This window comes from Caldanaerobacter subterraneus (assembly GCF_004345675.1).
Lineage (GTDB): Bacteria > Bacillota > Thermoanaerobacteria > Thermoanaerobacterales > Thermoanaerobacteraceae > Thermoanaerobacter > Thermoanaerobacter subterraneus.
Genome location: NZ_SLWU01000006.1, coordinates 1 through 57,531 on the forward strand (window position 1 = coordinate 1; position 57,531 = coordinate 57,531).

61 protein-coding genes and 2 riboswitches (1 of these 63 only partly in view) are annotated in these 57,531 nt (G+C 37.8%); of the genes, 59 read left to right on the forward strand and 2 right to left on the reverse strand.

What is annotated here, in order from left to right; translation table 11 throughout:
• The 15 genes from EV203_RS03625 to EV203_RS03695 form a co-directional block, all read left to right on the forward strand.
• A partial coding sequence (locus EV203_RS03625) for an IS200/IS605 family accessory protein TnpB-related protein (RefSeq protein WP_132039165.1) occupies positions 1–1,105 on the forward strand: 1,105 nt, incomplete at its 5' end.
• Positions 1,106–1,221: 116 nt separating this feature from the next.
• A riboswitch (SAM riboswitch) is annotated at positions 1,222–1,334 on the forward strand.
• Positions 1,335–1,386: 52 nt separating this feature from the next.
• A complete protein-coding gene (gene metK, locus EV203_RS03630; RefSeq protein WP_011024919.1) occupies positions 1,387–2,574 on the forward strand; it encodes a methionine adenosyltransferase in 1,188 nt (395 codons plus the stop codon).
• A gap of 192 nt (positions 2,575–2,766) precedes the next feature.
• On the forward strand, positions 2,767–4,974 hold the full coding sequence (gene recD2, locus EV203_RS03635; protein ID WP_132039166.1) for an SF1B family DNA helicase RecD2: 2,208 nt from the start codon (positions 2,767–2,769) through the stop codon (positions 4,972–4,974).
• A gap of 77 nt (positions 4,975–5,051) precedes the next feature.
• A complete protein-coding gene (locus tag EV203_RS03640) occupies positions 5,052–5,738 on the forward strand; it encodes a ComF family protein (RefSeq protein ID WP_132039167.1) in 687 nt (228 codons plus the stop codon).
• A gap of 29 nt (positions 5,739–5,767) precedes the next feature.
• Entirely contained in the window at positions 5,768–6,181 is a 414-nt protein-coding gene (locus EV203_RS03645) for a TIGR03826 family flagellar region protein (RefSeq protein ID WP_132039168.1), read from the forward strand.
• Positions 6,182–6,241: 60 nt separating this feature from the next.
• A complete protein-coding gene (gene flgM / locus EV203_RS03650; protein ID WP_011024922.1) occupies positions 6,242–6,517 on the forward strand; it encodes a flagellar biosynthesis anti-sigma factor FlgM in 276 nt (91 codons plus the stop codon).
• Positions 6,518–6,537: 20 nt separating this feature from the next.
• Entirely contained in the window at positions 6,538–7,014 is a 477-nt protein-coding gene (locus tag EV203_RS03655; protein WP_132039169.1) for a flagellar protein FlgN, read from the forward strand.
• A gap of 10 nt (positions 7,015–7,024) precedes the next feature.
• Positions 7,025–8,473: a flagellar hook-associated protein FlgK gene (gene flgK, locus EV203_RS03660; RefSeq protein ID WP_022588191.1), complete on the forward strand. Its 1,449-nt coding sequence runs from the start codon at positions 7,025–7,027 to the stop codon at positions 8,471–8,473.
• Positions 8,474–8,482: 9 nt separating this feature from the next.
• Entirely contained in the window at positions 8,483–9,373 is an 891-nt protein-coding gene (flgL, locus tag EV203_RS03665) for a flagellar hook-associated protein FlgL (RefSeq protein ID WP_022588190.1), read from the forward strand.
• A 5-nt stretch (positions 9,374–9,378) separates the two neighbouring features.
• Positions 9,379–9,936: a DUF6470 family protein gene (locus tag EV203_RS03670; RefSeq protein ID WP_031314149.1), complete on the forward strand. Its 558-nt coding sequence runs from the start codon at positions 9,379–9,381 to the stop codon at positions 9,934–9,936.
• Between the two features lie 26 nt (positions 9,937–9,962).
• Entirely contained in the window at positions 9,963–10,415 is a 453-nt protein-coding gene (gene fliW, locus EV203_RS03675) for a flagellar assembly protein FliW (RefSeq protein ID WP_011024927.1), read from the forward strand.
• Complete coding sequence (csrA, locus tag EV203_RS03680; protein ID WP_011024928.1) at positions 10,396–10,623, forward strand: carbon storage regulator CsrA; 228 nt, start codon at positions 10,396–10,398, stop codon at positions 10,621–10,623. Before fliW ends, csrA begins: the two co-directional genes overlap by 20 nt.
• Positions 10,624–10,741: 118 nt before the next feature.
• Positions 10,742–11,572 (forward strand): flagellin Hag, encoded by an 831-nt coding sequence (gene hag, locus EV203_RS03685; RefSeq protein WP_011024929.1) that lies wholly within the window; start codon positions 10,742–10,744, stop codon positions 11,570–11,572.
• 63 nt (positions 11,573–11,635) lie between these two features.
• On the forward strand, positions 11,636–13,306 hold the full coding sequence (locus EV203_RS03690; RefSeq protein ID WP_011024930.1) for a glycosyltransferase family 4 protein: 1,671 nt from the start codon (positions 11,636–11,638) through the stop codon (positions 13,304–13,306).
• 1 nt (position 13,307) lies between these two features.
• The gene (locus EV203_RS03695; protein WP_165911580.1) at positions 13,308–15,272 is read left to right on the forward strand and encodes a tetratricopeptide repeat-containing glycosyltransferase family 2 protein; all 1,965 of its coding nucleotides are present in this window, start codon (positions 13,308–13,310) and stop codon (positions 15,270–15,272) included.
• Between the two features lie 87 nt (positions 15,273–15,359).
• Here EV203_RS03695 and EV203_RS14270 read toward each other — a convergent pair whose 3' ends face one another.
• Positions 15,360–15,521 carry an asparagine synthase-related protein gene (locus EV203_RS14270; protein ID WP_132039172.1) on the reverse strand — a complete coding sequence of 54 codons (162 nt, stop codon included), beginning with the start codon at positions 15,519–15,521 and terminating at the stop codon, positions 15,360–15,362.
• A 239-nt stretch (positions 15,522–15,760) separates the two neighbouring features.
• Between EV203_RS14270 and EV203_RS03705 the strand changes: the two genes are divergently transcribed.
• The 37 genes from EV203_RS03705 (at position 15,761) to EV203_RS03885 (ending at position 49,973) form a co-directional block, all read left to right on the forward strand.
• Entirely contained in the window at positions 15,761–15,943 is a 183-nt protein-coding gene (locus EV203_RS03705) for an aspartyl-phosphate phosphatase Spo0E family protein (RefSeq protein WP_011024932.1), read from the forward strand.
• Positions 15,944–16,072: 129 nt separating this feature from the next.
• Positions 16,073–16,414: a flagellar protein FlaG gene (locus EV203_RS03710; RefSeq protein ID WP_011024933.1), complete on the forward strand. Its 342-nt coding sequence runs from the start codon at positions 16,073–16,075 to the stop codon at positions 16,412–16,414.
• Positions 16,415–16,425: 11 nt separating this feature from the next.
• On the forward strand, positions 16,426–18,015 hold the full coding sequence (gene fliD / locus EV203_RS03715; RefSeq protein WP_011024934.1) for a flagellar filament capping protein FliD: 1,590 nt from the start codon (positions 16,426–16,428) through the stop codon (positions 18,013–18,015).
• Positions 18,016–18,029: 14 nt separating this feature from the next.
• Positions 18,030–18,416, forward strand: a complete 387-nt coding sequence (fliS, locus tag EV203_RS03720) for a flagellar export chaperone FliS (protein WP_041587104.1) — start codon at positions 18,030–18,032, stop codon at positions 18,414–18,416.
• 4 nt (positions 18,417–18,420) lie between these two features.
• Positions 18,421–18,891: a flagellar export chaperone FlgN gene (gene flgN / locus EV203_RS03725; protein ID WP_132039174.1), complete on the forward strand. Its 471-nt coding sequence runs from the start codon at positions 18,421–18,423 to the stop codon at positions 18,889–18,891.
• Between the two features lie 119 nt (positions 18,892–19,010).
• The gene (locus EV203_RS03730; RefSeq protein ID WP_207910864.1) at positions 19,011–20,189 is read left to right on the forward strand and encodes an amidohydrolase; all 1,179 of its coding nucleotides are present in this window, start codon (positions 19,011–19,013) and stop codon (positions 20,187–20,189) included.
• Positions 20,190–20,293: 104 nt separating this feature from the next.
• Positions 20,294–20,494, forward strand: coding sequence for a zinc-ribbon domain-containing protein (locus EV203_RS03735; protein ID WP_132039178.1), 201 nt, complete (start codon positions 20,294–20,296; stop codon positions 20,492–20,494).
• Positions 20,495–20,782: 288 nt separating this feature from the next.
• Positions 20,783–21,565 (forward strand): basic amino acid ABC transporter substrate-binding protein, encoded by a 783-nt coding sequence (locus tag EV203_RS03740; protein ID WP_132039298.1) that lies wholly within the window; start codon positions 20,783–20,785, stop codon positions 21,563–21,565.
• A 55-nt stretch (positions 21,566–21,620) separates the two neighbouring features.
• Entirely contained in the window at positions 21,621–22,283 is a 663-nt protein-coding gene (locus tag EV203_RS03745; RefSeq protein WP_132039180.1) for an amino acid ABC transporter permease, read from the forward strand.
• Positions 22,270–22,992, forward strand: coding sequence for an amino acid ABC transporter ATP-binding protein (locus EV203_RS03750; protein ID WP_022588176.1), 723 nt, complete (start codon positions 22,270–22,272; stop codon positions 22,990–22,992). Before EV203_RS03745 ends, EV203_RS03750 begins: the two co-directional genes overlap by 14 nt.
• A gap of 102 nt (positions 22,993–23,094) precedes the next feature.
• A complete protein-coding gene (gene hpf, locus EV203_RS03755) occupies positions 23,095–23,649 on the forward strand; it encodes a ribosome hibernation-promoting factor, HPF/YfiA family (protein WP_132039182.1) in 555 nt (184 codons plus the stop codon).
• A gap of 123 nt (positions 23,650–23,772) precedes the next feature.
• Positions 23,773–24,414, forward strand: coding sequence for a hypothetical protein (locus tag EV203_RS03760; RefSeq protein WP_132039184.1), 642 nt, complete (start codon positions 23,773–23,775; stop codon positions 24,412–24,414).
• A gap of 223 nt (positions 24,415–24,637) precedes the next feature.
• Positions 24,638–25,912, forward strand: a complete 1,275-nt coding sequence (locus EV203_RS03765) for an HD-GYP domain-containing protein (protein WP_132039186.1) — start codon at positions 24,638–24,640, stop codon at positions 25,910–25,912.
• Positions 25,902–26,486 (forward strand): DUF5317 domain-containing protein, encoded by a 585-nt coding sequence (locus tag EV203_RS03770; protein WP_132039188.1) that lies wholly within the window; start codon positions 25,902–25,904, stop codon positions 26,484–26,486. The genes EV203_RS03765 and EV203_RS03770 overlap by 11 nt, the downstream gene beginning before the upstream one ends.
• Positions 26,452–26,967 carry a transcription repressor NadR gene (locus EV203_RS03775; RefSeq protein WP_132039190.1) on the forward strand — a complete coding sequence of 172 codons (516 nt, stop codon included), beginning with the start codon at positions 26,452–26,454 and terminating at the stop codon, positions 26,965–26,967. Before EV203_RS03770 ends, EV203_RS03775 begins: the two co-directional genes overlap by 35 nt.
• Before the next feature lie 82 nt (positions 26,968–27,049).
• On the forward strand, positions 27,050–27,544 hold the full coding sequence (locus EV203_RS03780; RefSeq protein ID WP_132039300.1) for an ECF transporter S component: 495 nt from the start codon (positions 27,050–27,052) through the stop codon (positions 27,542–27,544).
• A gap of 153 nt (positions 27,545–27,697) precedes the next feature.
• Positions 27,698–30,394: a preprotein translocase subunit SecA gene (gene secA, locus EV203_RS03785; RefSeq protein WP_132039191.1), complete on the forward strand. Its 2,697-nt coding sequence runs from the start codon at positions 27,698–27,700 to the stop codon at positions 30,392–30,394.
• 22 nt (positions 30,395–30,416) lie between these two features.
• A protein-coding gene (prfB, locus tag EV203_RS03790) for a peptide chain release factor 2 (RefSeq protein ID WP_132039193.1) occupies positions 30,417–31,518 on the forward strand; the annotation gives its coding sequence in 2 pieces (ribosomal slippage) (positions 30,417–30,485 and positions 30,487–31,518; 1,101 coding nt in all).
• 109 nt (positions 31,519–31,627) lie between these two features.
• Positions 31,628–32,296 carry a copper amine oxidase N-terminal domain-containing protein gene (locus tag EV203_RS03795; protein WP_011024950.1) on the forward strand — a complete coding sequence of 223 codons (669 nt, stop codon included), beginning with the start codon at positions 31,628–31,630 and terminating at the stop codon, positions 32,294–32,296.
• A gap of 122 nt (positions 32,297–32,418) precedes the next feature.
• Positions 32,419–32,718 carry a hypothetical protein gene (locus tag EV203_RS03800; protein ID WP_132039195.1) on the forward strand — a complete coding sequence of 100 codons (300 nt, stop codon included), beginning with the start codon at positions 32,419–32,421 and terminating at the stop codon, positions 32,716–32,718.
• Complete coding sequence (cobO, locus tag EV203_RS03805) at positions 32,708–33,235, forward strand: cob(I)yrinic acid a,c-diamide adenosyltransferase (RefSeq protein ID WP_011024952.1); 528 nt, start codon at positions 32,708–32,710, stop codon at positions 33,233–33,235. Before EV203_RS03800 ends, cobO begins: the two co-directional genes overlap by 11 nt.
• A gap of 151 nt (positions 33,236–33,386) precedes the next feature.
• Positions 33,387–35,339, forward strand: a complete 1,953-nt coding sequence (locus tag EV203_RS03810; RefSeq protein ID WP_132039197.1) for a BglG family transcription antiterminator — start codon at positions 33,387–33,389, stop codon at positions 35,337–35,339.
• On the forward strand, positions 35,297–35,821 hold the full coding sequence (locus EV203_RS03815; protein ID WP_243700572.1) for a PTS sugar transporter subunit IIA: 525 nt from the start codon (positions 35,297–35,299) through the stop codon (positions 35,819–35,821). The genes EV203_RS03810 and EV203_RS03815 overlap by 43 nt, the downstream gene beginning before the upstream one ends.
• A gap of 2 nt (positions 35,822–35,823) precedes the next feature.
• Positions 35,824–36,141 (forward strand): PTS fructose transporter subunit IIB, encoded by a 318-nt coding sequence (locus tag EV203_RS03820; RefSeq protein WP_132039199.1) that lies wholly within the window; start codon positions 35,824–35,826, stop codon positions 36,139–36,141.
• The gene (locus tag EV203_RS03825; protein ID WP_132039201.1) at positions 36,134–37,183 is read left to right on the forward strand and encodes a PTS fructose transporter subunit IIC; all 1,050 of its coding nucleotides are present in this window, start codon (positions 36,134–36,136) and stop codon (positions 37,181–37,183) included. The genes EV203_RS03820 and EV203_RS03825 overlap by 8 nt, the downstream gene beginning before the upstream one ends.
• A complete protein-coding gene (locus EV203_RS03830) occupies positions 37,184–39,820 on the forward strand; it encodes a glycoside hydrolase family 38 N-terminal domain-containing protein (protein WP_132039203.1) in 2,637 nt (878 codons plus the stop codon).
• A gap of 94 nt (positions 39,821–39,914) precedes the next feature.
• Positions 39,915–40,586: a TVP38/TMEM64 family protein gene (locus EV203_RS03835; protein ID WP_132039205.1), complete on the forward strand. Its 672-nt coding sequence runs from the start codon at positions 39,915–39,917 to the stop codon at positions 40,584–40,586.
• A 71-nt stretch (positions 40,587–40,657) separates the two neighbouring features.
• Positions 40,658–41,809, forward strand: coding sequence for an amidohydrolase (locus EV203_RS03840; RefSeq protein ID WP_132039207.1), 1,152 nt, complete (start codon positions 40,658–40,660; stop codon positions 41,807–41,809).
• Positions 41,810–42,091: 282 nt separating this feature from the next.
• On the forward strand, positions 42,092–43,300 hold the full coding sequence (gene arcA / locus EV203_RS03845) for an arginine deiminase (protein ID WP_243700573.1): 1,209 nt from the start codon (positions 42,092–42,094) through the stop codon (positions 43,298–43,300).
• Between the two features lie 70 nt (positions 43,301–43,370).
• Positions 43,371–44,312 (forward strand): ornithine carbamoyltransferase, encoded by a 942-nt coding sequence (gene argF, locus EV203_RS03850; protein ID WP_132039211.1) that lies wholly within the window; start codon positions 43,371–43,373, stop codon positions 44,310–44,312.
• Between the two features lie 22 nt (positions 44,313–44,334).
• Positions 44,335–45,276 (forward strand): carbamate kinase, encoded by a 942-nt coding sequence (gene arcC, locus EV203_RS03855; protein WP_011024959.1) that lies wholly within the window; start codon positions 44,335–44,337, stop codon positions 45,274–45,276.
• A 79-nt stretch (positions 45,277–45,355) separates the two neighbouring features.
• Positions 45,356–45,475: riboswitch (FMN riboswitch) on the forward strand.
• A 98-nt stretch (positions 45,476–45,573) separates the two neighbouring features.
• On the forward strand, positions 45,574–46,158 hold the full coding sequence (locus EV203_RS03860; protein WP_132039213.1) for an ECF transporter S component: 585 nt from the start codon (positions 45,574–45,576) through the stop codon (positions 46,156–46,158).
• 83 nt (positions 46,159–46,241) lie between these two features.
• On the forward strand, positions 46,242–46,697 hold the full coding sequence (gene tsaE / locus EV203_RS03865; RefSeq protein ID WP_132039215.1) for a tRNA (adenosine(37)-N6)-threonylcarbamoyltransferase complex ATPase subunit type 1 TsaE: 456 nt from the start codon (positions 46,242–46,244) through the stop codon (positions 46,695–46,697).
• Positions 46,697–47,389, forward strand: a complete 693-nt coding sequence (gene tsaB / locus EV203_RS03870) for a tRNA (adenosine(37)-N6)-threonylcarbamoyltransferase complex dimerization subunit type 1 TsaB (protein ID WP_009611185.1) — start codon at positions 46,697–46,699, stop codon at positions 47,387–47,389. The genes tsaE and tsaB overlap by 1 nt, the downstream gene beginning before the upstream one ends.
• Before the next feature lie 3 nt (positions 47,390–47,392).
• Positions 47,393–47,839, forward strand: coding sequence for a ribosomal protein S18-alanine N-acetyltransferase (gene rimI / locus EV203_RS03875; RefSeq protein WP_132039217.1), 447 nt, complete (start codon positions 47,393–47,395; stop codon positions 47,837–47,839).
• Positions 47,840–47,850: 11 nt separating this feature from the next.
• A complete protein-coding gene (tsaD, locus tag EV203_RS03880) occupies positions 47,851–48,870 on the forward strand; it encodes a tRNA (adenosine(37)-N6)-threonylcarbamoyltransferase complex transferase subunit TsaD (protein ID WP_132039304.1) in 1,020 nt (339 codons plus the stop codon).
• Positions 48,871–49,028: 158 nt separating this feature from the next.
• Entirely contained in the window at positions 49,029–49,973 is a 945-nt protein-coding gene (locus EV203_RS03885; RefSeq protein WP_132039219.1) for a D-2-hydroxyacid dehydrogenase, read from the forward strand.
• 13 nt (positions 49,974–49,986) lie between these two features.
• Here the strand turns inward: EV203_RS03885 and EV203_RS03890 are convergent, their stop codons facing one another.
• Positions 49,987–51,879, reverse strand: coding sequence for an ABC-F family ATP-binding cassette domain-containing protein (locus EV203_RS03890; RefSeq protein ID WP_132039221.1), 1,893 nt, complete (start codon positions 51,877–51,879; stop codon positions 49,987–49,989).
• A 129-nt stretch (positions 51,880–52,008) separates the two neighbouring features.
• Between EV203_RS03890 and EV203_RS03895 the strand changes: the two genes are divergently transcribed.
• The 7 genes from EV203_RS03895 to EV203_RS03925 all read left to right on the forward strand — a co-directional run.
• On the forward strand, positions 52,009–52,833 hold the full coding sequence (locus EV203_RS03895) for a motility protein A (RefSeq protein ID WP_132039223.1): 825 nt from the start codon (positions 52,009–52,011) through the stop codon (positions 52,831–52,833).
• Complete coding sequence (locus tag EV203_RS03900) at positions 52,811–53,527, forward strand: OmpA/MotB family protein (RefSeq protein ID WP_132039225.1); 717 nt, start codon at positions 52,811–52,813, stop codon at positions 53,525–53,527. The genes EV203_RS03895 and EV203_RS03900 overlap by 23 nt, the downstream gene beginning before the upstream one ends.
• 128 nt (positions 53,528–53,655) lie before the next feature.
• Entirely contained in the window at positions 53,656–54,330 is a 675-nt protein-coding gene (locus tag EV203_RS03905) for a redox-sensing transcriptional repressor Rex (RefSeq protein WP_132039227.1), read from the forward strand.
• 79 nt (positions 54,331–54,409) lie between these two features.
• Positions 54,410–55,192 (forward strand): short-chain-enoyl-CoA hydratase, encoded by a 783-nt coding sequence (locus EV203_RS03910; protein ID WP_132039229.1) that lies wholly within the window; start codon positions 54,410–54,412, stop codon positions 55,190–55,192.
• A 60-nt stretch (positions 55,193–55,252) separates the two neighbouring features.
• Positions 55,253–56,395, forward strand: coding sequence for an acyl-CoA dehydrogenase (locus EV203_RS03915; RefSeq protein WP_132039231.1), 1,143 nt, complete (start codon positions 55,253–55,255; stop codon positions 56,393–56,395).
• 13 nt (positions 56,396–56,408) lie between these two features.
• Entirely contained in the window at positions 56,409–57,191 is a 783-nt protein-coding gene (locus tag EV203_RS03920) for an electron transfer flavoprotein subunit beta/FixA family protein (RefSeq protein WP_132039233.1), read from the forward strand.
• Positions 57,192–57,205: 14 nt separating this feature from the next.
• On the forward strand, positions 57,206–57,531 hold the beginning of the coding sequence (locus EV203_RS03925; RefSeq protein WP_132039235.1) for an electron transfer flavoprotein subunit alpha/FixB family protein. The gene runs 682 nt beyond the window's last position; 326 of the gene's 1,008 nt are visible here — the first part of the coding sequence; the start codon lies at positions 57,206–57,208; its stop codon lies beyond the right edge, outside the window.

Genomic DNA, 57,531 nt, shown 5'->3' on the forward strand with positions numbered 1-57,531 from the left:
AAAGTGGCAAGAAAGAAGAAAAGGAAATCTCTATTCAAGAGGAGATAAAAGCAAAAAAGGAAATCTCAACACAAGAATAGAAGTAAGAAAAAATGTCGCTTTCTTAAGGATAAATGTAGGGGAAAGAAAATATGTATATGCCAAAATAGAAGCAGGCTATAAAAAGAATAAGAGAAGAGAAGGACTTCTGCAGGAAATTGCAGAATCAAACATACCTTACTCTGTAGAGCTAAAACTTAAAAATGGCAGTATATACGCTTATTTTTCTATTGAAGAAAAGTATCCAGAAATAAAAATAACAAAAGAGAAAGGGGTCATAGGAATAGATGTAAATGCATATCCAGACAATATATCATGGGCAGAGACAGATGAAAAAGGGAATCTAATAAGCTATGGGAATATACCAATGCCAGAGCTTGCAAGCGACAGTAAAGACAAAAGAGAATATTTCAGATGGCAGTATGCTCATGAAATAGTAAATATAGCAAAAGAAAAAGGAAAAGCAATTGTAATTGAAGAATTAGAAATAAAAGACAAAGGAAAAAGAGGAGACTTTTCGGGGAGGAAATCAAGAAGGATAAGACACAATTTTAGCTATAAATCACTTCTTTCAAAAATAAAAACACTAGCAAAAAGAGAAGGGATAGAAGTAATAGAGGTCAATCCTTCTTACACATCAATAATAGGGATGTTGAAATATGCACCACAGTATATGATAACAAAAGATATAGCAGCAGCCTATGTAATAGCAAGAAGAGGGTTGGTACTTCAAGAAAAGATACCAGATAATTATATGAAGTTTCTCAACGCATTGACTGTAGAAGAATTAGAAGAATTAAAAGAGCATGTAAAGAAAACAGTTAGAAACAAGCATTTAAAGAAAAAACATTTAAGGGAAATAAATAAAGCAATAGAATTTTTACAAAGCCTTGAGAGTAAGCCAGGAAGGGTGCTAGAACCTCTGGATGGAACAAGTTTTAGTGCCTATGATTTCTGGCGAGTTCTCAAGGTAGCGGTGGTGACTCCACTCTCTCCTGAGAAGGTACCAAGAGACTTCTCTACCCTGAAAGGATTACTAATTCAGGGTAAGTGGAGAGGCCCGTAAGGGCGCAAGTTCCTGCTTCTTGGGGCAGGGGCTATGACTTTCCCAAATACCGCCTGCTGGGGATGGGGAAAGTCTGAAGGGCGGACTACAAATACCCCAGCTATCTAAACTGTACGGTTTTGTACAGTTTGGGTAACCAGGGAAAGAGCCCGATGAAACCCGGCAACCTGTCCTTTTAAGGATAAGGTGCCAATTCTCTCAGAAGATTTTTTCTTCTGAAAGATGAGGGTATGCCTCTTCTTTTAGAAGGGGTTTTATTTTGCTCTTAAGGAGGGAAGAAAATGCGTAGACTCTTTACTTCTGAGTCAGTCACTGAAGGGCATCCTGACAAGATCTGTGACCAGATTTCAGATGCCATTTTGGATGAAATTTTAAAAAAAGACCCTTACGCCCGCGTGGCATGTGAGACAGCTGTAACTACCGGCTTGGTTCTGGTAATGGGAGAAATTACTACAGAGTGCTATGTGGACATTCCCAGGATAGCCAGAGACGTCATAAGGGATATAGGCTATACCAGAGCAAAATACGGCTTTGACGCAGACACCTGTGCTGTAATCACTTCCATTGACGAGCAGTCTCCAGACATTGCCATGGGAGTGAATAAGGCTTTAGAAGCAAGAAGAGGAGAGCTGACAGATGCCGAAATCGAGGCAATTGGCGCTGGAGACCAGGGCCTCATGATAGGCTTTGCCTGCGATGAGACAGAAGAGCTCATGCCAATGCCCATAATGCTGGCTCACAAGCTGGCCAGAAGATTGGCTGAGGTCAGGAAAAACGGCACATTGAGCTATCTAAGACCTGATGGAAAAACTCAGGTGACAGTAGAGTACGAGGAAGACAGGCCTGTCAGAGTCGACTCTGTTGTGGTTTCAGCTCAGCATGCTCCTGAGGTTGACCATGACACGATAGAAAAAGACATAATTGAACATGTGGTAAATGTGATTATTCCTGAAAACATGATGGACAAGAACACTAAAATTTTTGTGAATCCTACTGGCAGGTTTGTGCTAGGAGGTCCCCAAGCAGATAGCGGCCTTACAGGGAGAAAGATCATAGTAGATACCTATGGTGGATACGCAAGGCATGGAGGCGGCGCATTTTCAGGGAAAGACCCAACAAAAGTTGACAGGTCAGCAAGTTATGCGGCAAGGTATGTGGCTAAAAACATCGTAGCGGCAGGGCTTGCTAAGAAATGTGAAGTACAGGTGGCGTATGCAATAGGTGTGGCAACACCACTGGAGGTTGAGATAAACACATTTGGGACAGGCAAAATTTCTGATGAAAAAATATCAGAAATTGTAAAGAAAGTTTTTGATTTAAGGCCTGCAGCCATAATAAGAGATTTGGATTTGAGAAGACCTATTTATAGGCAGGTTGCTGCTTATGGCCACTTTGGAAGACATGACTTGGACCTGCCGTGGGAGAAAACAGATAGAGTAGATATATTGAGAAAATTAGCAGGAATATAGTTAAAGCCCGGGTTTTGCCCGGGCTTGTGGCGTTTTTTATATATTTTTTGTAACGCCAGAGATTTTTAAAACCGCTCCGCTAAAATATATTATACATTAGTTTTGACAAAAATAAAAGGCCTAAACCCTTTATATCCTCCTCTAAATAGGTTAAAATTAAGTTGTAAAATATCTTTAACGGGTGGAAAAGCCATGGTAGAAATAGAGGGTGTAGTAGAAGAGATAATCTTTAGAAACGAGCAAAACGGGTATACGGTTCTGGAATTGGATATTGAAGGGGATATGGTGACTGCTGTAGGTGTAATGCCCTTTGTTACGGTGGGAGAGAGAATAAAGGTGCAGGGGGAATGGGTAGTCCATCCTGATTACGGAGACCAGATACGAGTTATCAATTACCAGACTCTTTCTCCCAATACCCTGGAAGGGATAGAGCGCTTTTTAGCATCAGGCCTGATACCTGGGATTGGCCCTGTCACCGCGAGAAAGATTGTAGAAAGATTTGGGCTTGACTCTCTTCATGTTATAGAGACAGAGCCTCACAGGTTGAGGGAGATAAAAGGTTTAAGTGATGAAAAAATAAAGAGAATAAGTGAAGCTTATGAGATGCAGAAGGGAATAAAAGAAGTAATGGTGTTTCTACATCAATTCGGGATTTCTAGCCATATGGCTATAAAAATATACAAAGAATACGGGAATGATGCAATAGAAATCATCAAGCAAAATCCTTACAGGCTTGCTGATGATATATTCGGCATAGGGTTTAAGACTGCTGACAAAATTGCGGAGAGCTTAGGTATCGACCCGCATTCTACCTACCGCATTTCTGCAGGGGCAAGGTATGTTTTAATGCAGTACGCTGCAAATGGGCACACCTATGTGCCAAAAGACCTCCTGAAGAAAGAAACTGCAGACCTATTAGAAGTAAGTGAAGAAGAGGTGGAGGATGCTTTTGTGCTTTTAGCTCAAAATGAAAAAATACACATAGAAAAGTTTGAAGACAATACTGTAGGGGTTTATTACATCCCCTATTATGTGGCAGAACTTCATACTGCAGAAAGGCTTTTCACAATGACAGTAACCCAGTGCGAAGACCTCAAAATAGACGTGCAAAAAGAAATAAGGGATTTTGAAAAAGAAGCAGGAATAGTTTTAGAGAAAACTCAAAAATTGGCGGTAGAAGAAGCCATAAAGAATTCGGTCGTGGTCATAACAGGAGGACCTGGCACGGGTAAGACTACGATTATAAACTGTATAATAAGGATTTTTGAAAAAGCCAATAAAAAAGTAGCTCTTGCTGCTCCTACAGGAAGAGCGGCAAAGAGGATAACAGAAGCTACAGGAAAAGAAGCAAAGACCATTCACAGGCTTTTAGAGTACACTTATACGGAAGAGGAAGGGAAAGGGTTTAATAAAAACGAAAAAGACCCTTTAAAATACGATGTAATCATAATAGATGAAGCTTCTATGGTGGATATTTTGCTTATGAACGCTCTTTTAAAGGCTATTCCTGCCGGTTCAAGACTTATTCTCGTGGGGGACGCTGACCAGCTCCCATCTGTTGGAGCAGGAAATGTACTAAGGGACATAATAGACAGCGGAATTGTAAAGGTGATAAGGCTAAAAGAAATCTTCAGGCAGCAGAAAGAGAGCCTTATTGTAGTAAATGCCCACAAGATAAATAACGGCGAATATCCTACCTACAATAACAAAAATGGCGACTTCTTCTTTTTAAGTGTACCTACACAGGAAGACATGTTAAAGACAATACTAGATCTTGTGACTAATAGGCTTCCTAAAGCCTATGGCTTTCATCCGGTTAACGATATTCAGGTCCTTACTCCCATGAAAAAGGGAATAATAGGAGTGCACAATTTAAATATAGAGCTTCAGAAGGTATTAAACCCTCCTTCTAAAGACAAAGCAGAAAAACCAATGAAAGAATTTACTTTTAGAGTCGGTGATAAAGTGATGCAGATCAAGAACAACTATAGAATGACCTGGAAAAGAGGGGATGAGGAAGGAGAAGGAGTTTTCAACGGTGACATAGGGATAATCCAGTCAATAGATGAGGAACTTCAAGAAGTTACCGTGTATTTTGACGACGAAAAAGTAGTGACTTACGATTTTTCCGATTTGGACGAACTTACCTTATCTTACGCTATCACAGTTCACAAGAGTCAGGGCAGCGAATTTCCTGTGGTGATAATGCCAGTGACATACGGACCTCCTATGCTTTTAACCCGCAATCTTCTTTACACAGCTGTTACAAGGGCAAAAAAGCTGGTGGTTTTAGTAGGGCAGGAGAAATATTTAAAATTTATGATTGACAACAACAGGATTTCTAAAAGATATTCAGGACTTCTTTCCAGGCTAAAAAAGACCTTAATTTACATCCAATAATTTATAGAAAAGTGTAAATTTTAATTTATTTGTGCCGATAACATAATTGAAAGAAGAAAGCGATGAGGGATGTATAAATGACTTTTTTGGACTTGCTTTTTCCTCCCAAGACCAGTTGCATTGTTTGCAATGCCTCTATAAAAAGTGGATACTTGTGCGATAGGTGTAAGGCATCTCTTGAAATTATCAATGGCAACAGGTGCAGAATATGCGGCAAGTCCCTTAAAGAAGGAGAAATATGCAGTGATTGCCTCAAAACACCGCATTATTTTAAACAAAATGTAAGTCCATTTGAATATGAGGGCGTGGTAAAAGAACTCATAGCGAAATTTAAATATTTCAATGAAAGGCACTTAGCTTCATTTTTCGCCGATTACATGGCTGATGCAGTAAAAAATATGGGCTGGAATATTGAAGTCATAGTTCCCGTTCCACTTCACAGGATAAGACTTGATGAAAGAGGATACAATCAGTCTGAACTTCTGGCAAGGGAGCTTTCTTACAGGCTCAATATCTTCATGTCAAAAGCTCTAAGGCGGGTTAAGAATACCACAACTCAGACTGCTCTTCACAGAGAGGAAAGGATGGAAAATGTAAAAGGGGCTTTTAAAGTTACATATAAAGATACAATTGAAGGGAAAAATGTTCTTTTAGTGGACGATGTTTTGACAACAGGGGCAACCCTTGACGAATGTGCGAAAGCATTGAAGGAAAATGGGGCAAAAGAAGTTTATGTTGTCACTATTGCAACTGGCAGGATGTGATGGGGATTATATAAAAGGGGATGAAAATTATGGAAATAAGGAATTGCAAGCGGTGTGGAAGGCCTTATATCTATACGGGAAAAGATTTATGCCCTGTGTGTTATCAGCAGGATGAAGAAGACTTTTTAAAAGTTCGCGATTATCTGGACATGCATCCTAATGCCACAATGCTTGAAATATCTCAAAATACGCAGGTTTCTGCGAAAAAGATAATGGATTTCTTAAAAGAGGGACGCCTCATACTTTCGCCGAGCAATGTCAACATAGGCTTGAGGTGTGAAAGGTGCGGCAAGCCAATACTTAGCGGAAGATTTTGTGATGAATGCAAGCTCGAGCTTGCGAAGGAGCTCACAAAAGGGTATGAATCTAAAACAACCAAAGATGAAGATGAAACGAAAGGTGAGAGGTTGTATGTATACGATACAAAGAAAAAGAAAAAATGATGCGAGATTAAACTTTTGCTTTGTTGAGTCGATATTAATGGTAGTACGGGGGTGTTGAGAATGAAAATCTACAATAACAATATTGATAAAATAATGTCAATCTATAGAGTTAACTCAATAGAGAAGGTAAAGCCTAATAAATCAGAAATAAAGGATAAAGTAGAAATTTCAGAAGAGGCTTTAAAACTCGCCAAGAATTTGAGCCAGTTTGAAAAAATAAAAAATCAAAAGATTGAGGATATAAAGTCAAGGCTTAGCTCAGGCACTTACAATGTTAAAGCTGAAGATGTGGCTGACGCCATCATCAAAGGTGTGCTTCTTAACAAAAAAATTTAATTTTAAGGATGTGCGTAAAAATGAATGCGAGTGAAAGGCTTTTAGGCCTTCTAAAGGAAGAAATGGCGATATATGAGATTTTGCTTGAACTGGCGACCAAAAAAACTGACATAATAATCCATGGGAAGATAAAAGAGTTGGATGAGACTGTGCAGATGGAGAGAAATTTCATAAAAAAGCTCGTCGAATTGGAAGAAAAAAGGGAAAACACTTTAAAAGAGATGGGTAAAGGAGAAGGTGTGACTATAAGCGAGGTTATAAAAAGCCTTCCTCTCGAAGAAGCTGCACAGTTTAACAACGTTAAGGAAAGATTAAGTGCTGTTTTAAAAGAGTTGGAGCAGAGAAACGATTTAAACATGGCTTTAATTGAGCAGGCACTGGAATATGTGAATTATTCTATCAAGGCTATATCAGAAGCTTTGGAGGAAGACAAGGGCATTTACGGGGAAAAAGGAAGCTCTAAGGGCTACACAAGTTTAATTGACAAAAAGGCATAGGGGGATAGATATGTCTACTTTTCAGGGACTTGAAATAGCCAAAACGGGCCTTTTTGTAAGCCAGAAAGCGCTGGAGGTTACAGGCCACAATATAGCTAATGCCAATACACCTGGTTATACAAGACAAGTAGTAGATATGGCTTCAATTGCTCCTCCTACTACCTTTGGAATGTATGACCAGTGGGGCAAGGCTATAGGCGAAGGCGTAAAAATTGTGGACATAAGGCAGATACGCGATCAATTCTTAGACAATCAATACAGAAGAGAAAACAAATTTTTGGGAGAATGGGAGACAAAGGCTGAGGTTCTCTCTGCAATTGAAAATATATTCAATGAGCCATCAAGTAGCGGCATAACAGCTGTTTTAAATGACTTTTTTAACTCTTTACAAGAGCTTTCAAAAAATCCCGAGAGTTTGACTGTCAGAGCAGAGGTAAGAGAAAGAGCGATAGCACTTGCAGATACTTTCAACACGGTTTACCAGCACCTTTATGACAAATTAAACGAATTAAACTCTACAATACAATCCAGAATTGCCGAGATAAACTCTTATGCTGAAAGGATAAGCAGATTAAATGGAGAGATATACAGGTTCGAACTTCCGGGGCAGGTAGCGAATGACTTAAGAGACCAGAGAAACCTCTTAGTAGACCAGCTCTCTAAATTAGTAAACATAACGACTTATGAAGATGCCAACCGAAACTTCAGAATAGATATAGGCGGACAGGCTTTGGTAAGTGGCACTACTGCCTTTACAATGTCTATGGATAAAAACGGGAATGTAATATGGGACCTCACGAAATCCCCTGTTAACCCATCGAGCGGCGTATTAAAAGGCCTTTTGGATATGAGAGATGGGGATGGGGCAAATGGCGTAAAAGGCATCCCCTATTATATGGAACAGTGGAACAAGCTGGCTTACAACATAGCCAAAGTTATAAATGAGGTGCACAGTCAGGGATACGGTTTAGACGGCAGTACGGGAAATTTACTTTTTGGCGGTTTTGACACCTCTCTCCCTTATAATAAAGACCTTCCTTATGCTCAATTAATAAAAGTAAACAGCACTATACTTGCATCAGATGGACTTTTAAAAATAGCTGCTGCAAAAGATTCAAAAGCTCTTCCCGGCGATAATAGGAATGCCTTGGAACTTATAGCATTAAGAGATAAACCTCTTGATGGCCTTGATAAAGCTACATTTGATGACTTTGCCAGGTCTTTGATTGCAAACTTGGGTGTTGATGCAGAGCAGGCAAATGTGATGAAGAAAAATCAGGAAGTAATGGTAAAGCAGATAGACCTAAACAGGCAGTCTATATCAGGTGTATCTTTAGATGAAGAGATGACGAATATGTTAAAATACCAAAAGTCCTATGCCGCCTGTGCAAGAGTGATAACTACTATGGATGAGCTTATAGACACGATCATCAACAGAATGGGATTAGTTGGAAGGTAGGTGCTTTGAATGAGAGTTACTCATAACATGATGATATCTACTTTTCTAAACGACTATTACAACAACCTTGAAAGAATTCAAAAAGGACAAAACATGTTGGCGGCAGGGAAAAAATTTACCAGGCCTTCCGATGACCCTGTCGCCGTAGTTACAAGTTTACGCATCAGAACGGACATGGCGCGAAATGATGCCTATACCAGAAATGCAGATGATGCAAAATCTTGGCTAGATATTACGGACAGCGCTTTATCTCAGCTAGGGAGTTTACTTCAAAGGACAAGAGAATTAGCTGTTGAGGGCGCTAATGGCACATTGACAGCAGGTGATATGCAAAAGATCGCTCAAGAGATAATACAATTAAAAGCCCAAATGGTGCAAGTAGGTAATACCCAATACAATGGAAGATATATATTTGCTGGTTTTAAGACTGATACAGCTCCTTTTAGTGAAACTTCTAATAATTACAATGGCGATAGCAATTCCATAGAATTTGAAGTAGGACCGGGCGGAAATAGAATGGCTGTAAATGTGACAGGAGATAGACTCTTTGATGTAGTAGGAGGAACATCTCAACTTCTTGAAATGATGGATAACCTCAAAACTGCTTTGGAAAATGGAGACCACCAAGCTGTAAGCAATCTGATAGCTGATATAGACAAACAATTGGAAAATGTGTTGGCTGTAAGAGCAGAAGTAGGAGCAAAGTCAAATAGATTAGACCTCATACAAAATAGGCTCCAAAGTGATAATTATAACTTTACAGCCTTACTGTCTAAAAACGAAGATGCAGATTTAGCCCAAGTTATTACAAATCTCAAAATGGATGAAAATGTGTATAGGGCATCTCTGGCTGCAGGTGCCCGCATAATACAGCCCAGTTTAATAGATTTTCTAAGGTGATGAGGATGAATATAGCGATACACCAGACTTTTGGCAGGATAGGGATAAAGACTTATCCTGCCCAAATTTCTATAAAAAGTCCTAAAGCCGATCTTGAGATAAAGCAAATACCTGCAAAAATGGAAATAGAACAAAAGCTTCCCCAAGTTCGGATAGATCAATATCAGTGTTTTTATGAGTCGGGGCTTAAAAATATCTTTGACCTTGTGCACGATGAGGCAGAAAGGAGTAAACAAATAGCTTTTGATGCTATAGGCAAAATTGCTGAAGATGGGGATGTACTCGTTTCTATAGAAACTCATCAGGATGCAATTGTAAAATTGAGTGAAGAAGCTATGATCCAGGAAGTAGATTTTAATGTTGACCTTATGCCAAAATCAAGGCCTAAAATATGGTTTGAAGGATATTTAAAGATAAATTGGGAATTGGGTGGTGTAGAAATAAAAGCAATCCCTCACAAGCCTATAATATCTGCAACACCAGCTCATGTAGAAATATACCTAAGGCAATATCCTTCGATAAAAATAGAGTATGTAGGAAATCACGTTGATAAGAGGATATGAGTTTAAAAGAAAGTGAGGAATTTAGGATGGAACTTAATACAAAAAATTTTGGAATTATCCATTACAATGAAGAGGATGTCATTTACTTTGAAGAAGGTATTCCAGGTTTTGAAGAATTACACAATTTCTTGATAATTGGCGATGAAGAGGAAGATATGCCTTTTAAATGGCTTCAATCAATAGATAACCCTGACATAGCCTTTGTAGTTATTGACCCCAGAGTTTTTAAGCCGGATTATACTTTTGAAATTGATGAGGAGTTAAAAAATTTTCTGGCGGTAGAGGATGTAAATCACCTTTTAATATTTGTGATTGTGGTAATCCCCGAGAAGATAGAAGAGATGACTGCCAACTTGAAAGCTCCTATAATTATAAACGCTGAAAACAACAGAGGAGTCCAGATTATACTGGATAATGATAAATACCTAATAAAACATCCTATACTGGAGGAGCTTAAAAATGCTTATTCTCACGCGTAAAATAGGTCAATCCATAATTATAGGGGAAAATGTAGAAGTAAAGATAGTAAGTATTGAAGAAGGGAAAGTAAAACTGGGGATTACCGCTCCAAAAGAAGTGACTGTATTAAGAAAAGAACTCATAGAAGTAATGGATGAAAATATAAAGGCGGCAAGTGTGAGCAAAGAGGCTGTGAAGGAGATAGAAAAATTTATTAAAAAACGCTAAAGTAAATCAAAAATATATCGATATATATAGTGAAAACAAAAGATAAACAGTTGGCGCCAACTGTGAGGCAAAATCAAGGCAGGGATGCCAAAATAAAAATTCAAGGAGGAAGGGTAGTATGATTATCAATCACAACTTAAGTGCTTTAAACGCATGGAGAGCACTTTCAATTAACAATTTCAACACACAAAAGGCATTAGAGAAACTTTCATCAGGTTACAGAATAAACAGAGCTGGAGATGACGCAGCAGGATTGGCAATTTCAGAAAAGATGAGAGGGCAGATCAATGGGTTGAATCAAGCTATAAGGAATGCTCAAGATGGCATATCTTTAATTCAGACAGCTGAAGGTGCTCTGAATGAGACCCATGCAATACTTCAGAGAATGAGAGAACTCGTAGTACAGGCAGCAAATGATACGAATACTGATGTAGATAGAGGGAATATACAAAAAGAGATAAACCAATTAAAAGCAGAAATTGATAGAATAGCTTCAACGACACAATTTAATACAAGGACACTTTTAGATGGCAGCTTATCTACAACAGGTGTGACATTCCAGATAGGAGCAAATGCTGCACAGAATATGACATTGACAATAGGTAAAATGGATACAACTACTCTTGGTGTTGATACCTTGGACGTTTCAATTTCTACACTTTCATCTTCTGATATAGCCGCATGGCTTACAACTATTGATAATGCTATTAACAAGGTATCACAACAGAGAGCAGATCTTGGTGCTGTGCAGAACCGCTTAGAACACACAATAAACAACTTGGGTGTTGCAGCAGAAAACCTGACTGCTGCAGAATCTCGTATAAGAGATGTAGATATGGCAAAAGAGATGATGGAATTCACAAAGAACAACATACTGCAGCAAGCTGCAACTGCAATGCTAGCACAGGCAAATCAGCAACCGCAGACAGTACTGCAATTGCTCAGATAAATGTAAGGGAGGCGATGCCTCCCTTAAAATTTATTAAGTGTGGAATTACAGGAGGAAATTTTTATGCCAACGTCTTGGTACAACGTAATACCGGAAATATTGAGTTTAATCGAAAAACATAAACCTCGTAGTATTTTAGACGTAGGTATAGGTTTTGGTAAATATGGAGTTTTGATAAGGGAAGTGTTAGAATTACCCTATGAACGATACGATAAATTAAAATGGCAGCATAGAGTTGAGGGAGTAGAGGTCTTTGAAGGATATAAAAATCCTCTTCATACTTATGCTTATGATAAAGTGTATTATAGCAATATTTTAGATGTAATTGATAAACTTCCACAATATGATGTAATATTGCTTATTGATGTATTAGAGCATTTTACAAAAGAAGAAGGTTATCTTTTATTAGATAAACTGCTTGAACATACCAAAAATTTTATTTTAATTTCTACTCCATTATACCCCGATATTCAGAAAGATTATGAAGGTAACCCTCATGAAGAGCATAAAAGCAGATGGTCAATAATTGATTTTGTAGATTACGATTATAGCTTTAAACTTATTCCTATTGGGAATAATGGTGCACAACTATTTACTATTTTTCCTACAGCACAAGGTGTTAAAGAAAAGATTAATACTCATCTATATACACAAATCATTGAAAACAATTCTTTAAATGCAAAACCCAAATTAAAAATAGGTTATTTATTACCTCACAAAAATTTGACAGGCGGTTTAAAAATGCTTTTAGAGAATATGAGATATATGAAGAAAAGAGGTCATACAATTTGTGGTTTTTTGAAAAGCGATACAAATGATGATGTAATTCCTAATTGGTATAGAGATATTGAAATAGATGAAAAAATAATATTACCACATAAAGACAGTTTCTCTTATTATATAGAAGATTGCGATATAGTAATTGCTGGTTGGTTGGGACAACTTATAGAATTAAAGAGGAACAAGATTCACGTAATATACTGGGAGCAAGGGAGTGAATGGTTGTTTGGTGATTATAGAGATTTGTCACCAAATTCAAAAATCAGAGAACACTTAAAAGAGTGTTTTTCTTCTGATGTAACTTTTGTGAGTGCTTCACCTTTAATTGCAAAGGTATTGAAGGTGAGGTATGGAAAAGATTCGACAATAATTCCGAATGGCATTGACACGACTTTTTATTTTCCGAGGAAAAAAGAAAAGAGTAGCCAAGATATTTCTATTTTGTTAGTAGGTCACCCGTACCTTTGGTTTAAAGGTTTTGAAGTGGCTCTTATTGCGTTGGAGATGGTGTGGAGAAAAGGATACAGATTCAACGTAAATTGGGTATGTCAAGAACTACCTAATGTTAAAAATCTTAGCTATCCCATTAATTTCATTAAAAAGCCAAGTCAAGAAGAATTAGCTGAAATTTATAGAAATTCTGATATGCTAGTGTTTACATCGTGGTATGAGGGTTTTGGTATGCCACCTCTTGAGGCTATGGCATCAGGTATTCCTGTGATATCCACTAGGTGTGGGGGCGTTGAAAGTTTTATAACTCCAGGAGTAAATGGAATTTTAGTGGAACCAGGAGATATAGAGGGAATTGCATATGCTGTTATGGAATTAATAAAAAATAGCAAATTAAGAGAAATTTTAGCTAAAAGAGGTAGACAAACTGCTTTGAATTTTGATTTTGAAAAAATTACAGAAATGTGGGAAACGGTGCTTTATAAAGTGAAAGGGGATGCTTAGTATGGATCTGAAAGACCAATTCAAAATGTTGTATAAAGAAATTTCTCCTTCAACCCTTTCCCTTTGCCTTGTCACAAAAAATGAAGAAAAAAATATATCTCGCTGTATAAATAGCGTAAAAGACATTGTAGATGAAATAGTTGTGGTGGATACTGGTTCTACAGACAGAACTATTGAGATTGCGAAAAGTTTTGGCGCAAAAGTGATTCAAATAAAGTGGGAGGATGATTTTAGTAAGGCTAGAAATACAGCTATAGAAAGTGCTACAGGAGATTGGATTTTATTTCTTGATGCTGATGAGGAGATAAAAAAAGAAGATGTGAGCAAAATAAAGTCTTTGTTGTACGATGACACAGTTGAGGCTTATCTATTTAAATTTGTTAACTATGCAGGTTCCAGCATCAACAGTGGACTTACAGAAATAAATTATAATTACAGGTTATTTAGAAACAATGGAAAGTTAAAGTATATTTATCCAGTTCATGAAAACTTAAGAAATATAGAAGAGAATAGGCCTCCCATTGCTAAAAAGGCAGATGTGACTATACTGCATTACGGATATCTCGCTGACATAAGAAAAGAAAAAAATAAAAGCGAACGATATATAAAACTGATTTCTAAATACTTGGAAAGTCATCCGGAAGATAAATTTCAACATGCTAATTTAGCAGTAGAATATTTTAATATTGGAGACTATCAGAAAGCATTAAAGCATTTACTAATAGCCACTAAAGGTATGGATGTAAATAGTGTAAATGCTACAAGGCTTCTAAGGTATCTGATAGGATGTTATATAGGGCTAAAAGATTACAGTACCGCTCTTAAAATTATAAAGGACGCAAAAGATTATTATAAGGACATTCCAGATTTTAGTTTTCTTGAAGGGCTTATGTATATGGATCAAAAGAGGTACGAAAAAGCTATAGAGGCTTTTAAAGAGAGTCTTTCAATTGGAGAATACGATGGATTGTTTATAACAATGGGGGGCACGGGAAGTTACCGTGCTAGGTATATGATAGGTTTGTGTAAAGAAAAATTAAATCAATTAAATGATGCAGTAAAAGAATATATTGAAGTATTAAAAGAAAATCCCAATTATCAGGAAGTATTTATAAAGCTTTTTGACCTTTTTATAAAAAATGAACCAGTACAGGAGGTTTATAAATTTTTCAGTAAATATGTAGATGTGAGTTCTCCTTTAAACAATGCAATTTTGGCTAGGCTATATATAAGTGTTGGTCTATATGATGCGGCTAAAAGCTATTTGGACAATATAAATATGGATTTAGAAGGTTTAAATACATTAAGAGGAATTGTATATATGGGGATGAAAAAATATGAAGAAGCTTTGCAATACTTTGGGAACGAATATGGAAAGTCACAAGAAGAGGCCAATTATTACAAAGTGTTGTGTCACATTATCTTAAATCAAATGGAGGAAGCCAAAAAAGTATTGTGGGAATTACCCGATTCTTCAGATAAGAAATTGTATATGAGTATAGTAGGAGAAATGAAAGCAAAATTTGAAGAAATAAAAGAAAATTACTTTAATTTGCTGGATTTGCTTATCAAATTGCAGGAATTTGACTTATATAACAAAGTTCTAGCTATGTATGTAAATAAATTTGGAAGAGAAGATTACGAAAGATATGGGCAATTGATGATAAAATATGAGTTAGAGGATTTAGCTGTTGAGGCTTATATTAAGGCTGCAAACCTAAACAGTCAAAATCCTGAAGTGTACAGATATCTTGCTGAAAAAGCTTTAAAACAGGGTATGTACGAAGAGGCTTTGTCTTTGGCGATGAATGCATTCAACCTTGATACAATGGATGTTGATAATTATGTAACAATTTACAAGATATACCGTGATATGGGTAACTTAAATGAAGCTGAAAAAATCAATTTGGTAGTAAAAGAAATTTATCCAGAAATAGACCTTGCAAGTAGAGTAAATGGCGGGTAAAGCCCGCCAATTTTAGTTTCTTAGCAAAATTAGACAAATGGTATTTACACACAAAATGCTGCTATAAGAGGAACTTTGTTCGCAATCTTAAAAGGTGAGAATTTTGCTTAACTCTTTTTTTGCAAAAGCCGATATAATAGTTGAGTCCAATCCTCCTGAAAGGAGGGATAAAATATTTGTAATTTCTGGGATTTGCTTTGCTATAGAATCTTTTACAAGGTATTTTACTTTTTCAATAGTCTCCTCCATAGTGTCTGTATGAGGATTGCTTTGAGGGGACCAGTATTTATATATATGAATTAGGCTGTTTGGATTAAATTTTGCATACTAAAGCTATTGCTAAAGTTTCTTCACCCAATTTTTTACAATTAATTGACTTTGGCTTTGAGTATTTGTTACAATTATTGTTCGGTGGCCTAGAAGATTTCTAATCAATTTTTAATCTTTGTCTGGTATAATGATATTAGGCTTTCGCAGGAGGAAATAAGATGAATAAAGTTATAAAAGAGTATTATTACGAGGAAAATGAGATTGCAGAGAAGATAAAGGAATTGAAGAAAAAATTAAATGAAAGCGACTTACAGGCTCCAAAAGTTTTGGAGCTTAGTAGAGAGCTGGATAGATTGATTGTGCTTTACATGAAAGGGCAGTGGCAGGCAAAACAAGAGTGAGTTTTGTCTGCCCTTTATTTTTATGTAAAAAAATTTAAACTTTTTAAAATACATGACGATATTTATAGTAGCAGAAAGGAGTTGGTTCACAAAGGATAAATATTTTCACTGTAGGGGGTAATAACAGGGATGTTGCAGAGTATAAATAATGCGAATCTAGCACAGATTCCTTCTTCAAATTTTAAGAAGGAAAGCGTTCTTGTGGATGAAATTAAAACAGTGAAAGATATTCTGAGCAAACCTGTGGATGAAGATAAGCTTAATAGAGAGCTTAATAAGGAAAACAGGAGGATAACTATTGACCGTACATATTTTGAATTTTCTGTTCACAAACCTACCAATACAATTGTAGTGAAAATTGTCGACAGCGAGACCAATGAGGTTATAGATGAGATTCCTCCGGAGAAAATATTGGACCTTGTAGCAGGTTTGTGGAAAATAGCAGGGCTTTTTGTGGATAGGAAAATATAGGGGGTGTAGTTATGGATCCCATTGGTATGAACAGTTATAATGTGAGCAATTTACTAAGAATAGGTGGACTTGCTACAGGGCTGGATACTGATTCAATAGTTAAACAGCTTATGAAAGTGGCAAGTTTACCTCTTGATAAGTTGAATCAGCAAAAGCAGTGGTATCAGTGGCAGCAGGAAGATTTGAGGGACATAAACGCAAAACTTATGAATTTGAGAAATAATGTGGTCGCCAGTTTGAGGCTGCAGGGAACCTTTATGGCTAAAACTGTTACATCCTCTAATACTTCTGTTGCTACTGCTACAGCGGGGACAAATGCGGTGAATGGGACATATACTTTATCTGTTACTCAGTTAGCTACAGCTGCTTCTACTGCCAGTACCGACAAGATTGGGGCGTATTATATCGACAGTAACAATAAGATTCAATATAATCCTCTAAATACCACTGGGGGACCTATAACTCTCGTACTGAAAAATAAAGACGGGAAAACTTTTTCAAATATTACAATATCAACGAATGCAAATATTAATGATGTAATATCAGCTATAAATTCTGTCTCTAAAGATACAGGCATAGTTGCTACTTATGATCAAAATTTAGATAGGTTGTTTTTAGTTTCTAATGTGACGGGTAGTTCTTCTACAATTGATTTTAGTGCTACTACTGATCAGACGGCACAAAATTTTTTGACATCAGTTTTAAAATTACCTTCAGATGTTTTGACTTCTGGAAAAATAACAGGGCAAGATGCAATATTTACTTTCAATGGCGTTCAAATAACTAGCTCTACTAATAATGTTACAGTTGCTGGTATAAACGTTACATTGACAGGTACAACTGCGGGCGGGCAGAATATAACTCTCACTGTTTCAACAGACGTAGATAAAATTTATAACACGATTAAAAACTTTGTAGATACCTATAACGACGTAATTACACAGATGTACACTAAACTCACAGAAAAAAGGTATTACGATTATCCGCCTCTCACAGATGAGCAGAAGCAGGCGATGAAGGAAAATGACATAAAATTGTGGGAAGAAAAAGCTAGATCTGGTAACTTAGCTAATGACGAGACTTTAATGAGAGCGTATTATTCATTAAGACAGGTCGTTTCTTCTACTGTATCTGGCGTAGGGTCATTAAGCTCTATTGGAATTACTACAGGTCAGTGGTATGAAGGTGGAAAACTTTATATTGACGAAGCTAAATTAAAAGATGCGATTGCCAACAATCTTGATAAGGTTATGCAGATATTTACAGGTGTTTACAGCTCTGATGGCACTACATTGGTGTCAAAAGGCATTGCACAGCAACTTTATGGCTATTTTGAAAATGGCACATTTAAAGAAGGTGTACTAGGGACTGCAATAAATGCTATAACGCGCAAAGCAGGAAGCTCAACACAACTTTATGACAATAGCTTCATAGGCAATAGAATCAGAGAGATAGATGACAGAATTGCAGAAATGCAAAAAAGATTAAAGGATTTAGAGGAGAGATATTACAGGCAGTTTACACAGTTAGAAATTTTTGTCGGGCAGATGAATACGCAAAGCGCATGGTTAAATCAGCAGATTGGGATTATGACTAAGTGAGGGGGTGCGAAAGTTTGAATCCGTATCAGCAGTATAAAGAGAATGCTATTTTGACGGCAAGTCCTGAAGAGCTGGTTTTGATGCTCTATAACGGGATAATAAGATTTATTGATGAGGCAAAGACAGCGCTTCAAAAGAAAGATTATGTAGAAACAAATGCTAAAATACAGAGGGCACAGGATATTATTACAGAGTTGATGCTTACTCTTGATATGAATTATGACATTTCTAAAAATTTATACAATCTTTATGACTACATGTTAAGAAGGTTGATTGATGCGAATGTGAAGAAGGATATTGAAATTTTAGATGAAGTAAGAGGATTTGCAGTAGACTTAAGAGACACCTGGAGTTTAGCACTTCAAAAGGTGAGAGAAAAAGTCTACGCTACGAAAGGTTGATGGGATGGAAAACATTTTAAAAAAATTAATTGAGTTTACAAAGGAGAAAATAGAGAATCTGAAGCAACTCTATGACCTTACAGAGAAAATAGGTGTTGCTATAGGTTCTAACGACCTGGAAGAACTTAAAAAACTATTAGTTTCAAAGCAGCAGATAATTGAAAGGATAAATGATATAGACAAGGAATTTATACCCCTTTATAATGCTTTCAAAAAAGAAAATAAGATCGAGAGCATATTTGAAATGGAAGACAATATAATTGGCGATGCCAGCAAATTAAAGGGTTTGTTCATCGATGCTAAAGCGTTGCTTGACAAAATCAAAGAAAAAGATGACAGCAACATCAAAGAGATAAATAAAGTTTTTGAGAAAGTGAGCGACAAATTAGAGGAGCTTTCCAAAAACAAAGAAGGATATGTGGAATATCTTAGATATTATACTCCCGAAAGTTACTTTATAGATAAAAAGCGTTAAAAAAGCGGGTTTTCCCGCTTTTTTATTTCTTTATCTGGAGTTGATAATAGTTTAGATTTGGTTTATTATTAAAGTAATTAATTTGTGCTTAAAAGGGCGAAGAGAAGGGGGGAATGATGATGAGAGAAGAAATTGAAAAAGTTATAGAAGAAGCAAGAGATAGAGTTGTTGAGTGGAGAAGGTATTTTCATCAGTATCCAGAGCTTTCCTTTCATGAAGTGAAGACCGCTGAAAAAATTTCTGAGATTCTTTCTTGTTTTGGCAATTTAGAAATTTCAAGGCCAGTTCAGAACAGTGTCGTGGCAGATTTGGAAGGGGCGGGAGAAGGTAAGACTTTGGCTATAAGGTCTGATATAGATGCTTTGCCTATCAAAGAAGAAAATGAGTTTGAATTTTCTTCAAAAAATCTGGGAGTGATGCACGCTTGTGGTCACGATGGGCATATAGCCATAGTTTTAGGTACGGCTTATGTTTTATCCCGCTTGAAAGATAAGCTAAAAGGAAAAGTACGCTTTATATTCCAGCCTGCAGAAGAGGTGCCTCCGGGGGGAGCAAAGGAATTAGTAGAAAAAGGGGTGCTTGAAGGGGTTGATTACATAATAGGGCAGCACCTCTGGACTTATTTACCTGTCGGAAAAGTGGGGATAGTCTATGGACCTATGATGGCATCGGATGACATATTCAGACTGAAAATTATAGGAAAAGGTGGACATGCTGCAATGCCTCATCAAACAGTAGATCCTATTGCTATTAGTGCTCAGGTTATTGGCAATCTTCAGTACATAGTCTCAAGGGAATTGGATCCGATTGAACCTGTGGTGATAACTGTAGGAAAGATAGCCGGTGGAACTACTGATAATGTGATTCCAAATGAAGTAGAAATGGCTGGCACTGTGAGGGTCTTAAACCCGGAGGTTAGAAAGAAGATACCTGAAGCCCTGGAGAGAATAATAAAGGGCATTGTGACAGCTCACAGGGCTTCATACGAGTTTTACTTCGAGTTTGGCTATGGCCCTGTGATAAATGATGAAAGAGTAGTTAAGATAGTGGAAGATGTGACAAAAAGTCTTTACGGAGAAGAGGCTTTAGAGAAGATAAAGCCTGTAATGGTAGGGGAAGACTTTTCAGCCTATTTAGAGAAAGTTCCAGGAGCCTTTATATTCGTAGGTGCTAAAAATGAAGAAAAGGGGATAATTTACCCTCACCATCACCCCAGGTTTAATATAGATGAAGATGCTTTAGAGATTGCTTTAAGGATTTTGGTTTACTCGGCATTTGAGCTAGTAGAAAAATTTTAAAATTTTATTGATATTTGAGGTAACAGGTGATATAATACACCTATAATATAATCGAAGAGATTATATTATAAAAACCAAAATAAAGAAGTGAGGGGACAAGTTAAATGTATCAGGACAAAGTGTTAGTTTGCAAGGACTGCGGGAGAGAATTCGTGTGGACGGCAGGGGAACAGCAATTTTATGCAGAGATGGGCTTCCAGAACGCTCCGGTAAGGTGCAAAGCCTGTAGAGAAGCACGAAAGAGAAGAAGTTATAACCACCATCAGGGTGGCAGAAGAGAGAAAAAAGCTTATGGAATCAGGTAATCCCCTCACTTTTCAAAAAGAAAGTGATGTGGATTGTAAAAAAGACACCAAAATGGTGTCTTTTTTACATTTCAGATTATTTTCCACATTGTTAAATTAGGACTTTAGACTTATTCACAAAGTTATCCACATTATCCACAGTTCTTTGTTTCACACCCTGTTGAAAAAAATATTGCAATTTTATTCATAAGATATTATAATTATAAAAAGTGAAAGTGAAATCGTCAAAAGAAATTAAACGGTATGGAGAAATTTTCAGAAAAATTAAAAAAGGGAGAGGAGAAAGATATGAATAAAAAATCACTATTTTTAGCTTTTGCGGTGATTTTTGCTCTGGTTTTTATGCTTTCAGGCTGTGGCAGTAAGTTTAATACAGTAGATCAAATCAAGCAAAAAGGCGTAATTGTGATGGGCACGAGTGCAGATTTTCCGCCTTTTGAATTCCACAAAGTGGAAGGAGGAAAAGACGAGATAGTAGGTTTTGATATTGACATTGCCAATGCTATAGCGAAAAAGCTGGGAGTAAAACTTGAAATAAAAGATATGGACTTCAAAGGCCTTATTCCAGCTCTTCAGGCAGGAAGAGTTGATATGGTAATTGCGGGTATGACGCCTACAGCAGAGAGAAAAAAGAGTGTGGATTTTTCAGACCTCTATTACGACAGCAGGCAGGTTGTTGTGGTAAAGAACGACAGTCCAATTTCAAAATTTGACGATTTGAAAGGCAAAACAATTGCCGTTCAAATAGGAACTACTTCGGAAGAAGCTGCTAAAAAGATTCCTGATGTAAAGTTAAAGCAGTTAAATCGAGTCAGTGATGAATTTATGGACCTTCAAAATGGCCGCTGTGATGCGATTGTCGTAGAAGACACAGTTGCCAAAGCTTATTTGAAGGAATACAAGGATATGAAAATTCTCTATATGGATGAGATAAACGAGGTAGAGAATGGTTCTGCTGTAGCAGTGGCAAAGGGCAATAAGAGCCTTCTTAATGTGGTGAATGAGGTGATAAAAGAGCTCAAGCAAAGTGGAGAGTACGACAAACTTGTAGATAAGTGGTTTAAGCAGTAGTTTAAAGTGGAGAGTTTTTCTCCACTAAAATTTTGTGAAGGAGAGAAGGTAGGCTATGACGGTAGACTTTTTGAGCATGGTAAAATACACGCCACTTTTTATAAGCGGACTTATAATGACCCTTAAACTGACTTTCCTTGCAGTGACAATTGGAGTTCTGATGGGGCTTTTTATAGCTCTGATGAAGATGTCCTCAATAAAACCTATAAAGCTTGTCGCTTCAAGCTATATAGAAGTGATAAGGGGAACTCCTCTTTTAGTGCAATTACTTCTCATATACAATGGACTTATGCAGTTTGGCATGAACATTCCTGCTTTTACAGCAGGAGTTTCAGCACTGGCAATAAACAGTTCCGCATATGTGGCAGAGATTATAAGGGCAGGGATACAGGCTGTTGACCCAGGGCAAAATGAAGCAGCCCGGTCTCTTGGGATGACTCATGCAATGGCCATGAGGTATGTCATAATACCCCAGGCCATAAAAAATATCCTTCCGGCTTTGGGAAATGAATTTATTGTGATGCTCAAAGAATCGGCTATAGTTTCAGTGATAGGCTTTGCAGACCTTACGCGTCAGGCAGACATCATACAGAGTGTGACTTACAGGTATTTTGAGCCTTATATAGTAATCGCTGCCATATACTTCATAATGACTTTGACTTTTTCAAAACTTCTTTCTCTCTTCGAAAGGAGGTTGAGGGCAGGTGATATTCGTTAATGATGTGTACAAAAACTTTGGCAGTTTAGAAGTCCTAAAAGGCGTTACATTAAAAGTCAACAAAGGTGAAGTTGTAGTCATAATAGGTCCCAGCGGTTCCGGAAAAAGCACACTTTTAAGATGCATAAATCTTCTTGAGGAGCCTACAAAAGGGGAAGTCTTTATAGATGGAGTGAAGATAAACAACGGCAAAGTAAATATAAACAAGGTAAGGCAAAAGGTGGGGATGGTTTTTCAGCATTTTAACCTTTTCCCGCACCTTACTGCGATAGAGAATATCACTCTGGCACCTGTAAAGGTAAAGAAGATGAACAAAAAAGAGGCAGAAGAGCTGGCAGTAGACCTTCTTGCAAAAGTTGGGCTTCTTGACAAAAAAGATGAATATCCCATAAAGCTTTCAGGTGGGCAGAAACAAAGGCTTGCTATTGCAAGAGCCTTAGCCATGCAGCCAGAAGTCATGCTTTTTGATGAACCAACGAGTGCCCTTGACCCTGAGATGGTGAAGGAAGTTTTAAACGTGATGAAGCAGCTTGCCAATGAAGGAATGACAATGGTGGTTGTCACGCATGAAATGGGATTTGCAAGAGAGGTCGGAGACAGAGTCATTTTTATGGACGATGGAGTGATAGTAGAAGAAGGCACGCCTGAAGAGATTTTCTACAGGGCAAAAAATGAGAGGACAAGAGAATTTTTGAGCAAAATCTTATAAAACGCACCCTGGCAAAGGGTGTTTTTTATTTCCACATATTGCAGTGTGCACGTTTTTTATGTAAAATTATAATAAATAGAGGATGAGAGGGGTTTGATGCTTATGAACATCATAGTAAGTGGTAAAAATGGGATGACCATAACAGATGGCCTAAGAAATGCCGTCGTAAAAAATGTGCAGAAACTCAGCAAATACTTCCCTCAGGATACAGAGGTAAGAGCAGTGTTAAGTGTTCAGAGAAATAACCACATAGCAGAACTCACCATACCATTTAAAGGAATTATCTTCAGGGCAGAAGAGATAAGCGATGACATGTACGTTTCAATCGGGGGAGCAGTGGATAAAATAGAGAGACAGATTTTAAAGCACAAGGCAAAGCTCAGGAATAGATTTGGCGCCAATGAATCCATAAGATTTGATGTTCCTACTATTTACGATGAAGGGGAAAAGAGGGAGGAAGAGGAGACTTCCTTTGAAATAGTAAAAACAAAAAGATTTCCAATAAAGCCTATGTCGCCAGAAGAAGCGATTTTGCAGATGAACCTTTTGGGCCACACATTCTTCGTATTTACAAATGCCGAAACTGACATGATAAATGTGGTTTACAAAAGAAAAGACGGAAAATACGGCTTAATAGAGCCGATTGGAGAGGAGTAAAATTTTATAGAAGGTTGGGGATGGGCTCTATCCCCAATTTTTTTGTCAGAAAAGAAGGAATTTTGAAAAGCATATAGAATATATTTAAAATGTGTGGACAAATTTTAATAGGGTGTGAAGATAATGGGTGAAATAACAAAAGATACGGTAACTTCGATGGAGATGTACATAAATAAAGTTCCGGGAGTGCTGTCCAGCAGGATAGTGGTAGAAAATGAGGAAATAACGGAAATCCACGTATTAGCTGACAGCACGAGGAATGCCAAGCAGATTGCGAGAGATGTGCAATCTGTGATAATGGCCCAGTTTGGGATTGACATAGATTATAAAGTGATAAGTGTTGCCCAAATTGATGTTGGGGCAAAACCTCCTTCTGAACACAGGATTGTATTCTCAAGCTATTCTTTTGTAAATAGTGGGCTTACAAGTGAAGCAAGGGTGATACTCACCCGCGGAGACGAAGTCTTTGAAGGATTCGCTGAAGGACCTAACACAACAATGAACAAGTATAAAATCATTGCAAACGCTACATTGGATGCTGTGTCAAAGCTCATTCCCAAAAACCATTTATTTTTACTGGAAGATGTCGATATATTTAATATAGCGAAAAGCAGGATAGTGGTTGTAGGAGTCACCCATGTGACAAATAGCCAGGAAGAACTTTTGACAGGATCTTCTTTAATAAGAAAAGATGAGGGGGAATCTGTTGTAAAAGCGACTCTTGATGCCATAAATAGAAGAGTTATGTCAATTATATCCCGTTAGCTTTTAAACACACCCAAACCGCTTATTACATACTTAGCGTAGCGATACCTGAAGCCTAAGGGCAGAAGAAATAAAAACAGCAAAGGGGGTTTCAGGTATGAATAAAGCCACACTCATAAAGATACTCTTGGCTTTAATGGCACTTGCATTAGCAGGAGGCGCAAATTTAACATGGCACTAAGCGGTTTGTGGTGTGCTTTTTGAAGAAAAGAGGAGGTTTAATATGTTAAACAAAAGAGTAAAAGTGTATATTTCTATAATAATTGCTTTAGGAATTTCTTTCCTTATATATTCTATGCTAAGAACTTCAAAAAATACAATTCCAGATATAATTTTATTTGGTTTTTTTGCTGCATTAGCTGAATCAATGCCAGTATACATTGCTAAAGAAATTACTGTTTCTGTGGCATTTGCTGTAGATTTAATGGCTCTACTCATTTTTGGACCTTATGGTGGTGCTTTAATTGCTTCTATGGGTACAGCATTTCAAATTGTTAAAAGTGAAGATGGTACTTTGAGGCATATATTCAACTTGCCCTACTATAAGACGTTATTTAACATAAGTGAACTGGCTTTAAGCGTGGGAATTGCAGGTTTAGTATTTGAATATACAGGAGGAGTTGCAGGCACTTACATATATCCTAAATATCTTATACCTGCAGTGATAGCTGCTTCAGTATATTATCTTCTTAATACCTCAATTATAGCAATATTATTGTTACTACTTACTAATAAATCTCTCAGTTATGTTATAATGAAAGAAATTAAATGGATGGTTCCTAATTTCCTCTTTCTAGCCTTTTTAGGTATTGTCATGACAGAGGCATTTGTGAGAATTGGTTACATAAGCTTTGTACTCCTTTTTATTCCTCTATTTATGGTTCGCTATATGTTTAAGCTTTACATAGACTTAAAACAGTCTTACTATGACACAATAAATGTCCTTATGAAGGCGCTTGATGCGAAGGACAAATACACAGCAGGTCATTCTCAGAGCGTTGAAAGAATTGCTGCCCTTCTTTCAAGGGAGCTAGGGCTTAGTGAATCTCATATTGAGAGAATTAGAATTGCAGCACTTTTACACGATATAGGAAAGATTGGAGTTAAAGAGGAGGTTTTAAATAAACCCGGGAAGCTGACTGATGAAGAGATGAACCTTATAAGAGAACACCCTGTGAAGGGATATGAGATTTTAAGTGAAGTTCCATCGTTAAAGGATGTAGCTTTGTGGGTAAGATATCATCATGAATGGTACAATGGCAGTGGATATCCAGATGGGTTAAAAGGAGAAAAAATTCCCATTGAAGCTCAGATACTTTCTTTGGCTGATGTTTTTGATGCTTTAGTTTCAGACAGACCTTATCGAGATGCTTTTTCTCAGGAAGAAGCTTATAAGATAATTTTAGATCATGAAGGAACGCAATTCAGTCCAAAACTCATAGATGCCTTTAAGAAAGCCTTTGAAAAGCACAGGGAGGAATTTAAGCATGATATTTGATTCACTTGGAGCTTCTCTAATTTACGGACTTTTGAGAAGGGGGAAAATAAGCGGAATAGGGGACATTGTAATAAAAAAGATGGATTTTTTTATAGCCGCTTTTATTATACAGTTGATACTGTGGAACCTATCTGATAAATTTCCCATCATCATGGAATACCGCGCATACATCCACTTCCTTGTGTACCTTTTGCTTTTTATAGGGCTGTGGTACAATAGAGATAGCAAATATTTCAGGATAATCGCCTTGGGAGTTTTTCTCAATTTTATAGTGATATTTGCAAATGGAGGTAGAATGCCAGTATCTATCGAAGCACTAAAGGCGGCGGGACTTAATCACCTAATTCCACCTCTTGTGGAGGATAAAATTACTACTCATCAGGTTTTGACCTCCTCTACAAGGCTTAAATTTCTGGCAGATGTCCTTGTGCTTCCAAAGCCATATCCTCTTCCTAAGGCTTTCAGCGTGGGAGATTTGCTGATGGCTGTGGGCATTTTCTGGCTTATTACAGATGCGATGCTGGGCAGGGTGAAAAAGTATGACGGCGAAGGAGAGAAGGGAAAAAATACTTGAGATTTTAAAAGAGGCTAAAGAGCCTATTTCTGGTTCTGAGCTTGCCAAAATTTTTGGAGTTACAAGACAGATAATAGTTCAGGATATAGCTATTTTGAGAGCTAAGGGCAGTAGAATAATTTCTACTCCTCAAGGGTATATAGTAGACCTTGTGAGAGAAGGCACAAAGAAAAGAGTTTTTGCTGTAAAACACGGGTATGAGAGGACAGAAGAGGAGCTAAACTTAATAGTTGACAATGGGGGGAAAGTACTGGACGTTATTGTGGAGCATCCTTACTATGGAGAGTTAAAAGGGCTTTTAATGCTTTCCTCTAGGTACGATGTTGCAAAATTTATGGAGGTTATAAAAAAAGAAAAGGCAGCGCTTTTGTCTTCTCTTACAGGGGGAGTGCATCTTCATACTGTAGAGGCAGAAAGCGATGAAGCTCTTGCCAGAATAGAAAAAGCGCTAAGAGATAAGGGTTTTTTAATAGAGGAATAAAAATTTTAATTTTATATTGACAGCTGTATATACACCTGTGTATACTATAGTTGTGAGGATATATACAGGGAGGTATTTGATGATGAAAGCAAAAGAAATAACTGTCGGCGGACTTCTGGCAGCTCTTGCCTTGGTTATTCCTCTAGCTTTTGGAGGTGTGCTAGGTATAGTAATTCCGCCTTTTTCGGCAACACTAGCTTCTCATGTGCCTGTCATGCTGGCAATGGTTGTAAGCCCTGCCACAGCGGTTTTTGTTGGATTGGTTTCTGCACTGGGCTTTTTGATTAAATTAGGTCCTGTGATTGCAGCAAGAGCAGCAGTTCACGCTGTATTCGGATATGTGGGGGCGAAAATGATACAAAGAGGGTACTCATTCCTTGTAGCTTTAGCCGCTACCCTTCCGATACACGCAGGATTAGAAGCATTAGTTGTGATGCCTTTTGGATTTGATTTTTACACGGCATTTGTGGTGGTAGGGGTTGGAACCATGATACATCACGTTATAGATTCTGCAATTGCTCTTGCTGTGTTTTATGCTTTAAATCCGATATTGAAATTAAAAACTATACAGCATTAAAGCCCCATTCAGGGGCATTTATTTTTTTTCTTTTGTGAAAATTATGTGAAGATAGTGTAAAATATTATTTAAAAGGGCTGTTTTTTATTGTCATCCACTTCCTGTAGTGATATAATATATACTTGATTAACGATACCTTAGAAGGTGATAAAAATGTTGGGCTTAGTTGAAAAAATATTTGGCAGTTACAGTGAAAGAGAAGTAAGGAGACTGGAGCCAATTGCGGAGAAAGTTCTGTCATATGAAGACCAGATGGCAAGGCTTACTGATGCGGAGTTAAGGGCGAAAACAGATGAGTTTAAAAATAGATTGAAAAACGGCGAAACCCTTGATGATATACTTCCTGAAGCTTTTGCAGTTGTGAGAGAGGCTGCCTGGAGAACATTAAAGATGAAGCATTTCAAAGTACAGATAATAGGTGGCATTGTTCTTCACCAGGGGCGTATTGCCGAGATGAAGACTGGTGAAGGTAAGACATTGGTGGCTACTCTGCCCGCATATCTTAATGCTTTGGAAGGAAAAGGAGTTCACATTGTAACTGTCAATGACTACTTGGCTAAAAGAGATAGAGATTGGATGGGAAAGATATACGAATTTTTGGGGTTAAGTGTGGGAGTAATACTTCACGACATGGGACCTGCAGAAAGGAAGAAAGCTTATGCGGCTGATATAACCTATGGTACGAATAATGAATTTGGCTTTGACTACTTGAGAGACAACATGGTCATATACAAAGAAGATATGGTTCAAAGAGAGCTCAATTATGCCATAATAGACGAGGTAGACAGCATCTTGATAGATGAAGCCAGAACTCCTCTCATAATCTCTGGAGTGGGCGAAAAATCCACAGATATGTACAAATTAGCTGACAGGTTTGTAAGGACTTTGAAAAAAGATGAAGACTATGTAGTTGATGAGAAGGCGAAGGCTGTAAGTTTAACTGAAAAAGGAGTTGCCAAGGCAGAGAAATTTTTTGGGATAAAAAATTTAGCAGATATTGAGAACATGGAGATTTCTCACCACATTCAGCAGGCATTGAAAGCTCATGCGATAATGAAGAGGGACAGAGATTATGTTGTAAAAGACGGTCAGGTCATAATAGTAGATGAATTTACAGGAAGGCTCATGTTTGGAAGAAGATATAGCGAAGGTTTGCACCAAGCTATTGAGGCTAAAGAGGGAGTAAAAGTTGAAAGGGAAAGTAAAACCCTTGCTACTATAACTTTACAAAATTATTTCAGGATGTACAAAAAATTAGCCGGTATGACAGGTACTGCTCAGACAGAAGAGCAGGAATTTAGAGACATATACGGATTGGACGTTGTGGTCATTCCTACTCACAAACCCATGATAAGAATAGACCACCCTGATGTGATATACAAGACAGAAGAGGCGAAATTCAGAGCAGTGGTTGAAGACATTGTGGAAAGGCATAAAAAGGGTCAGCCTGTTCTTGTGGGTACTGTTTCTATTGAAAAATCTGAAAAATTAAGCGCAATGCTGAAAAAAAGAGGAATACCCCATCAGGTTTTAAATGCCAAGTACCATGAAAAGGAAGCAGAGATAATAGCGCAGGCTGGTAGAAAAGGAGCAGTCACAATTGCTACAAACATGGCAGGACGTGGTACAGATATTCTCTTAGGCGGAAATCCTGAGTTTATTGCAAAGAGAAAAATGCTGGAGGAAGGCTATTCCAAAGAGATTATAAATGAGGCGGCAGGGTACGGTCCCGTGTCCAGTGAAGAAGTGAGAAAAGCCCGCGAAAGGTATTTTGAGCTTTTGGAAGAAGCCAAAAAGGAGACGGAGAAAGAGCACGAAGAAGTCGTAAAACTTGGCGGTTTGTACGTTATAGGTACAGAAAGGCATGAAGCGAGAAGAATTGACAATCAGTTGAGAGGCCGTGCTGGCCGTCAGGGAGATCCGGGAGAATCAAGATTTTACATCTCTTTAGAAGACGACCTTATGAGGTTATTTGGTTCAGAGAGGGTAAAAAACCTAATGGACAGTTTAGGGATTGATGATGACCAGCCAATAGAGCACAAAATTCTTACAAAGCAGATTGAGCAGGCGCAGAAAAAAGTAGAAGGCATAAACTTTGACATAAGAAAACATCTCCTCCAGTACGACGATGTTATGAACAAACAAAGAGAAATCATATACGCTCAGAGGAGAAAGGTTTTGGAAGGGGAAAACCTCAAGGATTCTATCCTTGAGATGGTAAGAAGCATAATAGAGAGATATGTAGAAATTTATACGGCAGGGAGCAAATATCCTGAAGAATGGGATATAAAGGGGCTTTTGGATCATCTGTATGATATGTTCCTTGAAAAAGACAGCGTTGTAATAGATGTGGATTTAGACAGGCTTGACAAAGAAGTTCTGACTGACATAATATATGAAGAGGCGGTAAGGCAGTACGAGAGAAAAGAAGCCGAGATTGGCCCAGAGCAGATGAGGGAAATTGAAAGAATAGTATTACTGAGGGTTGTTGATACTAAGTGGATGGACCACATAGATGAAATGGACCAATTGCGCCAGGGCATAGGATTGAGAGCTTACGGGCAGGTAGATCCTTTGATTGAGTATAAAAAGATAGCTTTTGACATGTTTGAGGATTTGATACACAGCATACAGGAGGATACAGTCAAGTTCCTGTACAGGATTCAGGTGAACAAAGACAACAAGCTCAAGAGAGAGCAGGTTGCAAAGCCAGTTTCTACTAATATAAACGGCGAAGGAGATAATAAAAAACAGCCTGTAGTGAAAGAGAAGAAAGTGGGCAGAAATGACCCGTGCCCCTGTGGAAGCGGCAAGAAATACAAAAAATGCTGCGGAGCTAACGTAAAATAAAGGGAAAAGGAGAGGATGAGAATTGCTGCAGGATTACAGGGCAGAAGTTGAACAAATGCTTCATGAGATAAAAGAAATGGGTGTTTCTCTTTGACGTGGAAGGGATAAAAAAAGAGATAGAGGATATAGAAAGACAAATGTCAGATCCTTCTTTCTGGAGCGATTTGAAAAAATCTCAAGAACTTTCCAAAAAGCAAAAAGCGTTGAAAGAACTTCTGGAAGAATATGAATCCCTTCTTTCTCGCTGTGAAGACTTGTACACTCTAATTGAGCTAGGTTTGGAAGAAGGGGATGAATCTATAACTGAAGAGGTGGAGAGGGAATACAAAGAGCTTAAAAAAGAAGTTGAAAATCTTAAAATACGTACTCTTTTGAGTGGGCCATATGACAAAAACAATGCTATACTCTCTATTCACGCAGGGTCAGGTGGCACTGAAGCTCAGGACTGGGCTGAAATGCTTCTTAGGATGTACACCAGATGGGCTAATGATAAGGGATTTGAAGTAGAAATACTGGATTATCTGGAAGGGGAAGAAGCCGGCATAAAGAGTGCTACTCTTCTCATAAAGGGACCCTTTGCCTATGGTTATCTGAAGGGAGAGGCAGGAGTTCACAGACTTGTCAGGATTTCTCCTTTTGATGCAGCAGGCAGGCGCCATACCTCTTTTGCTCTGGTAGAAGTTATACCTGAGCTTGAAGATGATATAGAAATTGAAATAAGGCCTGAAGATTTAAAAATTGATACGTTCAGGGCATCAGGCGCAGGGGGGCAGCATGTTAACAAGACAGAGTCTGCAGTGAGGATTACTCACCTTCCGACAGGGATAGTTGTCTCATGTCAGAATGAGAGGTCTCAGATACAGAATAGAGAGACTGCTATGAAAATGCTCAAAGCAAAGCTTTTGGATTTGATGATGAAAGAGAGAAAAGAAAAGATAGAGGACCTAAAGGGAGAGCACAGAGAGGCTGCATGGGGCAACCAGATAAGGTCTTATGTTTTTCAGCCCTATACTCTTGTAAAAGACCACAGGACAAATTATGAAGAAGGAAATGTAAATGCCGTTATGGACGGAGAGATAGATGGGTTTATAAATGCTTATTTAAAGCAAAAGAGCGCATCCTGATGGATGCCTCTTTTTTATTCTTACTAAAAAATTTTTTCTTGCCACCCCTAAAAATTTCGATTCCCTTCCGAAATAATATAGTGAAAACAAAAACAAAGGAGGGAAGGATATGAGAAGAGTTTTAGCGTTAGTTTTAGTGCTTCTTTTAGTTTTTTCAGCAGGTATTACTGTTTACGCTAAACCAAACAAAGAAAAGCATGAGCTAAAGATTGAGACAAAGACCAAGTTGCAATCAAAAGGAGAGAGCAAAGAGAACAAGCTGGAGCTTGAGGTACATACTAAATTTGAATCAAAAAAAGGCATAGAAGCTTTTAAAGGCGAGATAAAAATAAATGGGCAAAAGTTCAAATTTGATATTCCCCCTGTAATAAAAGATGGAAGAACTTTGATTCCTGTAAGAGCTGTAATGAATGGCCTCGGAGCTAAAGTGGAGTGGGACCCTGATACTAAAACTGTAACAATCACGAAAGGAGACACTGTGGTTCAGTTTGTGCTGGGTGAAAACAAAGTAATTGTAAATGGCCAAGAAATAACACTTGACGTTCCAGCAATTGAGATAAGCAACAGAACTTTTGTGCCCTTGAGATTCCTCTCAGAAATTTTTGGTGAAAAAGTAAAATACGATGAAAAGACAGGAAACATAGAAATTGAGGAAGAGACTCAGATAGAAATAGAAAATGAAGAAAATACAGTTTCTCAAGAGGTATACAACAGCACCACTGAGACAGTTTCGGGAAGTGTATATGATAACAGTGAAGAAGTAGAAAAAAATGAATAATAAAATAATATACCCCCAAAACTGGTTAAAGGGCCGTTTTGGGGTTGTTTTATTGACAAAAAAGGGCATAAACTTTATAATTGGGTTAACAATGTAAAAGCAAACAATGGGGGACGAAGGAAATGGTAAAAAAAGGGCTCTCAAGAGATAAAAGAGGTAGAGCTGGTTTTGTTTTCGGTGCATTGGGTCCGGGCTATAAGAGTGTTATTAAGCGGCCTCTCAGAAAAATTATTACTTACGGCTTAGTTGCTGGGTTTATATGGGGAGCAGAAAAGAAATATGGTAGAAGGCTTTCTCCTAAGCTTCTGCCTTTTGTGAGGGGAAAAGGTAGAAGGTATTTGCGCTACGCAGAAGTAGCCTTGACACAACTTTACAATTACCTAGTGAATAAGAGGAAAGAGGGGGAAGGAAGTGAAAAATAGAAAAGGTCTTGTGATGATATACACTGGCGATGGAAAAGGAAAGACTACGGCTGCTTTAGGGCTCGCTTTAAGGGCGATTGGGCATGGGCAAAAAGTCTATATGATTCAGTTTATGAAAGGAAGTCCTAATTATGGGGAGATAAAAGCCTCGAAGTATCTTCCAAATTTTGAAATTGTTCAAAAGGGAAGAGATGTTTTTGTGAAGAAAAATGAACCTCTAAAAGAGGATTTGGAGCTTGCAAATGAGGGGTTAGAGCTTGCGAGAGAAATCATTTCCAGTGGAGAGTACGATTTGGTGATATTGGATGAAATAAATGTGGCGGTAGATTATGGCTTGGTAAAAGAAGAAGATGTATTGGATTTGATAGAGATTAAACCTTCTTGGGTTACGCTTGTTTTAACTGGCCGTTATGCGCATGATAGGATTTTAGAAAAGGCTGATATGATAAGCGATGTAAAAGAAGTCAGACACCACTACCAAAATGGGATTGAAGCACAAGAGGGAATAGAGTATTAATCTGGTGAGAGAATAGATAGAAGGATGCTTCTATCTATTTTTTTATTGAGCAAAAATTTCACCATTCGATGGTGAACAAATGTAAATTTACACCAGATGTCCTGTATATTATAATGAGAACTGTAAAGGTTAATAAAAAGGGTGAGCAACAGTGCTTAATTCTCGCGAGAAAAAAATTTTGAAAGTGTTAAAAGAGGCTAAAGAACCTGTTACAGTTTCTGACCTTTCTGCAGTTACAGGAGTTACTACCAGAACGGTAAAAAAGGACATAGAAATTTTGAAGTTAAAACTGGACAGGAATAAAGTAGAGATAATAACCAAACCAGGAGTTGGAGTATGGCTTGAAGAAAAGGACAATAGTGGATATCTTGAAAACGTATTGGGAGCCTTTAGCGAGGTAAAAAACCCTGTTTTTCCGGAAGACAGGGTGTACTATATAGCTAAAAGGCTGCTTGAGACAAATGGATGGATGTCTCTGGAAGACCTCTCTGTGGAACTTTATGTAAGTAAAAGCACTGTTGCTAAGGATTTATCCAAAGTAGAAGAGTTTCTAAAAAAATACGGTTTAAAAGTTGAGAAAAGGCCGAGATATGGGATCAAAGTAAAGGGGGATGAAAAAAATATAAGGCTTGCGAATGCTGAGATTTTGAAAAATATTACTGCTAAACATTCAGAGATAGTCGATGGTACTTTAAAAGAACTTTTGGATGACATAGATTTACTTGCTATTCAGAAGATTATACAGGAGATAGAGGAAGAATACGATTTTATTCTATCTGATATTTCTTTCAAAGGGCTTTTAATCCATCTGGCGATTTCTTTAAAGAGGTTGCAAGAAGGTAAAAAGGTAGAGATGGAAGGGGAAGATTTGGATCTCCTAAAGAAAGAAAAAGAGTGGGAAATTGCCGAGCAGCTCGTGAAAAAAGTAGAAAAACGATTTGGAGTCACAATGGATGAAGCAGAGGTTGGATATATAGCTATGCATTTGATGGGAGCAAAGCTACAGAGCGATATAGAAACAGAGAAGTTGGGGGAAGACTACCTAAAAAAGGTGGACTACAAGCTTTACGTGGTGATGAATGCCATTGTGAAGGACCTCTCGGATGTGTTTGGATTTGATTTTTACAAAGATAAAAAACTGTTGACAGGTTTATTCCTACATTTAAGACCTGCCATTAACCGCTTGAAGAATGGAATTAAACTGGCCAATCCCCTTCTTGAGGAAATAAAAAAGGAGTGCAATGTTGCTTTTGAGGTAGCAATTTCTTTTTGGCAGAGACTACAGAAGTTTTATGAGATTGAGCCGGGGGAAGACGAAATAGGTTATGTGGCAATTCACTTTGGAGCTTCCATTGAAAGACTAAAAGAGAATGCGGGGTCTAGGAAAACGGCAATCATTGTGTGTGCCAGTGGAATAGGGACGGCGCAATTTTTAGCGGCGCGCCTTCAAAAGATCTTTCCAGAAATAGAGCTTTTAAAGGTTTTGTCCTTGGGGAAAGCAAAAAGGATGTTAGATGAACTTTCTCCTGATATTGTTTTGACCACAGTGCCTTTTGAAACTAAAAAGTATAATGTTGTAAGCGTTTCGCCTTTTTTGGAAGAAAAAGATGTGGAAAAAATAAGCCGGTTTTTAAGATCTGAAATCAGGGAAAAGGCGCAGCAAAGAAAATGGAAAATACTAGATTATATAGAGAGTGATTTAAGTATATTTCAGGTAAAGGTAAAAAGCAAAGGTGAGATTATTTTAAAACTGTCAGAAAAATTGAAAGAGAAAGGTTATGTAAAAGACGGATTTTATGAGTCAGTAATAGAAAGGGAGAGTTTTTCCAGTACCGCAATTGGCAATTATGTAGCTATTCCTCATCCTTACTCTGGTTTTGTGACAGTTCCCAAAATTGCTGTTGCTGTTTTAGATGCTCCTATCAAGTGGGACGAGGCAAAAAAAGTGCAATTGATATTTTTAATAGGTTTGGACTTGAGTGTAAAAGAAGATTTCAAAATGATCTTTGAAGAGCTTTCTGATGTAGTAGAAAATGAATCTAAAGTTCAGAAGCTTCTAAAATGCAGAAGCTTCGAAGAGTTTGTCCGGATATTCAGGGCATAAGAGGTGAAATAAAAATGGAGATAAAAGAGGTAATAAATGAAAAGCTTATTGAATTAGATTTTGAGGCTTCAAGCAAAGAAGAAGTTTTGAATCACATGGTGGAAATGTTTTATAAAAATGGAGTTATCACTTCTCCTCAGGAATTCGCAAAAGACGTGTTTGAGAGGGAAAAACTAGGTACTACAGGGGTGGGGATGGGAATAGCAATCCCTCATGGAAAGTCAAAAGCCGTTTTAAAGGAAAGCATTGCAATACTTAAGCTTAAAAGACCTATTGAATGGGAGTCACTCGATGGAAAACCGGTGTCAATGGTGATAATGCTGGCAGTGCCGGAAAAAGATGCTGATACTGTGCATCTCAAGCTTCTTTCAAGACTTGCATATTTTCTGATGGACGATGCCTTTAGAGATGAACTGATGAAGGCAAAAGATAAAAAGGAAATTTTGAAGCTTATTGAAAAAAAGGAACTGGAGGTGGCGTAAAAATGTATATAGTATGTGTAACTTCATGTCCAGCAGGTATTGCCCACACCTATATGGCAGCAGCTAATCTGGAAAAAGCGGCAAAAAAGATGGGAATAGATATAAAGGTGGAAAAGCAAGGGATAGCTGGTATAGAGGATGAATTATCAGAAGAAGAAATTGCAAGAGCTGACGGTGTGATAATAGCTGCTGATATAAGTATAGCACAGAAGGAGAGATTTGAAGGAAAAACTATAATAGAGTGCGGTGTGAGCGAAGCTATTAAAAACCCGGAAGGGGTTATAAATAAATTGATAGAGGAGGTAAAGAAAAATGTCTAAAGTAAACCATGGTGAGCTTATAAGAAAAGCTTTAATGACAGGTGTTTCTTACGTTATCCCTTTTGTTGTCGCTGGTGGAGTGCTCATGACTCTTTCAGTCATGATATGGGGAGTCGATGCAGTAAAAGTAGAAGGTACTGTTCCTTACATCATGAAACAATATGGTGCCTCAATTTTAGGACTCATGGTTCCCATAATTGCAGGTTACATTTCTTACTCATTAGCTGATAGGCCTGGCCTTGCTCCGGGTATGGCGGCAGGTCTAGTAGCTGTGCAGACAGGCGGAGGATTTTTAGGCGGTTTGGTAGGCGGGCTTATTGCTGGGTATGTGATGATGTATATCAAAAAGATAAAAGTTAATAAGACTTTTATGGGAGTCATGAATTTCTTAGTGTATCCTATACTCGGTTCTCTAATAGTTGGAATAATAATGCTTTTTATAATAGGCAAACCGATTGGAGCTATAAACACAGCTCTCACTAACTGGTTAAAAGGTCTGGAAGGAATAAATGCGATGATTCTGGCGGCTATCATCGGCGCTATGGCGTGCTTTGATATGGGGGGACCTGTAAATAAAGCTGCTTTTACCTTCTCGCTAGCTGCAATTCAGGCAGGAATTGGTGAACCATACGCTGCTTTTACTGCTGCTAAAATGGTTCCAGGTTTTGCGATGGCTTTATCAGCACTTGTTTTTCCGAAACTTTATACCGAAGATGAGCAAGAAGCTGCAAAAGCTTCATGGGTTTTAGCGGCGGCAGGAATTACAGAAGGAGCTATTCCTTTTGCTTTAGCAGATCCTTTAACTGTGATTCCTTCTATGATGGTGGGCGGTGCAGTAGCTTCTGCGATTACCAGATGGGGTGGAGCATCTCTATTAACTCTTGGAGGTAGTCTATTTACACTGCCTCTCACAAAAAACGCATGGGCTCTTATACTTGGATTAGTAGTAGGAACAATAGTTGCTGCGCTGGTGGTTTCTTTCTTGAAAGGTTTGAAATACAGAAGGAAGAATGATCTTAAAACTGCCAACGGAGGGAATTAAATGACTACTGTGCACATTATACCGCATACACACTGGGATAGGGAATGGTACTTTACTTTTGAGCAATCAAGAGTGTTACTGGTATACTTCATGGATGAACTTTTGGAAGTCCTTGAAAAAGACCCTGAGTTTAAATATTTTGTGCTAGATGGCCAGGCCGTTATCTTGGAAGATTATCTTGAGGTAAGACCAGAAAATAAAGAAAGAATAAAAAAGTTAGTTGCAGAGGGTAGACTTATTATAGGGCCGTGGTATACACAGACTGATGAATTGCTGGTATCAGGTGAATCTATTGTAAGAAATTTGTACTATGGAATTAAAAAATGCCTTGAATTTGGTGACTATATGAAAATTGGTTATCTCCCAGATTCTTTTGGACAATCTGCCCAAATCCCCCAGATTCTCGGGGGATTTGGGATAAAAAAAGCTGTTTTTTGGCGAGGTTTATCAGAAAGGCATACAAAATATACTGAGTTCATATGGGAATCTCCAGATGGGAGCAGGGTCTTTGCTGTGAATATGCCCATGGGTTACGCTATAGGGAAATACTTGCCACATGATGTAAAAGAAACTCATGAGAGGTTGCTTCTATTGATTGACAAACTTAAAGAAAAGGCCACAAGTGACAATGTATTGATACCAAATGGGCACGACCAGATGCCTGTCCAAAAGGATTTGACTTATCTTGTAAGGGAGCTTAACAAAATAGATAAAGAGAATAAGTATGTGATTAGCAATTTTGACAATTATATAGAAAAAGTTCTAGAAGGCAAAAAACTAGGGGAATTTGAGGTTGTACAAGGAGAGCTAACCCATCAGAAATACATGAGAATTCACAGAGGAATATATTCAACTAGGTACGACCTTAAAAAAGCTAATTTTGACGTAGAAAATCTTCTTGCAAACTATTTAGAACCTATCCTCACTATAGGTTACACTCTTGGCTTACCGTATCCCCAAGGTTTAGTAGAAAAGGCGTGGAAGGAAATATTAAAGAATCATGCTCATGACAGCATATGTTCCTGTTGTACTGATGAGGTTCACAAAGACATGGAATGCAGATTTAAACAGGCAAGTGAGATTGGTAAAAGTTTGTTTGAACTGACTCTTAGAAAAATTTCAGAAGGTTTGCCAGAGGTCTCTGGAAGAGAGCAGCTGCTGGTTTTTAACACTCTTCCTTATTCAAGAGATGGGATTTTAAGGGCGATACTTTATACTGATAAGGATAAGTTTAGAATATATGACGGCGAAGAAGAAGTTAAGTATCAAGTTCTCAACAAAAAAATCGTAGATATGGGTAAAAAAGATCGAAGGATTGCAGCCAGAGGGGAAAAGTTGTTTTTAAACGAGGTAGAAGTACTAGTAGAGGTTCATAATGTTCCTCCTTTGGGGTACAAGACTCTCTATGTAGTACCTCTTGAAGATGGAGAACCAGGAGAACGCGTAGAAGTGCGGAATTCCTCTGTCATAGAGAATGAATACTATAGGATAAAGGCGAATAAAGACGGCACAATAGACTTATGTGACAAAGTGAACAATTTAAAGTGGGAAAGATTGATGGTTTTTGAAGATGGAGGAGATGCGGGAGATGAATACAATTACTCTCCTCCTGAGAGAGATTATGTGATTTATTCTACAAATAATGAAGAGGTATCAATAAAGACAGTTTGTGGAGCTTTAAACCAACAGATAATAATTGAAAGGAATCTGAGAGTGCCCCGGAATTTGGAAGAAAGAGAAAAAGGTGTTACAAGTGTAGAGATACCAGTAAAGATAGAAGTGTCATTGGAGAAAGGGAGCAGGATAGTAAAAGTAAAAATTAATATACACAATAAAGCTTGTGACCACCGATTGAGGCTTTTATTTAAAACAGGTATAAAAACAGAAACTTCTTTTGCAGATCAGCAGTTTGGAATAATTGAGAGAAAGAATAAACTTCCAGAAGAAGATTTCTGGAAAGAAGAAAACTGGCAGGAGAAACCCCTTCCTCTCTATCCTATGCAGAGCTTTGTCGATTTGAATAATAAAGAGTACGGATTTGCTGTTATAACTTCAGGGATAAAGGAATATGAGATAATTGGAGAAAAATTTGACACAATTGCGATTACTCTTTTCAGAAGTGTGGGGTATTTAGGTAAAAGAGAGTTGCTTTACAGACCTGGAAGGCCATCGGGGGTTGAGGTAGAAACGCCTGATTCTCAAATGTTGAGAGAGATGGAATTTGAGGTATTCCTTTATCCGCACAGAGGAGATACTATTGAAGGGAAAGTTCCTCAAATTGCAAAAGAGTGTCAAGTTCCCCTGATATCCTATCAAAGGCTTCCTTATAATGTCTTTGTGATAAGTGAAGTAGAGAACAAATTACCCCTGAATTATAGTTTATTGGAAATTGAGGGAGATGTGATATTGAGTGCTTTCAAAAAAGAAGAAAAAGGTGATGGTATAATTTTGAGACTTTATAACCCTTCTCTTGAGAGAACTGAGGGTGGGAAAATTAGGGTTTTGCAGGGGAAATGGGAAAAAGCATTTGTTACAAACTTAAAAGAAGAGATTTTAGGGGAAGCAGAAAAAAGTGAAAAAACAATAGCAATAGGGGAGTTAAATCCCTGCCAGGTAAAGACCTTTAAATTGGAGTAAGGGCGTGAGAGAGATTTTCTCACGTCCTTGTTTTATACCTTCTTTCACGGTATAATAAAAAGGTACAAATTAAGATTTGGAGGAATACAGCGATATGAAAAGTGCGACTGCCAAGTTATTGCTCACACTTGTTTTTGTTTTGCTAATTTTAGTTTTGTCTGTAACCTACGGGAAGGAAATTACACTTCTTGTGAGCAATCCTGAGAAATTTAGAAATTGGATAAACAGTTTTGGGAATCTAGGTGTTTTGGTATTTATAGGTATACAGGTTTTTCAAGTGGTAGTGTTTGTAATACCGGGAGAAGTGGTGCAAGTCGCAGGTGGATACCTTTATGGTACGATTTTAGGGACTTTGTACTCTGTAATAGGCATTACACTAGGCTCTCTTATTTGCTTTTCAATTGCTAGGATTTTGGGATATGATTTTGTGAAAAACATTGTGTCGGAGGAGAAACTTAAAAAATTTGACTATATTATAAACAACCCTAAAGGAGAAATAGTTTTGTTTTTGTTATTTTTCCTTCCAGGAATGCCAAAGGATGCTCTTTCTTACATCGCTGGCATTACTCCTGTTAAGTTTTACAATTTCTTTATAATAACTCTTTTTGCAAGGCTGCCGGGCATATTCTTTTCTGCCTATATAGGGTCAAATTTGGGAAGTAAAAATTATCTTATGGCTGGCTTAGTGGCCATTGTAGCGCTAGTATTGTTTTTGGCAGGAGTGTATAAAAGAGATGTGATTATTGAGAAATTGAGAAGGATATGAGATAAGGATTTCATAAATAGATTTTCTTGTGGTATAATTGTTATTGTATTACAAAAACAGGGGGGAATTATATGTACCTTTTAAAAGGCGGAAGAGTTTACACAATGACTGGGAAGGTTTATGAGAAGGGAGATGTGCTTATAGATGGTGATAAAATTGTCGATGTAGGAGAAGACCTAATAGCTCCGCTCGATGCGGAAGTGATAGATGTTACAGGGCTTACCGTGATGCCAGGACTCATCGATGCTCACACTCATTTGGGTATGTGGGAAAATGCAGTCGGCTTTGAAGGGGCAGATGGAAATGAAGCAACAGACCCTGTGACGCCTCAATTAAGAGCAATTGACGGGGTAAATCCGATGGATAAGTATTTTGAGGAAGCCTATCAGGCGGGGGTTACAACTGTTGCAACAGGCCCTGGCAGTGCAAATGTAATAGGAGGTCAGTTCGCTGTAATAAAGACCTATGGGAAAAGGATAGACGACATGATTGTGAAAGAACCTGCGGCTATAAAAGTGGCATTTGGAGAAAATCCTAAGGCTACATACAACGAACAGCACAAAATGCCCACCACAAGAATGGCTGTGGCTGCATTACTTAGGCAGGCTCTTGTGAGGGCACAGGAATACATGGAGAAGATGGAAAAAGAGGATGAGGATAAAAAACCGGAGAGGGACTTAGGCCTTGAGGCTTTGGTGAAAGTTTTAAAGAGGGAAATTCCACTAAAAGCTCATGCCCATAGAGCAGATGATATCTTTACTGCTTTGAGAATTGCAAAAGAGTTTAATATCGATATAACGCTTGACCACTGCACAGATGGTCATTTGATTGTAGATGAATTAGTGAAGGAAAATGCAAAGGTCATTGTGGGACCTTCTCTTTCAGAGAGGTCAAAAGTTGAGCTTGTGAATTTGAGTTTTAAGACGGCAGGGGTTCTGTCTAAAGCCGGCCTTCTTGTCGCTATAATGACAGACCATCCTGTAATTCCTATAAACTATCTGACGCTTTGCGCGGCTTTAGCTGTCAAAGATGGAATGGATGAAATGGAAGCTTTAAAGGCTATAACCATAAATCCTGCTAAAATACTCGGCATTGACGACAGGGTAGGGTCAATTGAAAAGGGCAAAGATGCTGATATTGTGGTCTTTGATGGGCATCCCCTTGAAGTTAAAACTAAAACCAAGTACGTCTTTATAAATGGAAAGCTGGTACATAAAGCCTGAATAAAAAGGGTGGCATTTTATTGAAATGTCACCCTTTTTATTACAAATTTATTCTTAAAAAATTTTTTTTATTCATGAACTTTGCCGAATATTTATTTTTATTCAGCTGTTTTCTGAAATTTTGCCGTTTTTTCTACCTTTAGTATGCAGTTTGAATAATTATTTAAACCTTCAGATTATTTTTATACAAAACGTTTACACTAATTTATCGGGTTAAATTGCAAAAGTCCAGTTAATGCTTTATACTATATGCTGAGGAAAGATGTAGAGGGGGTAGCGAGGTTGCAGTTACAGGTCAATTCAGAAGTTGGGAAATTGAAAGCAGTGCTTCTCCACAGGCCCGGTAAAGAATTAGAAAGACTTACTCCAGAGTTTTTGAATGAGCTTTTATTTGACGACATCCCATGGCTTAAAAGGATACAGGAAGAGCATGACAGATTTGCAGAGACCTTAAAGGAAAATGGAGTTACTGTATACTACCTGGAAGAGTTGCTTGAAGAAGTGTTAGAGGATGATGGAATAAAAGAGTTTTTTATATACGACCTTGTCTCTTACATGAATACCTCTCTGGAGATTAAGAAAACAATTACAAACTTTTTGAGAGAAAAAAGTCCAAAAGAGCTGGTACACTATGCTATCGCCGGGCTTTTGAGAAAAGAGCTTTCTGAAATAAAGCCTCAAACTCTGGTAGACTATGTGTACGAAGATTCTCCTTTTTTCATTCCTCCTCTGCCCAACTGCTATTTTATGAGAGACCCTGCAGCAGTCATAGGAGATGGGATAGTGGTAAGCAGCATGAAGACAAATGCTAGAAAAAGGGAGGCAATGCTTGTAAAGTACGTTTTCAAATATTCCAAGGAGTTCAGGGGAAATCAAAATCAAATGCTTTACGATTACAAGGCAGATTATCCAATTGAAGGGGGAGACATACTAGTTTTAAACAAAAAAGTTGTGGCAATTGGCATAAGTGAGAGGACATCTCCTCACGCTGTGGAAGAAGTTTCATCCTCTCTTTTAGAGAGAGGAGAGGTTGAAAAGATTATTGCCGTTGAAATACCTAAGAAGAGAACTTTTATGCATTTGGATACAGTTTTTACGATGGTGGATATGGACAAATTCTTAATATACCCGAGCATAAAGGAAAAATTAAAAGTGTACACAATAACTAGAGGAGAAAATGGGAAAATAAAGGTTAAAGCAGAAGAAAATTTTGTAAAAGTTCTGGAGAATTCTTTGGGGCTTGATAAAGTGACTCTAATAGAGAGTGGGGGAGGTGATGAAATAACAGGGGCGAGAGAACAGTGGAATGACAGTACTAATACATTGGCTATTGCTCCAGGGGTTGTGATGGCTTATAACAGGAATGAAATAACTAACACGACTTTGAGAGAGCACGGTATAAAAGTGGTGGAAATAGAGGGTTCTGAGCTTGTCAGAGGGCGGGGAGGCCCAAGATGCATGTCTATGCCTCTTTTAAGAGAGGAAATCTAAAAAAGCTTTGACTAAAGGATTGAGGATAAGATAAAATATTTTAAGGCAAATTTACAAAAGGAGGATGGCTATGGCATTCAATTTAAAGGGTAGAAGTCTTCTTACTTTAAAAGAGTACACTCCACAGGAGATAAGGTATCTTTTGGACATTGCGAAACAGGTAAAGGCGGAGAGAAAGGCTGGAATAGTGCATCAGAGGTTTGTAGGTAAGACTATTGCTTTGATATTTGAAAAAAGGTCAACGAGAACTCGCTGTGCTTTTGAGACTGCCTTTGGAGAAGAAGGAGGGCATCCGGTATTTCTGTCTACAGATGACATACAGTTAGGGGCAAAAGAGTCAATTGAGGACACCGCAAGAGTTTTAGGCAGAATGTTTGATGCGATAGAGTTCAGAGGTTTCAAGCAGGAGACAGTGGAGATCCTAGCTAAGTATGCCGGGGTCCCTGTATACAATGGTTTGACTGATGAGTATCATCCAACTCAGGTGTTAGCCGATTTGATGACAATAGAAGAGGAATTTGGCAGTTTAAAGGGAAGAAAACTTGTATTTGTAGGAGACGGAAGAAACAATATGGCTAATACTCTGGCTATAGGTTGTGCAAAAATGGGCATGCACTATGTGATAAATTCACCAAAGGAGCTCTGGCCTTCGGAGTCCTTTATAAAGGAAATTAAAGATATGGCCGCAGAAAATGGAGGAACTTTCGAACTCACAAGTGTACCTGGAGAAGGTCTTGAAGGAGCAGATGCCATCTATACTGACGTGTGGGCTTCAATGGGAGAAGAAGCAAAGGCAGAGGAAAGGGAAAAGCTTTTAAGACCATATCAGGTGAATGAGGAAATGATGAAAAAGACAGGAAGAGATGACACGATATTCTTGCATTGTTTACCGGCGGTGAAAGGGCAAGAAGTCACTTTTGAGGTTATAGAAGGCAAGCAATCAAGAGTTTGGGACCAAGCAGAGAATAGAAAACACACCATTAAGGCTGTTCTGATTGCTACTTTGCTTTAATTTAAACTTAGGGGAGAAAGGTATGAGAGAGAGAGTTGTTGTGGCTTTAGGAGGCAACGCCCTGCAGGATGTGAACACCCCTCCTACTGCAGAGGCGCAGATGGAAGTCGTGAGGAGGACAGCTGGGTATCTTGCTGATATTATTGAAAGAGGATATTCCATAGTTATAACCCATGGAAATGGGCCTCAGGTGGGCAACATAGTGATACAGAATGAAGTGGCATCGAAGATTGTACCTGCAATGCCTTTTGATGTGTGTGGCGCAGAAAGCCAGGGAATGATAGGCTATATGATACAGCAGGCTTTGGGAGAAGTGTTGAAGGAGAGAAATATAAAAAAAGAAGTTGCTACTGTAATAACTCAGGTGGTAGTTGATAAAAACGATCCTGCATTTAAAAAGCCTACTAAGCCGATTGGGCCTTTTTACACAAAAGAAGAAGCAGAAATACTCATGAGAGAAAAAGGCTATGAGATGGTGGAAGATAGTGGAAGGGGCTATAGGAGAGTTGTTCCTTCCCCTGACCCTAAAGAAATAGTGGAAATTAACACGATAAAATTGCTAGAGAAAAATGGCGTAATAGTTATAACAGTGGGAGGAGGAGGAATTCCGGTTATTAGAGAGAATGGCAAATTAAAAGGAGTTGCAGCAGTAATTGACAAAGATTTGGCTTCTGAAAAATTGGCAGAGGATATAGATGCAGATGTGCTCTTGATTTTAACAGCTGTAGAAAAAGTTGCAATAAATTACAACAAGCCAAATCAAAAGTTTTTGGACAGGATGACAGTTGAAGAGGCTATAAAGTACATGGAAGAGGGACATTTTGCTCCTGGCAGCATGTATCCCAAAGTAAAGGCTGCAGTTAGATTCGCAAAGTCAAAAGTGGGAAGGCGCGCAATAATAACTTCTCTGGATAAAGCCGTAGAGGCTTTAGAAGGCAAAGCAGGGACTGTGATAACCCTGTAGAAAAAATTTTGTAAAACTATTGACAAACAAATAGAAAGGTGAGAAAATAAAAATAACCAATTGAATATTTGATTGAAAGTAAAATCTTCGGGGCAGAGTGGAATTCCCGACCGGCAGTGAAAGCCTGCGAGCCGCATATGCGGTTGACTCGGTGAAATTCCGAGGCCGACGGTAAAAGTCCGGATGGGAGAAGATTTACTTTTTTGTGCCTATTTGTGTAAATTATTTGTAAAAAACCCCTGAAGATTTGTCTTCAGGGGTTTTTTAATAGAAAAAGCAAAAGTTGGAGGTGTATTTATGGAAAAAGTTAAAACACAAGCTTTAGTAAAGGTAGGTTTTCTTTCAGCTACAGCTTTTATCTTGATGTACTTAGAATTTCAGGTGCCGCTATTTCCGGGGTTTTTGAAGCTTGACTTGAGCGATATACCTGCACTGGTAGCTTCTTTTGCGATTGGACCTTTGTATGGGGTGATGGTGGAGCTTATAAAAAACATACTGCACGCAACAATTACTCAATCAGGAGGTATTGGAGAAATAGCCAACTTTACGGTAGGATCAATTTTTGTGGCAACTGCTGGTTTAATATATCACCTCAATAAAACTCGCAAAACTGCGCTAATCGCTATGGCTGTTGCAACTTTGGTTATGTCGGTTTCTGCTTCTTTACTCAATTATTACGTGTTTTTGCCCTTATACCAGAAGGTCATGGGATTTCCTATGGATGCCATAATAGGGATGGGTAAGATGGCGAATAAAAGGATTGTGGATTTAAAGACTTTGATAGCTTATGGGATTTTACCGTTTAATCTTTTAAAGGGCTTCGTCATTTCTGCGATTACATTTTTGATTTACAAAAAGATTTCTCCACTTTTTAAAGCTTAGTTTAACCCTCTTCCATGAGGGTTTTTATTTTTTACAAAGTTAGTATATAATAAAGTTATAAGCTGTATGAGGTGACAGGGCGGATGAAAAAATACATCTCAAAGAGCATGGAAGATACCAAAAATTTAGGGGAAAAACTTGGAAAATTGTTAAAAAAAGGAGATATAGTGCTTCTCTATGGAGATTTGGGCAGCGGGAAGACGGTTTTTGCAAAGGGGATTGGGAAGGGATTAGGTATTGAAGGTGAAGTGACAAGTCCTACCTTTACTTTGGTCAATGAACACCATGGAAGAGAGAAATTTTATCATTTTGACCTTTACAGGATTGACGATTACGCTGAGCTTTACGAGATAGGATATGAAGAATATTTTTATAATGAAGCGGTGTGCGCAGTTGAGTGGCCAGAAAGGCTGGGGCCTCTTATTCCAAAGGAGAGGCTAGAAGTGCTCATTGAAAAAGGTGAAGAGGAGGATTTGAGAATTATAACTTTAAACGCTTTTGGGAAAAGATATGAAGAACTGCTAAAGGAGATGGATTGATGAAGGTTTTGGCAATTGAGTCTTCTTCCAGGACGGCTGGAGTGGCATTGGTGGATGATAACGGGATAGTTGGCGAGTATTCAATAAACTACCTTAAGCATTCTGTAATTTTGATGCCAATGATAGATGAACTTTTAAAAAGGTGCGGTGTTTCAATAAGAGACATCACTCATATAGCTGTCTCTGAAGGGCCAGGATCTTTTACAGGTTTAAGAATTGGAGCAGCAACAGCAAAAGGATTGGCTCATGCACTTAACATCCCTGTGGTAGGAGTGTCTTCTCTTCTGTCTTTAGCATACAATGTCAGTGAGTTTGATGGATTGATTTGCCCAATACTGGATGCTTTAAATGGGCAGGTATACGGAATGCTGGTTAGGGGAAAAGATTTTGAGGTGATTGAAAAGCAAGATGTCTATTCCATAGAAGAGATTTCTAAGATTGTTGAGAATTATTCCGATAAAGTTTTATTTGTGGGAGAAGGAGTAAACGTCTATAAGGATAGTATCTATGAAATATTGGGAGATAGAGTTTTATTTGCTAAGGATAAAGACAACATGGCAAGGGCTTCTTCTTTAGGAGAGATCGCTGTCTTAAAGATAAAGAAAAACGAAATAATAAACTTTTTCGATTTTAAGCCTGTTTATATAAGGAAGTCTGCTGCGGAGATTCGATTTGGGGGCGAGGGGAGTTAATTGATGGAAGTTATTATAAGGCCGATGACAGAAGATGATATAGATGAAGTGATGGAGATAGAGAAGTTGAGTTTTGCTACACCATGGTCTAGAGAAGCTTTTGTGGGAGAGGTTACAAAGAACAGCTGTGCAAGGTATATAGTGGCAGAGGTTGATAAAAAAGTTGTGGGATACGCTGGCTTTTGGGTGGTGCTGGATGAAGGGCATATAACAAACATAGCGGTTCATCCAGAGTACAGAGGTAAAGGAATAGGAAGCAGATTAATGGAAGGGTTGATTGACCTTGCTAAGAAAAACGGTATTACCTCTATGACGCTTGAAGTTAGAGAGTCTAACTTAGTTGCCCAAAACCTCTATAAAAAGTTCGGCTTTAAAGCTTTAGGCAGAAGGGAAGGATATTATCAGGATAACAATGAAGATGCTATAGTGATGTGGAAATACGATTTGTAGTGGTGGTGGAAATGGCGAAAGACATTGTAATTTTAGGAATAGAGACTTCCTGCGATGAAACGGCTGCGGGGGTTGTGAAAAACGGAAAAGAAGTGCTTTCAAATGTCATATACTCTCAAATAAATGTGCACAAAAAGTACGGCGGTGTGGTGCCTGAAATTGCATCAAGAAAGCACATTGAGGCGATTTCATTTGTGGTAGAAGAAGCGCTCAATGAGGCGAAGCTAAGCCTTAATGAAGTGGATGCCGTAGCTGCTACATACGGGCCGGGGCTTGTAGGCCCTCTTTTAGTTGGTTTATCTTACGGTAAAGCTTTAGCCTATGCTAAAGGGAAACCTTTCATCGGAGTTAATCACATTGACGGGCACATTGCAGCAAATTATATAGGTGGTAATTTAACGCCGCCTTTTGTTTGTCTTGTAGCATCTGGTGGACACAGCCATATAGTTTATGTGAAGGACTATGGGGAATATAAGGTAATGGGGAAAACTTTGGATGATGCAGCTGGAGAAGCTTTTGATAAGGTGGCTAGGGCATTGGGATTGGGATATCCCGGAGGTCCGGCTATTGAAAAAGCTGCAAAGCTTGGGAATATGGAGGCGATCGAGTTTCCAAAGTCTTTTATGGAAGAAGGAAATTTTGATTTCAGTTTTAGCGGGGTAAAGACTGCTGTTTTGAATTACCTCAACAGGCAGAAGCAAAAGGGAGAAGAAGTAAATATTTATGACGTTGCCGCCAGCTTCCAGAGAAATATAGTGGAGGTTTTGGTGAAAAAATTGGTGGAGGCAGCGAGGTTTAAAAATGTCAGCAAAGTTTCCATAGCAGGAGGTGTTGCTTCTAACGGCTTCTTAAGGCAAAAATTAGAAGAGGATGCGAAAAAGTTTGGGCTTTCTGTCTATTATCCTGAAAAAATTTATTGCACAGACAACGGTGCAATGATAGCTGCAGCTGCCTATTACGATTTTGTAAAAGGAAAATTTTCAGGGATGGATTTAAATGCCATTCCATATCTCAAAATTGGGGAAAAGTGATTGTTAGAATTGGGGAAAACTGTCGATAAAGCAGAAGTTTTGATTTTTTCTGGTTGTGGATAACTCTGTGGATATTGTGCTTAACTATATTTCATTTCATTTACTGGAATGAAATGAGAAAAAAATTTATTAAAAATTAAATGTTAAGGGGGATAAAAATGAAAAACATTTTAATGTTTACAAAAGTGAAAGAGGACTACATAAAGGAGATTAAAGACATCATGAAGGACTATAAAGTTTTGCATATAGAAGAGGCAAAAGAAGAAGACATTAAAAACACAGAAATTATTATAAGCTTTGATTTTGAATTCCAGCCCAATATTGTAGACAGAACTCCCAATTTGAGATGGATTCATCTTTTGACCGCTGGAGCAGATACTTTGCCTTTTGAAAAGCTCAAAGAAAAAGGGGTAGTTGTTACTAATTCGAGAGATGTTCATAAACATCAAATTTCCCAGCAAGTTATAGGGTATATGCTGATGTTTGAAAGAGGACTACACATTTTTGTCAGAAATCAGATGAAAAAGATATGGGACAGGTCTGTTGAAGTTTCAGAACTTACAGATAAAATCGCTCTTATAATAGGGGTGGGTAGTATAGGGGAGGAGATTGCAAGATTACTCAGAGAGCTTGGAATGAAAGTGTATGGGATAAGAAGTTCTGGGAAACCTTCTCCGTATGTAGAAAAAATGTATACCTCTATTGAAAAATGTGATATATTGCCATTAGCAGACTATGTAATATCTATCCTTCCTCTCACAAAAGAAACATATCATTTGATAGGGAAAAACGTTTTTGACAAAATGAAGAGTGATAGCTTCTTTATAAATGTCGGAAGAGGCAAAGTGGTGAATGAAGTGGACCTTATAAATGCCCTCAAAAACAAGACTATAAAAGGAGCTGCATTAGATGTTTTTGAAGAAGAGCCTTTAAAAGAGGGTAGTCCCTTGTGGGAGATGGAAAATGTTATAATTACTCCTCACATTGCAGGAATTACACCTCATTATATGAAAAGGGCAATGGAAATTTTGAGGGAAAATCTTATAGCCTACAAAGAAGGAAGGACGATGAGAAATATAGTGGATTTGGACAAGGGTTATTAAAAAGCGGGTTTTTTTACCCGCTTAATTTTTCCCATTCTTCATACATTTTTTCTAATTTTTCTTTTAGGGTATTATATTCCCTTTGTATTTCTACAATTTCGCCTGTTTTATAAATTTCTACCTCACACATCTTTTCTTCTAAGTATTTTATCCTTTCTTCTACTTGATAAATCGAATTTTCGAGATTTTTTAGGTATTCCTTTTGCTGTTTTAACTTAAGTCTGGCAAGTCTTTCTTTTTGCCTTTCATTTTTTATTTGCGTTTTTGTCTTTTTAGCTGTTTCTTCTTGCTTTGTCTCTAACTGTTCTTTTTTCGCTATATAGTAGCTGTAATTGCCTAGGTATATTTCTAGGCCGTCAGGGTTTAAAATCATGACTTTTGTTGCAATTTTATCTATAAAATATCTATCGTGGGATACAAATAGTAAAGTTCCTGAATAGTCTAATAAAGCTTCTTCTAGCGCTTCTTTTGCTTTTAAATCTAAGTGATTTGTCGGTTCATCCATCAATAAAAAATTGGCCTTTGAGAGAAGAAGCTTTAGTAAAGAGAGCCTTGCTTTTTCTCCACCGCTTAATGAAGAAATAGTTTTAAATACCTCTTCTTCTTTGAAAAGAAAAGAGGCTAATAAAGTGCGCACTTCTGTTTGAGTAAGATATGGATTTTCATCCCATATTTCATCTAATACTGTTTTTTGAGGATTTAGACTTTTAAATTCTTGTTCATAATAGCCTATTATCACGTTTGTTCCAAACTTCACTTCACCTTCAAAATTGTCAATTTCTCCTGCTAATATTTTTAAAAGAGAGGTTTTGCCTACTCCGTTGGGCCCTAGAAGGGCAATTTTTTCTCCTCTTTTTATCTCAAAAGATACATTAGAGAAGATTTGTCTGTCAAACTTAAGGGAGAGATTTCTTACTGTTAACACATCATTTCCACTCTTTAAATCAAAATCAAAGTGCAATTTAATGGAGTTATTATTTATCATTGGTTTTTCTATTATTTCTATTTTCTCTAAAAGTTTTTGTTTACTTTGCGCCATTTTTACTGACTTTTCAGTTCGACGATTTTTTTGAACCTCTATAATTGATTTAATCCTTTTTATTTCTTTTTGCTGTTCTTCATAAGCTTTTAGTCTTGCCTCTGTTTCTGCTTTTTTTCTTTTTAAGTATTCTGTGTAGTTGCCTTCGTATACATTTAAGCGGTGACTTTCAATTTCAAATATTCTATTTACAATTTTATCTAAAAAGTATCTGTCGTGGGATATGATTAAAACGGTACCGGTGTAAAATTTAAGATATTGTTCCAGCCATTCTATTGAGTTTATATCCAAATGGTTAGTGGGTTCGTCTAAAAGCAGAACATCTGGATTTAATAGAAGTGTCTTTGCTAACATGAGACGGGTTTTTTGACCGCCGCTTAAAGCTGATACAGGCGTATCAAATTGAGACATGTCAAACCCCAATCCGTTCAAAACGCCTCTTACTTTACTTTCTACAGAATAGCCTTCTAATTCTTTGTACTTATCCAGCAAAAAGGAATATTCTGCCAAAAATTTATCTAGCAAATTGGAATTTGCTGTCTGTGAAATTTTTTCTTCTAAAAGTTTAATTTCCATTTCTAGTTGAAATATTTCGTCAAAAACTGATTTTACTTCCTCATATATGCTTTTTTCAGAATCAATTACTGTATTTTGTTTCAAGTATCCGATTTTATTTGCAAAAACAGAAACTGTACCACTATCAACTTCAGTAATGCCAGCTAAAATATTAAAAAGGGTAGATTTTCTAGCCCCATTTTCACCAATTACTCCTATTTTATCACCTTCGTTGACTATAAAAGAAATATTTTGTAGAATTATATCGACACCGTAGCTTTTTGTGATGTTGTTTGCTATTATTACTGCCATAGTTTAAGACCTCCTGTTCATATTAAATATATCAAAAAAATTTCTTTTATAAAAGGGCTAAATTTACTATAACTTTTTTTTGAAAACTGCCGATAAAAAATTAATGAGTGTATTTATAGATGGAAGGTGATGGACTTGGATATAGCTACAGTAGTAGGTATAGTTGTTGGATTAGGGGCTATAGTTTATGGATTTGTATTAGGGGGAGGTACTCTTGCTTCTTTAATAGATGTGCCTTCTGCTATAATAGTTTTGGGGGGTACTATAGGGGCTACTATAATTACTTATTCTATGGATGATATTAAAAAAGTACCGGGACTTTTAGTGAGAGCTTTTAAAAATGAAAAGGATAATTATCTTGAGATAATAAAGTATTTTACTTATTTAGCGCAAAAAGCAAGAAGCGAAGGGCTTTTAAGCCTTGAATCCGAAATAGAGTCTGAGGAGATAAAGAAATTTGATCCTATTTTGAAAGAGTGTTTAGAGCTAGTTGTTGACGGATCTGATATGGAACTTATTAAAACGACTATGGAGAATAAGATATACGTAGAGGATATGGAAGCTAAAAAAGAAGCGGGCATTTTTGAGTCGGCGGGTGGTTATGCTCCTACAATGGGCCTTATAGGGACAGTTATGGGACTTGTTCAAGCGTTGGGTAATTTAACTGAACCGGACAAATTGGGTCCTGCCGTAGCGGTGGCATTTATAACTACACTATATGGTGCCATTTTAGCAAACGTGTTTTTCCTTCCTATTGCTCAAAAATTAAAAAATAGGGCTAAAATAAAAACAACTGAAAGAGAATTAATATTAGAAGGAAGTCTTTCACTGCAAGCTGGGGAAAATCCAAGGATATTAGAGAGAAAGTTAATGACATTTATCGCGCAGGCACAGCTTAAAAATACACCTCAGAAAGGCGGTGTAGAATTAAATGAAGAGATTGGAGGAAGATGAATCAAAACCAAATAAAGATAGGTGGGTGCTTACTTACTCTGATATGATGAGTTTGCTTTTAGTATTTTTTGTGGTACTGTACTCGATAAGTACGGTAAATGCTACTAGATTTGCTCAACTTGCCCAAATTTTGAGCAAAACTTTGGGTGGTACAAAGTATGTCATAGGTGAGTACAGTGGTGAAAGTATGGTTCCCGGAAATTTGGGGGACGAAAATGAGTTGGCAAAGGTGCAGGAGCAGTTGAATGCTTTGATAGAAAAACATAATTTACAAAAAATGGTAACAAGCCGTATAGATGAGAGAGGGCTTGTAATAAGCTTACAAGATACTCTTTTGTTTGATTTAGGGTCTGCTGAGGTGCGTCCTGAGGAAAAAGAGGTGCTTATAAAAATAGGGAGCATATTAAAGGATTTGCCAAATTATATCCGAGTTGAAGGGTTCACAGACGACATTCCAATAAACAATCAAAAGTTTGCCTCTAACTGGGAACTTTCTGTTATAAGGGCTACTAACGTGTTAAAGATATTGGTAAATGAAGTTGGGATAGAACCCCAGAGGATTTCAGCAGCAGGATATGGTGAATATAGGCCAATTGTTCCAAACGATTCAGAAGAACATAGAAGGCTCAACAGACGGGTTGATATTGTCATAATGAATACGGAATACAACAAATGGGAGCCTAAGGGTCAGTAGTTATAATTTTTTATAACAGTCATAAAAATTTTTAATAATTCCTTGTATTCTACTATGCGCTTGTTTCATTGACAAAAAATTTACAATGTTGTATAATTTCAAGTACATAGTAGAATGAGGTGAGGACAGTGAGCAAAAAAACCATAGTATCTATGGCCGTTATAAGAAGGCTCCCTAGGTACCATAGGTGTTTGGAAGAGCTTCTGAAAAATGACATAAAGAGAATTTCTTCAAAAGAATTGAGCGAAAGGATGGGCATTACTGCTTCTCAAATAAGGCAGGACCTCAATAATTTCGGAGGTTTTGGCCAGCAAGGATATGGCTATAATGTTGAGGAGCTTTACAATAATCTGACCAAAATTTTAGGCCTTGACAAAACCTATAACACTATCATAATAGGCGCTGGCAATTTAGGACAAGCGATTGCCAATTATACTCGATTTGAGAAGTCTGGATTCAATTTAAAAGGCATATTTGACATAAACCCAAGGCTGTTTGGATTGAAGATAAGAGATGTAGAGGTAATGGATGTAGAAAAAGTGGAAGAATTCATAGCTAACAACCACATAGATATAGCAATACTGTGTATTCCCAAAGACAATGCCCAGTACACTGCTGACAGATTAGTAAAAGCTGGGATTAAGGCTATATGGAATTTTTCACCAATAGATTTAAAAGTGCCCGACGATGTAATTTTAGAGAATGTCCACTTGAGCGACAGTCTTTTTACCATATCTTACAGATTGAATGAAGAAGAGCTATTTAAAAAGCTTAAAGGGGAAACAGTGAAAGTAGATGGATGAAATGTCCATCTACTTTTTATTTTGGCATGATTTTTGCATAAAATATTAAAAGCGAAAACTCAAAAGGAGGGTGACTTTGGTGGAATATAAAAACATAGAAGTGAAAATTGAAAAGGGGATTGCCACAATCACAATTAGCAGGCCAAAAGCTTTAAATGCATTAAACACAGAGACTCTTGAAGAATTAGAAAATGTTTTAGAAGTTTTGCAAAATGACGATGGGGTAAAAGTTATAGTTATAACTGGTGCAGGAGAAAAAGCATTTGTGGCAGGAGCAGATATTTCTGAAATGAAGGACATGAGCGTATTTGAGGCGAAAAAGTTTGCTGAGTTAGGTCAGAAGGTATTTAGAAAGATTGAACTTATGAAGAAGCCAGTCATTGCTGCTGTGAATGGATACGCTCTTGGAGGAGGATGTGAACTTGCTCTGGCTTGCGATATAAGGATTGCAAGTCGTAATGCAAAATTTGGTCAGCCAGAAGTAGGACTTGGAATTATACCGGGATTTGGTGGTACGCAGAGGCTACCTCGAATTGTAGGTGTTTCAAAAGCGAAAGAATTCATATACACTGGAGATATGATAGATGCAGAGGAGGCTTTGAGAATAGGCCTTATTTCAAAAGTAGTAGAACAAGATAAAATTTTAGAGGAAGCTTATGGTATTGCAAAAAAGATAATGTCAAAAGGGCTTGTGGCAGTATCACTGGCTAAAGAAGCCATAAACAAAAGCCTCGAAGTTGATATCGATTCAGGCATGGAATATGAGGCCAATGCTTTTGCCCTGTGTTTTGGTACACAGGATCAAAAAGAGGGCATGGCAGCTTTTTTAGAGAAGAGAGCTCCTAAATTTGAAGGAAGATGAGGGGAATGCCCCTCACTGTACCCTAAAATGTTAAAAAAATATCAAAAAGGAGGAGTGTATATGGATTTTTCTTTTACCAGAGAACAAGAGATGGTGAGAAAAGTAGTGAGGGAATTTGCAGAAAAGGAGATTATGCCACGCGCAAAAGAAATTGATAGAACAGGGGAGTTTCCATGGGATAACGTTAAAAAAATGGCGAATGCCGATATGATGGGGATTCCCTATCCAAAGGAATATGGAGGAGCAGGAGGAGATTACATAAGTTACATCATCACTGTTGAAGAAATATCTCGCGCTTGTGCAGCTACAGGGGTGATACTTTCTGCCCATACATCACTAGCATGTTTTCCTATTTTTCAATGGGGAACAAAAGAGCAAAAAGAAAAATACCTTGTACCACTTGCAAGAGGGGAGAAATTAGGGGCTTTTGCTTTGACAGAGCCTAACGCTGGAACTGATGCAGCAGGCATTCAAACAACTGCTACGTTAGAAGGGGACCATTATGTATTAAACGGCTGTAAAATCTTCATTACCAATGGTGGAGCGGCGGATGTATATATAGTTTTTGCTAAGACAGATAAATCTCAAGGAGCTAAAGGGATAAGTGCCTTTATTGTAGAAAAAGGCTTTCCGGGTTTTTCTATAGGTAAAATAGAAGAGAAGATGGGGATAAGAGGTTCAAGGGCGGCAGAACTGGTTTTTGAAGACTGTATAGTGCCAAAAGAAAATTTGCTTGGCAAAGAAGGGGAAGGATTTAAGATAGCTATGGTGACTTTAGATGGTGGGAGAATAGGCATTGGTGCACAGGCTCTTGGAATTGCACAGGCAGCGCTAGATGAGGTCACAAAATATGTAAAGGAAAGGCAACAGTTTGGAAGGCCTATAGGGAAATTTCAAGGATTACAGTGGTATATCGCTGAAATGGCTACAAAAGTAAGTGCAGCCAGACATCTTGTCTATTATGCTGCCTGGAGAAAGGAAAACAACTTAAGTTACAGTATGGAAGCCGCAATGGCAAAACTTTTTGCCTCAGAGACGGCTATGGAGGTTACTACTAAAGCGGTGCAAATTTTTGGCGGCTACGGCTATACAAAAGATTATCCTGTAGAAAGGCTTATGAGGGATGCAAAGATTACGGAAATATATGAAGGTACATCAGAAGTTCAGAAAATGGTCATTGCTTCAAATATTTTAAAGATGTAAGGAGGGAACTATCATGGACATTATTGTTTGCATAAAGCAGGTGCCTGACACAAGTGAAGTGAAGATAGACCCTGTCACAAAGACTCTCATAAGAGAAGGAGTGCCAAGTATAATAAATCCGGAGGATAAAAATGCTTTGGAAGAAGCTATAAGAATCAAAGAAAAGTATGGAGGGAAGGTTACAGTCATCACTATGGGGCCACAACAGGCAGAAGAAGCTTTAAGAGAAGCCCTTGCGATGGGAGCCGATGAGGCCTATCTCCTTTCTGATAAGGCATTTGCAGGTGCCGATACTTGTGCAACTGCCAAAACTTTGGCAACGATGATTAAAAAACTGGAGTATGATTTAGTATTTTGTGGAAGACAGGCTATAGATGGCGACACAGCTCAAGTGGGACCGCAGCTGGCTGAACAGCTTGGTATTCCTCAAGTGACATACGTTAAAGAGATAAAAATTGAAGGGGATTCCCTTATTGTCAAAAGGATACTTGAAGATGGCTACGAAGTGATAAAAGTTAAGATGCCTGTGCTTCTCACGGCAACTAAGGAACTTAACACTCCGAGGTATCCTTCAATAAAGGGAATATTTGAAGCCTATAGAGAAAAAGAAGTAAAAATTGTAACTGCTTCAGAATTGGGAATTGACCCTCAGGAAGTGGGACTTAAAGGTTCGCCGACTAGAGTTATAGCCACTACAACCCCTGAGACAGAGAGAGCAGGAGAGATTTTTACAGGCAATGTAAAAGAATGTGTACAAAACCTCGTTCAGAGATTAGTTGAAAAACATCTTATATGAAGGAGGCTGGAAAAATGAGCGAATATAAAGATATATGGGTGTTTGTTGAGCAAAGAGAACAGAAACTCATGAATGTTTCTTTAGAGATATTGGGAGAGGCTCGAAGACTTGCAGATAAAAAAGGTGTAAAGGCTTGTGCTGTTTTGGTAGGATATGAAGTAAAAGGGCTGGCAGAGGAATTGATAAAATACGGTGCTGATGTAGTGTATGTCATAGACCATCTTCTTCTTAAAAACTACACCACGGATGCCTACACAAAAGTCATATGTGACCTTGCGAATAGCTTAAAGCCAGAGGTTATTTTATACGGCGCTACCTATGTAGGAAGGGATTTGGCACC

What these genes read in the sequence shown, in the direction of transcription:
- EV203_RS03885 (WP_132039219.1), top strand. Translation starts at nt 49,029, where the DNA reads ATGAAAAACATTTTAATGTTTACAAAAGTGAAAGAGGACTACATAAAG.
- EV203_RS03860 (WP_132039213.1), top strand. Translation starts at nt 45,574, where the DNA reads ATGGAAAAAGTTAAAACACAAGCTTTAGTAAAGGTAGGTTTTCTTTCA.
- tsaB (WP_009611185.1), top strand. Translation starts at nt 46,697, where the DNA reads ATGAAGGTTTTGGCAATTGAGTCTTCTTCCAGGACGGCTGGAGTGGCA.
- secA (WP_132039191.1), top strand. Translation starts at nt 27,698, where the DNA reads ATGTTGGGCTTAGTTGAAAAAATATTTGGCAGTTACAGTGAAAGAGAA.
- fliW (WP_011024927.1), top strand. Translation starts at nt 9,963, where the DNA reads ATGGAACTTAATACAAAAAATTTTGGAATTATCCATTACAATGAAGAG.
- flgM (WP_011024922.1), top strand. Translation starts at nt 6,242, where the DNA reads ATGAAAATCTACAATAACAATATTGATAAAATAATGTCAATCTATAGA.
- EV203_RS03795 (WP_011024950.1), top strand. Translation starts at nt 31,628, where the DNA reads ATGAGAAGAGTTTTAGCGTTAGTTTTAGTGCTTCTTTTAGTTTTTTCA.
- hag (WP_011024929.1), top strand. Translation starts at nt 10,742, where the DNA reads ATGATTATCAATCACAACTTAAGTGCTTTAAACGCATGGAGAGCACTT.
- EV203_RS03815 (WP_243700572.1), top strand. Translation starts at nt 35,297, where the DNA reads ATGCAGAAGCTTCGAAGAGTTTGTCCGGATATTCAGGGCATAAGAGGT.
- flgK (WP_022588191.1), top strand. Translation starts at nt 7,025, where the DNA reads ATGTCTACTTTTCAGGGACTTGAAATAGCCAAAACGGGCCTTTTTGTA.
- flgL (WP_022588190.1), top strand. Translation starts at nt 8,483, where the DNA reads ATGAGAGTTACTCATAACATGATGATATCTACTTTTCTAAACGACTAT.
- EV203_RS03760 (WP_132039184.1), top strand. Translation starts at nt 23,773, where the DNA reads ATGGGTGAAATAACAAAAGATACGGTAACTTCGATGGAGATGTACATA.
- EV203_RS03765 (WP_132039186.1), top strand. Translation starts at nt 24,638, where the DNA reads ATGTTAAACAAAAGAGTAAAAGTGTATATTTCTATAATAATTGCTTTA.
- EV203_RS03655 (WP_132039169.1), top strand. Translation starts at nt 6,538, where the DNA reads ATGAATGCGAGTGAAAGGCTTTTAGGCCTTCTAAAGGAAGAAATGGCG.
- EV203_RS03710 (WP_011024933.1), top strand. Translation starts at nt 16,073, where the DNA reads ATGTTGCAGAGTATAAATAATGCGAATCTAGCACAGATTCCTTCTTCA.
- EV203_RS03745 (WP_132039180.1), top strand. Translation starts at nt 21,621, where the DNA reads ATGACGGTAGACTTTTTGAGCATGGTAAAATACACGCCACTTTTTATA.
- EV203_RS03740 (WP_132039298.1), top strand. Translation starts at nt 20,783, where the DNA reads ATGAATAAAAAATCACTATTTTTAGCTTTTGCGGTGATTTTTGCTCTG.
- EV203_RS03775 (WP_132039190.1), top strand. Translation starts at nt 26,452, where the DNA reads ATGACGGCGAAGGAGAGAAGGGAAAAAATACTTGAGATTTTAAAAGAG.
- EV203_RS03695 (WP_165911580.1), top strand. Translation starts at nt 13,308, where the DNA reads ATGGATCTGAAAGACCAATTCAAAATGTTGTATAAAGAAATTTCTCCT.
- EV203_RS03730 (WP_207910864.1), top strand. Translation starts at nt 19,011, where the DNA reads ATGAGAGAAGAAATTGAAAAAGTTATAGAAGAAGCAAGAGATAGAGTT.
- csrA (WP_011024928.1), top strand. Translation starts at nt 10,396, where the DNA reads ATGCTTATTCTCACGCGTAAAATAGGTCAATCCATAATTATAGGGGAA.
- argF (WP_132039211.1), top strand. Translation starts at nt 43,371, where the DNA reads ATGGCATTCAATTTAAAGGGTAGAAGTCTTCTTACTTTAAAAGAGTAC.
- EV203_RS03895 (WP_132039223.1), top strand. Translation starts at nt 52,009, where the DNA reads ATGGACTTGGATATAGCTACAGTAGTAGGTATAGTTGTTGGATTAGGG.
- flgN (WP_132039174.1), top strand. Translation starts at nt 18,421, where the DNA reads ATGGAAAACATTTTAAAAAAATTAATTGAGTTTACAAAGGAGAAAATA.
- EV203_RS03915 (WP_132039231.1), top strand. Translation starts at nt 55,253, where the DNA reads ATGGATTTTTCTTTTACCAGAGAACAAGAGATGGTGAGAAAAGTAGTG.
- recD2 (WP_132039166.1), top strand. Translation starts at nt 2,767, where the DNA reads ATGGTAGAAATAGAGGGTGTAGTAGAAGAGATAATCTTTAGAAACGAG.
- fliD (WP_011024934.1), top strand. Translation starts at nt 16,426, where the DNA reads ATGGATCCCATTGGTATGAACAGTTATAATGTGAGCAATTTACTAAGA.
- EV203_RS14270 (WP_132039172.1), bottom strand. Translation starts at nt 15,521, where the DNA reads ATGGAGGAGACTATTGAAAAAGTAAAATACCTTGTAAAAGATTCTATA.
- EV203_RS03840 (WP_132039207.1), top strand. Translation starts at nt 40,658, where the DNA reads ATGTACCTTTTAAAAGGCGGAAGAGTTTACACAATGACTGGGAAGGTT.
- EV203_RS03825 (WP_132039201.1), top strand. Translation starts at nt 36,134, where the DNA reads ATGTCTAAAGTAAACCATGGTGAGCTTATAAGAAAAGCTTTAATGACA.
- EV203_RS03735 (WP_132039178.1), top strand. Translation starts at nt 20,294, where the DNA reads ATGTATCAGGACAAAGTGTTAGTTTGCAAGGACTGCGGGAGAGAATTC.
- tsaD (WP_132039304.1), top strand. Translation starts at nt 47,851, where the DNA reads ATGGCGAAAGACATTGTAATTTTAGGAATAGAGACTTCCTGCGATGAA.
- arcC (WP_011024959.1), top strand. Translation starts at nt 44,335, where the DNA reads ATGAGAGAGAGAGTTGTTGTGGCTTTAGGAGGCAACGCCCTGCAGGAT.
- EV203_RS03780 (WP_132039300.1), top strand. Translation starts at nt 27,050, where the DNA reads ATGAAAGCAAAAGAAATAACTGTCGGCGGACTTCTGGCAGCTCTTGCC.
- metK (WP_011024919.1), top strand. Translation starts at nt 1,387, where the DNA reads ATGCGTAGACTCTTTACTTCTGAGTCAGTCACTGAAGGGCATCCTGAC.
- hpf (WP_132039182.1), top strand. Translation starts at nt 23,095, where the DNA reads ATGAACATCATAGTAAGTGGTAAAAATGGGATGACCATAACAGATGGC.
- EV203_RS03690 (WP_011024930.1), top strand. Translation starts at nt 11,636, where the DNA reads ATGCCAACGTCTTGGTACAACGTAATACCGGAAATATTGAGTTTAATC.
- EV203_RS03705 (WP_011024932.1), top strand. Translation starts at nt 15,761, where the DNA reads ATGAATAAAGTTATAAAAGAGTATTATTACGAGGAAAATGAGATTGCA.
- EV203_RS03640 (WP_132039167.1), top strand. Translation starts at nt 5,052, where the DNA reads ATGACTTTTTTGGACTTGCTTTTTCCTCCCAAGACCAGTTGCATTGTT.
- EV203_RS03820 (WP_132039199.1), top strand. Translation starts at nt 35,824, where the DNA reads ATGTATATAGTATGTGTAACTTCATGTCCAGCAGGTATTGCCCACACC.
- EV203_RS03900 (WP_132039225.1), top strand. Translation starts at nt 52,811, where the DNA reads ATGAAGAGATTGGAGGAAGATGAATCAAAACCAAATAAAGATAGGTGG.
- EV203_RS03920 (WP_132039233.1), top strand. Translation starts at nt 56,409, where the DNA reads ATGGACATTATTGTTTGCATAAAGCAGGTGCCTGACACAAGTGAAGTG.
- EV203_RS03770 (WP_132039188.1), top strand. Translation starts at nt 25,902, where the DNA reads ATGATATTTGATTCACTTGGAGCTTCTCTAATTTACGGACTTTTGAGA.
- EV203_RS03800 (WP_132039195.1), top strand. Translation starts at nt 32,419, where the DNA reads ATGGTAAAAAAAGGGCTCTCAAGAGATAAAAGAGGTAGAGCTGGTTTT.
- tsaE (WP_132039215.1), top strand. Translation starts at nt 46,242, where the DNA reads ATGAAAAAATACATCTCAAAGAGCATGGAAGATACCAAAAATTTAGGG.
- EV203_RS03670 (WP_031314149.1), top strand. Translation starts at nt 9,379, where the DNA reads ATGAATATAGCGATACACCAGACTTTTGGCAGGATAGGGATAAAGACT.
- rimI (WP_132039217.1), top strand. Translation starts at nt 47,393, where the DNA reads ATGGAAGTTATTATAAGGCCGATGACAGAAGATGATATAGATGAAGTG.
- EV203_RS03830 (WP_132039203.1), top strand. Translation starts at nt 37,184, where the DNA reads ATGACTACTGTGCACATTATACCGCATACACACTGGGATAGGGAATGG.
- EV203_RS03890 (WP_132039221.1), bottom strand. Translation starts at nt 51,879, where the DNA reads ATGGCAGTAATAATAGCAAACAACATCACAAAAAGCTACGGTGTCGAT.
- EV203_RS03645 (WP_132039168.1), top strand. Translation starts at nt 5,768, where the DNA reads ATGGAAATAAGGAATTGCAAGCGGTGTGGAAGGCCTTATATCTATACG.
- EV203_RS03835 (WP_132039205.1), top strand. Translation starts at nt 39,915, where the DNA reads ATGAAAAGTGCGACTGCCAAGTTATTGCTCACACTTGTTTTTGTTTTG.